We start from the raw sequence: 57671 nt of genomic DNA, 5'->3' as shown, positions 1-57671 counted from the left end.
AGCCTGTACCAATTGAAAAAAGAATGCTTCATCTTGCAGATGCACAGGAGGTGTCTCGCGTTTTTCTAAGTGCAGAACAGCTGAATCCACCCTTGGTTGCGGCATAAAAACGGTTTTCGGTACAATCATTTTTACACTGGCTTCCGTATAGTACTGAATAGCAATTGATAAAGAGCCGTATTCTTTACTATTCTCACTGGCTGCCATACGTTCGGCAACTTCTTTTTGGATCATCACCGTAATACTTGCAATTGGTAAATTTGCCATTAATAACTGCATCAAAATCGGTGTCGTAATGTAATAGGGTAAATTCGCTACCACTTTTACCGGCTTTTGGTCTTGAAAATGCTGCTGCCAAACTTGTTCGAAATCCGCTTTTAAAATGTCTTGATTAATAATGTCGACGTGGTCATACGGAGCTAGCGTATCCTCTAAAATAGGCAGTAACCGACCATCAATTTCGAAGGCCACTACCTTGTTGGCAGCTAATGCTAACTGCTCGGTCAGTGCACCAATACCTGGCCCAATTTCAATCGCACTCATCTCTTTTGAAATGCCTGCATGATGAATAATATTTCGCAAAATATTAACATCAATGAGAAAATTCTGCCCTAAGCTCTTCTTAAATGAAAACCCATATTTCTCTAATATTTCCTTCGTTCGCTTTGGTGTAGCGATTGCTTTCTGTTCACTCATGAACGTTCCTCCTGAATGATTTGCTCCATTACTGCTTCAAATTCGGCTTTATTTATTTGAAACATCTCTAATCGTCTTAATAGCTGTTTACCATTTATATGTCCAATCCTTAACTGTTGACCAAGTCGCTGTCGTTTCTCTTTAGCACCTTTCCCACCGATTAAGCCATATCGTAATAAATCTGCACGAGTAATATCTGAGACACGATTATCACTTAATTCATATACCTGACTTAAAGCGTGGCGAAGTACTTCTTTTGATGCGTGCTCGATGCCTAGACTTTTTCGCTGCTTGCCAGATGCAACGGCTTCTTCCCTCGACAAAAAAGCATGTTTGCAGCCTGGAACCTCCTGATCAATGATTTGGCGAATACGTTGACCGGGATAATCTGGATCGGTAAATACAATTACCCCTCGTTTATCTTTAGCATGTGCAATTTGCGCTAATATATCTTTATTGATGGCTGAACCATTGGTTTCAATGGTATCCACATCCATTGCTTGTTTAAGTTTAGCCGTATCATCCTTACCTTCTACGACAATTATTTCTTTCACCTTCAACTAAGGCGCCTCCATTCTTGCTGTCTTTCTTCAGTCATTAACTTCTCTAGTGTACCATAACAAAAGCACAAGCGCCCATCTAGAAATATAGCAAGTGGACAGTCAACTAAGATCAACTACCCATCATATGGATTATGTAAACTAGAAGCTTAGTGGTCATTTTGAAAAATTATGTGTGGTATGATACCGCTCCGTCCAACCACTCCGCGTCCTGCGGGGCACGGCTGAAGCTAACTTTGTGAAGAAAGATCGCTTCACAAAGTGGATCTTCAGCGCCTGCATAATCCCGCGGGAGTCTCCGTGGTTGGCCTACGCTAGGATATGGGCTCTACAACTTTTGTAAGAGCTAGCATATTGAACACTGTATATATAAAAACAATAGACTAAATAACATAATGCCTAGAACCACTGTTTCTAGCTGTCCCAATCGTTGTTTTACTTCCCATTAGCGTAGGAAATAGGCGGAGACTCCTCATGCCTCAGCGCGAGCTGAAGATCCACTTGGTCTGTGCCTGTGTCTGCAAGTAGCGCTTCGAAGTGGGCTTCCTCAGCACAAGGCAGCACAGATGTTATTTCAAGTAGTAGCCTAGCTGAAGCGGTGCCCACAGGACGCGGAGCCTATTTCCGGAGCTTTGCTAAGCAGATAAACGATATCAAAATGGCCATTCAGCAATACAGCCTTTGTGTTAACATAATCCTTATTATAGGAACTCAACTTCCTATTCAATCTAATTACTGCTGTGACTGCACTTTTATGCTTTCTTGTCAGATGAACAAAGGCGCAAGCGCCCGTTTAGAGACGTAGCGAGTGGAGCGAATCAACTGAGATAAAGGAATCACGGTGAGCTTGCGAATCGATGATGACTTATCGTAGGGCGATTTCGCGAAGTCGCCTAGTCTCTGGGCGCTGGAGCCGGACGTGGCCGTTTCTGTCAGCGAACATCATATAGCCCAAAATTTATACTTTCTTGACTTACAAAAAAAGCTTACCTTTCCTGAAAAAGGTAAGCCTTGGATATTAATCAATAATTTTTACTTTTACCGTTCTGGAACCATAACTAGCTGCTTTTTGTTTACTGGACATGTGAAGATCGATTTTATTTCCTTTAATGTTCCCGCCAGTATCTCTGGCAATAGCATAACCATAACCTTCTACCCAAACTTTCGTTCCTAACGGTATTATACTGGGATCAACCGCTACAACACCATTTGGATTTGCTTTTAAATTATAACCTGTTGACGTAAGACCTCTACCATCACATGTGGCACAGTCCCAGTTATATGCTGTTGCTTTCATGTACAACGTTTTACTCGTTTCTTCTTCTGTACCCCTCGATACCGTTTCACTTTGCGTAGCATTCGAATTCGTATCTGCTGAGGCTGTAGTTGTACTTGCAGGTGTACTTGCAGGCTCTGACACCTTGGTACCGATTGCTACGATACGTTCCTGGCTTTCTTTCTTCACATTTTCCTTCATAAGTTCTCGGGAAACCTCTTCGCCATTTTCCAATACAACTTCGTATTGTTTTTCAACGACACCTGTTTCTCCCTCTGAAACAACCTCTTCTTTGCCTTTTTCTATCGAGTCATCGCTACGTTTTACCACTTTGTAGTCAACTTCTTCTTCTACAACATCTGTTACTTTTTCGACTCGTGTAATATTGACAGCTGTTCCCTCACTAATGGATGCAGATTGTTTTGGTTCAACACGATCGAGCTCTCCAATTTGAATATCTTCACTGGCTAGCAGTTTTTTTACTGTTCCACCTGTCGACCACACCTGCTTTTCTTCACCGCCATCGTTGATCGTGATTTGGAATGCTTTTTCAATGTATATTTCAAGATTTTCTTCTATGTTGGTATCCATTGATTGTTTGATATGATCATTTTTACTGAGATCAATGTTTTGTTCTGCCAAAAACGCTTCGACAGTATCCGCAATTGTGTAATAGGATTGTTGTTCTCCATCGACGTTAACGACTACTTGTTTTGCAATTGTATGCTCTATTTTCATCCCGGAATCAACAAGCTCACTTTGTTCATGTGAAAGCTTATCATGCTCCCCAACATCAATTGCAAGCTCATCAAATACATCTCCAACAGTTTTGGCATGTGTATGCACTGTTGTTTCTTCATCATTCTGCACAACGGTAACTTCTGCCTTAGATAATTCATAGAATGAAAAACAGATAAATCCGATAATAACAAATAAAGAGATAGCGTATTTAAAGTCTTTGTTATGCAAAATGCCTTTCAGATTAAGAAGACGCTTCATGAACTTCCCCTCCTTTTACTCGCCGTTGTATTATATAAAGAACCATTTAAGGTGTCAAATAGACAACTTCTAAAAAAAAAGCAGAAAACCCATTGATTTCAAAGGGTTAATCTGCTTAGGTTCGTATTATATTTCATTTACTTTACAATATCGTAACAACCGTCTGACTCATTGTGTCACAAGGCGTTGATCAATTTTTTATTCCGAAGAATTTTTTGGCATTTTCCGTAGTTATTTTACTAATTTCTTCCACACTCGTCTCTCGTAGTTCTGCAATCTTTTCTGCTACTAATTTGACATAGGCTGGCTCGTTACGTTTCCCTCGATTAGGATGAGGTGCTAAAAATGGACAATCTGTTTCTATTAATAATCGATCTAATGGGACATATTTCGCCACATCTTTAGGCAACGTTGCATTTTTAAAGGTAACCGGACCACCCAATGAGATATGAAAATTCATGCTTAGACAGGCATCGACATAATCAACCGAATCATTATAGCAATGCATGATTCCACCGACCTCTTCTGCCTTCTCTTCCTGCAAAATCTCGACAATATCTTCTGTTGCTTCTCGATTATGAATAATAACCGGGAGATTCACCTTACGGGCAAGTCTGATTTGTTTACGAAAAACATCTTTCTGGATGTCTTTTGGCGACTTATCCCAATGATAATCTAACCCCATCTCTCCAATTGCCACTACTTTCGGATGCGCAGCTAATTCTTCAATCCATGCCAATTCTTTCCCTGTCATATCAATCGCGTCAACGGGATGCCAACCAACCGCTGCATATATATAATCATATTGCTCCGCGATCTCTAATGCCTTTGGAATTGTATCATGGTCAAATCCGACAATAACCATGTACTCAACCCCGGCTTCTTTCGCTCGCTCGAGCACCGCCTCTCTATCTTCGTCAAACTGGGAAACATTCAAATGAACATGTGTATCAAATAACATACAAATCCTCCTTTATTTCTTATCGTACCGTACTGTTTAATACCGATTGTTCTGTTACATGGAAACAGAAACGCTTATCATATTAACTGATAAGCGTTTGTTTTGTCTTACTTATTTAACAACGGATCCGTTCGGTAAGCTTGATTCTACTGTTGCTAACGATAATGATCCATCTTTATCTTCACCTGACAAAATCATACCTTCTGAAAGCTGCCCGCGCAGTTTCACTGGTTTTAAGTTGGTTACGCAAATTACTTTTTTGCCTACTAGCTGTTCCGGTGTATAATAATTAGCTATTCCTGAGACTACTTGACGTTTTTCCGATCCTAAATCAAGCTGGATACGTAATAATTTGTCAGCATTCTCCATTTTTTCTGCATGGGTAACCTCTGCCACGCGTAAATCAAGTTTCATAAAGTCGTCATACGTTATTTCATTTGAATCTTCGACAGGTTCGTCTTGCTTCTCTGGTTCCGGTTTTTTCATCATGTCTTTGATTGTTTGCACTTCTTTTTCGACATCTAAGCGTGGAAAGATCGGATCTTTTTTCACTACTTTTGTACCTGATGCGATAACGTCCGATTGGTTCAAACTCTCCCATGAATGAAGGTTTTCATCAGCCACACCAATTTGTTCGAAGATACGACCTGGCGTTTCTGTTAAGAACGGACGTAATAAAATGGCGATTCGTCGCAAACTGTCGACTAAGTGTGCCATGACATTGCCTAAACGTTCTTTCTTTTCTTCATCCTTCGCCAGCACCCATGGCTGTGTCTCGTCGATATATTTGTTCGTACGACTAACATATTTCCAAATGTGTGTTAACGCAACGGAAAAGCCCATTTCGTCTAGTGCTTTTTCGACATTTTCCACCGTTTCTTTACCTAAAGATTCTAATTGTTCATCGTACGTTGTTTCAGAAGCTTTAAATGCTGGAATCTCTCCGTCAAAGTATTTGTTAATCATCGCAACGGTACGATTCAGCAGATTACCTAAGTCATTTGCCAAGTCATAGTTGGTTCTGTCGACGAATCCTTCCGGAGTAAATACACCATCCGAACCAAATGGTACTTCACGCAGCAAGTAATAGCGTAGAGCGTCTAAACCATAGCGATCCGTCAAATCAATCGGATTTACGACATTACCTTTTGATTTCGACATTTTTCCGTCTTTCATCAGAATCCATCCATGTGCAAATACTTTCTTCGGTAATGGTAAATCAAGTGCCATAAGCATGATCGGCCAATAGATTGTGTGAAAGCGAACAATTTCTTTACTCATTAAATGAACATCGGCCGGCCAATATTTTTGATACAAGGTATCGTCGTCAGTTCCGTAGCCTAATGCCGTAATGTAATTACTTAAAGCATCAATCCAGACGTAAATCACATGCTTTGGATTTCCCGGCACTTTGATTCCCCAGTCAAACGTCGTTCGTGAAATTGCTAAATCTTCAAGTCCTGGTTTAATAAAGTTGTTAATCATTTCATTCTTACGGCTCTCCGGTTGAATGAATGTTGGATTTTCTTCATAAAAAGCTAGCAAACGATCTACATACTTGCTCATTTTAAAGAAATATGATTCTTCTTTCACTTGTTCCACTGGTCCGCCACAGTCCGGACAACGGCCATTCTCCAACTGGCGTTCCGTGAAGAACGATTCACAGGACGTACAGTAACTTCCTTCATATTCATCTAAGTAAATATCACCTTGCTCCAACAATTGGGCAAAGATTTTTTCGACAACTTTTTTGTGGCGGTCTTCTGTCGTTCGAATAAAGTCACTGTAAGAAATATCTAGCTTTTCCCACAGGTCTTTAATTCCGCTGACGATGTCATCTACATAAGCTTGAGGCGTTACCCCTGCTTCATCGGCTTTCTTTTGGATCTTTTGTCCATGTTCATCCGTTCCGGTTAAATAGCGGACATCATATCCTCTCAATCGTTTATAACGAGCCATAGCATCTCCCGCAACCGTACTATAAGCATGGCCGATATGTAAATTTCCACTTGGATAGTAGATAGGTGTCGTTATATAAAAAGTTTTGTTCTGCTCTGTCATACTTCTTACCTCCTCAATACAATTCTTTTCATTAAATAAACAGTCTGCTTTTATTGTAGCGATTTTTCGTTCATTTTTCCATCATAAAAACATTTTAGCCAAATCCGACACAGCTTAACAAAATCTTTGTCGAATTTTTCGTATCTTCTATAGTCCTGTTTTTTTAGAAATATTTTTAAAAACCTTGAAAAAAATAGATATTTTAGGTTTGACATTAATGGGAACTAATGGTATTATAACGCTATAGATGTCGAATATTGCCGAATTTATTTATCAAAGGGGAGAATAAATAATGAAATCAACAGGTATTGTAAGAAAGGTGGACGAACTAGGTCGTGTAGTAATTCCGATCGAACTTCGTCGTACACTAGGTATTCAGGAAAAAGACGCTTTAGAAATTTATGTAGATGATGAGCGTATCATCTTACAAAAATACAAGCCTAATATGACTTGTCATATTACTGGTGACATCTCTGATGACAACTTCACCTTAGCGGATGGAAAGCTAGTTCTTAGCCCAGAAGGCGCTAAAGTACTAGTAGATGAAATCCAAAACAAAATCAACAAATAATAAGAAAAAGCGATCTATTACAGGTCGCTTTTTTTTATTCCATATGATAAGCGCTATACACTTCTCGTTTCGGAATATTGCGAACTTTAGCTACTGATTTAACCGCCTCTTTGCTGGAGACCTGTTCTTGTTCGATTAATTGTTCGACATGTTGCGATAAGGTAAGGTCTGTCCACCAATTAGCCTCTTCTTCTAGCTTTATCCCTTCTACCAGGATGACACATTCCCCTTTAATCGGATTTTCATTGACCCAATTCGACACATCAGCCAGGTTTCCTCTAATAAATTCTTCAAATTTTTTCGTTAGTTCCCGAGCCACTGCCACACGTCGATCACCTAGACTATCTGCTAATAGCTGTAACGTATCGCCTATTCGGTGTGGTGATTCATATAAGATAAATGTTGTATCGATCGACTGTAATAGCTGTAAAGCCTGGTCACGATCTTTTTTCTTTCTCGGCAAAAAACCGTAGAAATAAAACTGATCTGTCGGTAAACCTGATCCTACAAGCGCAGACAATGCAGCACTTGCTCCAGGTAATACTACTACTGAATAATCTGCATCAATTGCTGCACGAATGATTTCATAACCAGGATCGGATATGCCCGGCATGCCTGCATCACTGACTAAAGCCAGCATACTTCCATTATGCAGCATTTCAATAATTTGTTCTTCTCTGGCCATTTTATTATGTTCATGGTAGCTGATCATTTTCTTCTTCAACTCAAAATGATGCAATAACTTCCCTGTATTTCTTGTATCTTCAGCCAACACGATATCTGATTGTTCTAACACTTTTAGAGCCCGGAATGTAATATCCTCTAAGTTACCGATAGGTGTTGGCACGACATAGAGTGTTCCTTTCTCGGATTCATTCTGATAGCTTTTTTGAATTTGCATTGTCAGGATACCCTCCTTGCCTCGCTTCTTTAATTAATAGTTCTTTCTTTTTTTTCGACAGTTTTTTTATTTTTGCTTCTAGTTGTAAGGCATCTGATTTCGTTTCGCACTGCATTTGATAGGCTAATTGAAAAGGAGATCTCCCTCTCGTATATTTCGCACCTTTTCCGTCTTCATGCATACGCATTCGTCGCTTCACATTCGTAGTATAACCGGTGTAGAGCGTATTATCTTTACACTTCAGAATATAAACAAAATGATTACGTTTTTCTTCCATATAGTATTCCTTCCAACTCTTTTGTATAATCGCCATTTTCATCGAAAGCATATAACGGCGGTAACATGTGGAGATCGGGATTACCATCTCGTATTCCTTCTATTAATAAGATGTTCGCTTCTTTTCCCTGTTTCGGATACACATAACGAATTCGTTTCGGTTCTATTTTGTATTGTCTGAATAACGTGACAATATCAACCAGCCGTGACGGGCGGTGAACCATCGCCACTTTACCGCCGGATTTCACCAGTTTACTACATGATTGTACCACATCTTCTAATGTACAGTAGATTTCATGTCTTGCAATCGTTAAATAGTCATTATCATTGTGATGTTTCTTATTACTCGTTTGAAAATATGGCGGATTTACCGTGACTAAATCGAACTTATTGTTTTTAAAATGATTCGGCATATCTTTTAGATCGCCATGGAGCATGTTCAGCTGTTCATTGAGTTGATTAAGCTCAATACTGCGGCATGCCATATCATATAACCGCTCCTGCAGTTCTACCCCTGTAATGGGGACGCTTGACCGTTGTGATAGCAATAATGGAATGACACCATTGCCTGAGCATAAATCAAGTATCTTTCCTCTTGTTCTTGGTGCAGATGCAAAGTCTGCCAACAGTACAGCATCGATAGAAAAAGCAAATACAGAAGGACTTTGGATAATTTTCATCGTTTGATTTGCTAAAAGGTCATCGATCCGTTCATCATCTTTCAAGTGCATACCTCGTTACTCCTTACTAATTAACGTTCTTTTCTGTTATCCGTTCAAAAATTAAGTGTATACCAATACTACCCGCAGCGCAAAGGATTATGACATTTAAGAAAAACCGACCATAACCCGCCCGGTCCTAATTGACTTCATTAATAAACAACTTCCTATAATATGGATTAAGTTAACTAGCGATCGCTAGCCAAGCAGCCATATTGAGATATTTAATGTGCTGGGATACCGCTTCGGCCAACCACTCCGCGTCCTGCGGGGCACGGCTGAAGCTAACTTTGTGAAGAAGATCGCTTCACAAAGTGGATCTTCAGCGCCTGCATAATCCCGCGGGAGTCTCCGTGGTTGGCCTACGCTAGGATTGGGACTCCACAATGTTTGTAAGAGATAGCATCTTGATCACTCATCACTATATATAACAGGAATTGAATGAATAATAACATAATACCTAGAAGCACTGCTTTTTGCTGTTCCATACGATGTGGCACTTCCCTTCTGCCATTTCGCCTGGAATGATTGTAATTGAAGAAAGCTGACATGTTATATGTCAGCTTTCGGATATGCTTATTTTGTTTTGTTTAGGAAAAGGAGGCAGAAGAGGCAATCGCCTTCTTGTCTTGGGCTGCCGAAATGAACATTACAAATATGAAAACCTTCTTCATAAAGTCTTGCCAGGTTATCATATCCTTCCCCTATCGCCGGATCATCTTCATTCTCTTTATGATGACGATCCTGCTCCTCCACTTCTGTATCTAAGCGTTGTCGCAAATGATGATTTTCCATTTCTAAGCGGTGATTTTCTTCTAGAATTTCTCCTAATTGTTGCTTTAAATCGCCTAATTGCTGATATAATTGGCCAATTTGCTCTTCCATATCGGACACTTGCTCAAATAATTCTTTTTTCTTCACGTCACTTCCACCCCATTATTCTGTTGCCTGGGTTTTGATAACTCCTTCTTCAATTAACTCATCCAGCGTATATTCAATCATACGTTCCTTCTCAGGAATCTCGACCTGAATCAGTCTCTCCAGAATATTCAGTCCTACAACCTTCCCATGGCCATAGGCTGTTTTAATTTCTTCCCCTAGATCCGGTAATTCTTTTTTGGCCGTTTCATAATCGTCGTTCTCATATTTCAAACAACACATTAAGCGGCCGCAAAGTCCAGAAATCTTAGAAGGATTTAAAGAAAGATTTTGATCTTTTGCCATTTTAATTGAAACCGGTTCGAAATCACCTAAGAAAGTAGAGCAACAGAGCATACGTCCACAAGGTCCAATACCACCAAGTAACTTCGCCTCATCTCTAACGCCAATCTGGCGCAGCTCAATTCTTGTTTTGAAGACGGATGCAAGATCCTTTACTAAATTACGAAAATCAACTCTGCCATCCGCTGTAAAATAAAAGATTACCTTATTTCGATCAAAGGTATATTCTACATCTACTAAGTTCATTTCCAAACCGTGTTCCTTAATTTTCTTCTGGCAAGTGTTATAAGCTTCTTCTGCAATTTCTTTATTTTCGACGACAATCAGTTTATCCTTATCACTGGCGATACGAATAACTTTCTTCAGTGGAAGTACGACATCTTCTTCGTCAACTTGCTTGTTCGAAACTACAACTTTCCCAAACTCTATTCCTCTTACCGTCTCCACAATGACATAATCATCTTTATCAATCTTTACATCATCTGGATCAAAATAATATATTTTACCCGCCTTTTTAAAGCGGACACCAATAACTTCTATCACAAATATTCACCTCTGAATGTGAAGTGTTAATTGCTCCAATACTAACTGTGGGTGCACATTCGATTCTAGTTTTCGTTTAGCTGTCATAATATGCTGTAAGTTTTCCGTGGCATGTTCTAATGACCAATGTATACTTGCAGCTTCCAGCTTATCCTGATGATTCGTGTAGACAATTGCAGAAGGCTCGTCCAAATGAATCTGAACCATGTCACGAAACCATAGCATTAACAAATCCAGGCCCTCTTGTAATTGTGCTCGCTCTGTAAAATGTGGCATCCACTGTGTATGCACAAAAATTGGCACTTCGTCTTGATTTTGTTGAAGCATTTCAATTAATTGTACCACTAATTTTCGTGACTGTGCAAACCAAGTATCTTTACTTTTCTCAATTGCTTCAGTCAAATTGTTCGTGATCGATGTCATCATTCGCGCATTTGCTTCCGTTAACCCTTCTTGCTGCAAACTTTCTTGTAACTGATTAGGATTAAGTGGTTTGAACGCCATCAATTGGCACCTCGATCGAATCGTTGATAAAACAGAATGACTATTTTCTGTTAATAAAATAGCGGTTGTTTGTTTACTAGGTTCTTCTAGAAATTTTAATAATCGGTTAGATGCATTGTCTGTCATCTTCTCAGCCTGTGAAATAATATACATTTTTTTATTTGATTCCAGGCCGGTATAAGTAAACTCTTTCTGCAAATGAAGGATCTGGTCTTTTTTAATACTCGCACCATCCGGGATAATAATATGCAAATCAGGGTGATTTCCACTTTTAATACGGCGACAGTCACTGCATTGCTGACAAGGATCAATCGTTGTTCTCTGTTGACAGAAAATACTCATCGCAAATAATTGGGCCATTTCATATTTTCCTGTCCCTTTATCGCCATGAAAAAGATAGGCATGTGAAATTCGTGATTTTTTGATGCTGTTGATCATCATTTGACTGACAATCGGTTGTTTTTCTAGCATGTCTGACCATAAAGCGTCCATTACATAGCCTGCTTTCTATATAAGTTAAAGATTCTTTCTGTTAGAAAAACTTCCTGTTAGCGAGTGCCGGAGTTTTTCTTATACGTGGTACATTCACGTCGTGCTTCTTCCTTGCTGAAAATTTTTCCTATCGTATGAAAGAAGAGGATGGATTAGTTTCCATCGCTAATCGATCCTCTTTATCTTTAGGTATACAGGTTAATCAACAGCCCTTTGATTTCCCCGATTAAATCCAATATCTGAATAGAATTCTTCTCTTTATCTAGTACTGTTTCCGATAATTCCACCAGTTTTTGATCCACTTCTTCGACAATCATCAATTTACGGTTATCACCATCAAGTAAAAAGCTGTGCGATTGTTTTAAAGCAATTCCATGGTCGACCGCTTCCTTAACAAACCGTTTCACCATGCGTTTGTAAGTAGCAACATCTTTAAATGATCGAAACCGGGCAATTTTCTTTCCTTGTGCCGTTAATTCACTCATTAATTTTTGTAATTCTGCTTGCTTTAACTGTGTAGAATGTTGTTTGACGACAGCATCAAATCGTTGAGATGGTGGCCGTTGCTGCTGTTCTTTTTTATTGAGAGCCTCCAGTTGGGTTCGGATCTCTTGGCTAATCTTCATGTTAGCGAAACCTACCTTTTAGTATTGATGAAATGATTCGACAGGTACAACAAAGACTGTTGCGCCTCCAACCTCAACATTAACAGGTCGAGGGATATAAGAGTCTGCATTTCCTCCCATTGGTGATACCGGTGATACCATCTGTTCTCGTCTACTGCAATTATCGCGGATAATTTCAAGCGCCTGATCAACGTACTCATCTGAACAGCCAATCATTAAGGTCGTATTTCCTTCTTTTAAAAATCCGCCAGTAGATGACAATTTGGTCGTTTTAAACTGTTTCTCACCGAGTGCGTCTACTAGGCGATTACTATCCTTGTCTTGTACAACTGCCATTATTAACTTCACCGTCTGTCTCCTCCTTTTATTGGATACTTATTAATTACAGATGTTCTTTAATTTTGTTATATGCTTGCTCTTCCACTTCTAGTATACCAAAATTCGCATCAATTCTCTTGATCCGGTTCGGAAATTTTTCTAATAATGCCATATAAGCACGGTATACGTCTTGATGAAAAGCCAATGACTCTAAGTCCAATCGGTTCTGTTCCCTGTCACTGTTCTTAGAAATCCGTTTCAGACCATTTTCAGGTAAAATATCAAAAAACAATGTCAAATCCGGCATTTGATCTGCAATCGCAAATTGGTTGATTTGGAATACTTCTTCTATACCTATCCCTCTTGCTGCTCCTTGATAAACCAGACTGCTATCAACAAAGCGATCACACAAGACAATCTTTCCTGCCTGTAGTGCGGGTATGACTTTTTCAACAAGATGCTGACGTCTTGCCGCTGCATATAGTAACGCCTCAGTCCGAGCATCCATCATCGTATTGTTGGTATCCAGAATTACCTCACGAATACTTTCTGCAATCGGAATTCCCCCTGGTTCTCTTGTCGCCAGAACAGGATATCCCTCAGCAGTTAAACGTTCTGTTAACCTTTCTAATATCGTGGACTTACCTGCTCCTTCGCCACCTTCAAATGTTATAAACACGTTCATTCTCCTTCTGATCCAGCAAAAATATATAAACCATCTTCTCTGTTAAGTGGTTGGATACTGATTTTTTCATTAACTAACTGCTTCACTTGCTTTACTGCGGACGCACTGACTTTTTCCCCTTTAGCCAATAGCGGAATACCGGGTGGATAGGGAATAATTGCTTCAGCTGCAATTTCACCAATGGCTTCTTCCCATTTGCACCACCGGATCGATAAAGTGCGCATATCCGCATAAGATACAGCTAACGGTATAAGATCCTCATGAAAATAATCGCTACTTTCTTTTATTGTAGCACGATTTGATGAAAAACTTAACGCATCCTTGATCCGTAGTAACTTTTCCTTCATCTTTGCTATTTCAATAGCTGGCTCCAGTCCAATTACCAGCAATAAATGATTCTCTGTTGTTAGCTCCGGATACAATTGCTCCTGCTGAAAGAGCATCTTCACTTGATTTGTGTTCCCATTGATTATTCGCAAACTAATTTTCAATGGATCATCATTTTCTTCCACTGTCCAATGACTAGAAACGCTTAAAATGCTGCGTAGCTTCTCCACATACCGCTGTAACTTCTGATAGTGTTCATCACTAACATGCGCTAAATAATAACGAGCCAAATCCAGACTGACCATTATGGGATATGATGGACTGCTGGATTGCAACATCTGCAAATAATAGCGAAGCTTCTCTTGCTCTACTCGTTCCGTCTGAACATGTAAATATGCTGCCATCGTAAAAGCTGGTGTCATTTTATGTGCAGAGTGGACCACCACATCTGCCCCTAACTCGACAGCAGAACGTATTGGTATATGTGGGATAGAAAAATGACACCCATGTGCCTCATCTACCAGTACTGCAATATTATGCTGATGTGCCAGATCAACCGCATCTTCTAATGCAAATGTTTCACCGAAATAATCAGGATAAGTCAGAATTAAAGTTTTTGCGGCAGGATATTGTTGAATGCCCTTACGTATGACAGTTTGTGCAGGGTTTGTGTAGCGCTTTTTCACTTTATCGTATTGAGGTGGCAGAAAAATAGGCTTCACACCAGCTAACTCCATGCCATGCAGGATAGATTTATGACAATTACGCTGTACCAGCACTTGATCACCTGGCTGACAGGTTGCCAATATCATCGCGAGGTTACCTACTGTACTGCCATTAACAAGAAAATATGTATGACGCGATCGAAACCAATCGGCGGCAAGTTCTTGTGCTTGCCTGATTACTCCATCCGGTGCATGCAAATCATCTAAACCATCAAGTTCGGTCAAATCCATTTGCATATACGGGATAAAATCCAATTTAGCAAATGGAACAAACACTTCCCCGTTCTTATGTCCAGGAACATGGAAAGAGTAATTATTCGTTTCTTTATAATCTTTGATTGCTTGATAAAGCGGGGTATCATTTTGATTGTATCTCATGTGCATCATCTCTTTTACTTTACTATTCTATCTATTAAAAGCTTGAATCATTATTCGATTCATAACCGTTTATAGCTTCCCAAACCTTCACTATGTCTTGTACTTGTTACACCTACGTCATCCTTGTTATTTCTGAATGTTGATATTGTTTAACAAAAAAAATAGAATCACGAAGCGTGACTCCATTATATAGTATATGAAGATTGATTGATAGATCTTAATTTTTCTACATAGTATTGATAGCTTTCGTCACTCGGATTTGTTGCTACAATCTCTTTTTCACACTCATGACAAATATAAAAGCCGAAAAGTAAGATCCCTTCTGTTCTCATTTGATTACATATTCCACAACAATGCATATTATTATTCCCCATTTGTCACACCTCCATTAGTTAGTATGACCAATCTATTAAAAAATATACAAAGTATACTAGATTTTTTTATTTGCTTTAATCGACATTTTTTCACTTTTTTCACGTGAAACATTTTTATTTTTTATTCAGTTATCTATGATTCGACATAATTGTTATCTTAAAAATAGTCGAAGCTTCTCATTGATGACATTACTTCTACTTTCTAAGCTAACTAAATATTAGGTTAGAACAAAGGCGCAAGCGCCCGTTTAGAGACGTAGCGAGTGGAGCGAATCAACTGAGATAAAGGAATCACGGTGAGGACTTATCGTAGGGCGATTTCGCGAAGTCGCCTAGTCTCTGGGCGCTGGAGCCGGACGTGGCCGTTTCTGTCAGCGAACATCATATAGCCCAAAATTTATACTTTCTTGACTTATTAGAAAAACTGGGAAAGTCCACCCTGTCCTAACTAATAATATACAACTACCTATAATATGGATTATGTAAACTAGCAGCTTAGTGGTCATTTTGAAAGGATTCATGTGCTAGGATACCGCTCCAGCCAACCACTCCGCGTCCTGCGGGGCACGGCTGAAGCTAACTTTGTGAAGAAGATCACTTCACAAAGTTAGCTTCAGCACCTGCCTGTCCCGCGGGAGTCTCCGTGGTTGGCCTACGCTAGAATTGGGCCTCTACAATTTTTGTAAGAGCTAGCATATTGATCACTCATCACTATATATAACAGGAATTGCATGAATAACATAATTCCTAGAACCACTGCTTTTTGCTGTTCCATATGATGTAACACTTCCCTCGAGCGTAGGAAATATGCGGAGACTCCCGTGGAATCAGCGCGAGCTGAAGATCCACTTATTTGCACCTGTGTCTGCAAGTAATGCTTCGAAGTGAGCTTCCTCGGCACAAGGCAGCAAAGAAGCTTTTCGGGTAGTGGCCTAGCTGAAGCCGTGCCCACAGGACGCGGAGCCTATTTCCGGAGCTTTGCTAAGCAGATAAACTATATCAAAATGACCATTTTGCAATACAGCGTTTGTTTACATAATCCATATTATAGGAACTGAACTTTATGTTCGATATGATTACTCGACTGCACTTTTATACTTTCTTGAATGATTAGAAAAACTCGGCATTCGCCTCGTCCATTAGCAAGTGCCGAAGTTTTTCTTATACTTGTTACATTCAATATTTTCACTACGTCTCGCTTCTTTATTGCTGATTTTTTATATTTTCCTACAGCACAAAAAAACACCCCAGTCCTTTGACTGAGATGTTTTGGCTTTGCCTGGCAACGTCCTACTCTTGCAGGGGCGCGAGCCCCAACTACCATGGGCGCTGAAGAGCTTAACTGCTGTGTTCGGCATGGGAACAGGTGTGACCTCTTCGCTATCGCTACCAGACTATTGTATTTTAGGGTTGCACCCTAAAAACTAGATAAGAATTTTTGACATCAACAACACCGTTGAAACATATTATATAGATAAGTCCTCGATCTATTAGTATTCGTCAGCTTCACATGTCACCATGCTTCCACCTCGAACCTATCAACCTCATCGTCTCTGAGGGATCTTACTCACTTATGTGATGGGAAGTCTCATCTTGAGGGGGCTTCATGCTTAGATGCTTTCAGCACTTATCCCTTCCACACGTAGCTACCCAGCGATGCTCTTGGCAGAACAACTGGTGCACCAGCGGTGTGTCCATCCCGGTCCTCTCGTACTAAGGACAGCTCCTCTCAAACTTCCAACGCCCACGACGGATAGGGACCGAACTGTCTCACGACGTTCTGAACCCAGCTCGCGTACCGCTTTAATGGGCGAACAGCCCAACCCTTGGGACCGACTACAGCCCCAGGATGCGATGAGCCGACATCGAGGTGCCAAACCTCCCCGTCGATGTGGACTCTTGGGGGAGATAAGCCTGTTATCCCCGGGGTAGCTTTTATCCGTTGAGCGACGGCCCTTCCATTCGGTACCGCCGGATCACTAAGCCCGACTTTCGTCCCTGCTCGACTTGTAGGTCTCGCAGTCAAGCTCCCTTCTGCCTTTGCACTCTGCGAATGATTTCCAACCATTCTGAGGGAACCTTTGGGCGCCTCCGTTACATTTTAGGAGGCGACCGCCCCAGTCAAACTGCCCACCTGACACTGTCTCCGAACCGGATCACGGTTCTGGGTTAGAAGGTCAATACAGCCAGGGTGGTATCCCACCGGCGCCTCCACGTAAGCTAGCGCTCACGTTTCTCAGGCTCCCACCTATCCTGTACAAGCTGTACCAACATTCAATATCAGGCTACAGTAAAGCTCCACGGGGTCTTTCCGTCCTGTCGCGGGTAATGCGCATCTTCACGCATAGTATAATTTCACCGGGTCTCTCGTTGAGACAGTGCCCAAGTCGTTGCACCTTTCGTGCGGGTCGGAACTTACCCGACAAGGAATTTCGCTACCTTAGGACCGTTATAGTTACGGCCGCCGTTTACTGGGGCTTCGGTTCAACGCTTCGCTAATGCTAACGCATCCCCTTAACCTTCCAGCACCGGGCAGGTGTCAGCCCCTATACTTCGCCTTACGGCTTCGCAGAGACCTGTGTTTTTGCTAAACAGTCGCTTGGGCCTTTTCACTGCGGCTTCTCGCAAAAGAAGCACCCCTTCTCCCGAAGTTACGGGGTCATTTTGCCGAGTTCCTTAACGAGAGTTCTCCCGATCACCTTAGGATTCTCTCCTCGCCTACCTGTGTCGGTTTGCGGTACGGGCACCCTTTTCCTTGCTAGAGGCTTTTCTTGGCAGCGTGAAATCCGGAACTTCGGTACTATATTTCCCTCCTGATCACAGCTTGTGATTGCCAGACGGATTTGCCTATCTGACTCACTTACTGCTTCAACGCACACATCCAATGGTGCGCATTCCTTATCCTTCTGCGTCCCCCCATCACTCAAAACGGAATTGGGTGGTACAGGAATATCAACCTGTTGTCCATCGCCTACGCCTTTCGGCCTCGGCTTAGGCCCCGACTAACCCTGAGCGGACGAGCCTTCCTCAGGAAACCTTAGGCATTCGGTGAAGAAGATTCTCACTTCTTTTTCGCTACTCATACCGGCATTCTCACTTCTAAGCGCTCCACCAGTCCTCACGGTCTGACTTCACTGCACTTAGAACGCTCTCCTACCATTGATCGTAGATCAATCCGTAGCTTCGGTGATACGTTTAGCCCCGGTATATTTTCGGCGCAGCGTCACTCGACCAGTGAGCTATTACGCACTCTTTAAATGATGGCTGCTTCTAAGCCAACATCCTGGTTGTCTGTGCAACGCCACATCCTTTTCCACTTAACGTATACTTTGGGACCTTAGCTGACGGTCTGGGCTGTTTCCCTTTCGACTATGAACCTTATCACCCATAGTCTGACTCCCAAGGTAATATGATTGGCATTCGGAGTTTGACTGAATTCGGTAACCCGGTAAGGGCCCCTAGTCCAATCAGTGCTCTACCTCCAACATACATGCCTTGAGGCTAGCCCTAAAGCTATTTCGGAGAGAACCAGCTATCTCCGTGTTCGATTGGCATTTCACCCCTACCCACACCTCATCCCCGCACTTTTCAACGTGCGTGGGTTCGGGCCTCCAGTCAGTGTTACCTGACCTTCACCCTGGACATGGGTAGATCACACGGTTTCGGGTCTACGACCACCTACTAAAACGCCCTATTCAGACTCGCTTTCGCTGCGGCTCCGTGTCTTCCACTTAACCTTGCAGGGGATCGTAACTCGCCGGTCCATTCTACAAAAGGTACGCCGTCACCCATAAAAGGGCTCCGACTACTTGTAGGCACACGGTTTCAGGTACTATTTCACTCCCCTCCCGGGGTGCTTTTCACCTTTCCCTCACGGTACTGGTTCACTATCGGTCACTAGGTAGTATTTAGCCTTGGGAGATGGTCCTCCCGGATTCCGACGGAATTTCACGTGTTCCGCCGTACTCAGGATCCACTCCGGAGGAAATACATTTTCGACTACAGGATTGTTACCTTCTGTGATGGGCCTTTCCAGACCACTTCGTCTAATGTATTTCTTTGTAACTCCAAAGGAGTGTCCTACAACCCCAAAAAGCAAGCTTTTTGGTTTGGGCTAATTCCGTTTCGCTCGCCGCTACTCGGGAAATCGCGTTTGCTTTCTCTTCCTCCGGGTACTGAGATGTTTCAGTTCCCCGGGTCTGCCTCATTTATCCTATGGATTCAGATAAATGTTCTACTCCATGACGAGCAGGGGGTTTCCCCATTCGGAAATTCTCGGATCAACGCCTACGTACGGCTCCCCGAGACATATCGGTGTTTGTCCCGTCCTTCATCGGCTCCTAGTGCCAAGGCATCCACCGTGCGCCCTTCTTCACTTAACTATACTTACTTTACTTCAATGAAAAAGTCGTTGGTTATTGTTTGATGTCTTGTCATCAGTTTCGTTTCCACAGCTGACCAGCAGTTGCTTCCACGTCCTGATTATTCTTATCTAGTTTTCAAGGTACAAGTTCAAGAGAGAATTGATCTCTCAAAACTGAACCAAACAACCAAGTATGATTTTGTCACCTTGTAAAAGGTGTTCCTATAATCCTTAGAAAGGAGGTGATCCAGCCGCACCTTCCGATACGGCTACCTTGTTACGACTTCACCCCAATCATTGGCCCCACCTTCGGCGGCTGGCTCCAAAGGTTACCCCACCGACTTCGGGTGTTGCCAACTCTCGTGGTGTGACGGGCGGTGTGTACAAGGCCCGGGAACGTATTCACCGTGGCATGCTGATCCACGATTACTAGCGATTCCGGCTTCATGCAGGCGAGTTGCAGCCTGCAATCCGAACTGAGAATGGTTTTATGGGATTTGCTTGACCTCGCGGTTTCGCTGCCCTCTGTACCATCCATTGTAGCACGTGTGTAGCCCAGGTCATAAGGGGCATGATGATTTGACGTCATCCCCACCTTCCTCCGGTTTGTCACCGGCAGTCACCTTAGAGTGCCCAACTTAATGCTGGCAACTAAGATCAAGGGTTGCGCTCGTTGCGGGACTTAACCCAACATCTCACGACACGAGCTGACGACAACCATGCACCACCTGTCATTCGGTCCCCGAAGGGAACTCCCTATCTCTAGGGACATCCGAAGATGTCAAGACCTGGTAAGGTTCTTCGCGTTGCTTCGAATTAAACCACATGCTCCACCGCTTGTGCGGGCCCCCGTCAATTCTTTTGAGTTTCAGCCTTGCGGCCGTACTCCCCAGGCGGAGTGCTTAATGCGTTAACTGCAGCACTAAGGGGCGGAAACCCCCTAACACCTAGCACTCATCGTTTACGGCGTGGACTACCAGGGTATCTAATCCTGTTCGCTCCCCACGCTTTCGCACCTCAGCGTCAGTTACAGACCAGAGAGTCGCCTTCGCCACTGGTGTTCCTCCACATATCTACGCATTTCACCGCTACACGTGGAATTCCACTCTCCTCTTCTGCACTCAAGTTCCCCAGTTTCCAATGACCGCTTGCGGTTGAGCCGCAAGATTTCACATCAGACTTAAGAAACCGCCTACGCGCGCTTTACGCCCAATAATTCCGGACAACGCTTGCCCCCTACGTATTACCGCGGCTGCTGGCACGTAGTTAGCCGGGGCTTCCTCGATAGGTACCGTCAAGGTGCCGCCCTATTTGAACGGCACTTGTTCTTCCCTAACAACAGAACTTTACGATCCGAAAACCTTCTTCGTTCACGCGGCGTTGCTCCGTCAGACTTTCGTCCATTGCGGAAGATTCCCTACTGCTGCCTCCCGTAGGAGTCTGGGCCGTGTCTCAGTCCCAGTGTGGCCGATCACCCTCTCAGGTCGGCTACGCATCGTTGCCTTGGTGAGCCGTTACCTCACCAACTAGCTAATGCGCCGCGGGCCCATCTGTAAGTGATAGCCAAAGGCCATCTTTCAACATTCCTTCATGCGAAGCAATGTATTATCCGGTATTAGCCCCGGTTTCCCGGGGTTATCCCAGTCTTACAGGCAGGTTGCCCACGTGTTACTCACCCGTCCGCCGCTCGTTCCACTAACGTCCTCCCGAAGGATTCAGTTAGCTTCCCGCGCTCGACTTGCATGTATTAGGCACGCCGCCAGCGTTCGTCCTGAGCCAAGATCAAACTCTCAATAAAGTTGACTTGCGCTCGCTTCTATAAGCTAGCTTGTTTATTAATTCATACTGGTTGTTTTGTTCAGTTTTCAAAGATCAAATTATTTTGTCAGCCGTTTTTTTGGCGACTTAATTAGTATAACACTTACTCAATTAAGAGTCAATAACTTTTTCGAGAAAATGTTTTTTGTGTTTCGCCTTTCAAAGCGACTAATAAATAGTATCATAATTTAAATACAGAATGCAATAGTTTTTTCGAAAAAAATTATTTACTGGCTATAATGCTTCATTTATTCTTATATAATCACTATTCCATTAATGCTAGCCTGTTAAACATCAAATTTAAGATAAACCGGGAAAGTCCCCCGATCTAACTAACAAAACAATATACAACTACCTATAATATGGATTATGTTAACAAAGATTGTAGAGCATCCAACCTAGCGTAGGCCAACCACGCAGACTCCCTCGAGACAGGACGCGAAGTGGTTAGCCCGAGCTCCTAGCACATTAAATATCTAAACATGGATGCTCGGCTAGCAATGGCTAGTGGACATAACCCATATTATAAGACCTCAATTTCATCTTCTTTATCATAGGGCGATGCAGAAAAGCGCCTAGTTTCTGGGTGCTGATTGAACATAGCTGTTCGTGCTAGAAATCGCTCCTTTAACATGTAAAAAAAATAACCCTTCTATATAAGAAGAGTTATTTCTATAAAATAAATACATGCGCGGCTGTTAGACAGGCAATACCCGGTAAGCCTAGCAGTCCAACCATTAAAGCAGTAAATGCATTAATCGGAATATGCAGCCCAAATGATGCACCAAACAAGTTGAAGAAAAATAGAAATAATACACCAATGGTTAGTTTCATAACAACTTGTCCACTGCCTTTGACGAGATTAAACGGAATTCCTACTGTTAATAAAATTGCAATTAACACAATGATTCCAACAATTACCCACCATTCCATCTGCTTGTCCCCTTCATATAATTAGTATTATTAGATTTATATGAAGAAAAACTATTTTTAGAAGACTTTTATTGATTAGCAGATAATTTTCTTATTCTCGCCTCTCTCATTAGATAAAAATATTTAGCCTTTGTTAATGCCAAGTCAAACTGACCAGATTCAGTAGGGTCAATACTTCGATCCAAAATGCTATCTAAATACGTCCATTGCTTCTTTAATTGAAACATACTGTCCAGCACTTGCTGGTCAAGGTCTTGTTTTTTTATTTTTTTTGAACGAATCATTTTTTCACCTACATTATACTTCTCTTCTGCCTTCTAATGCTTTAGAAAGTGTTACTTCATCTGCATACTCTAAATCTCCACCCATTGGCAGACCATGAGCAATTCTGGTTGTCTTTATACCAGAAGGTTTCACCAGTCGCGAGATATACATCGCAGTTGCTTCCCCTTCAATATTAGGATTGGTTGCTAAGATTAATTCTTCAATCCCTTCATCTTTTAAACGATTAATTAAAGCAGGCACATTAATATCTTCAGGACCGATACCATCCATTGGTGATATGGCTCCATGTAACACATGGTACTTACCATTAAATTCTTTCATCTTCTCCATTGCAATAACATCTTTTGGATCTTGCACAACACAGATCAACGATTGATCGCGCATATCATCTTGACAAATAGCACATGGATCTTGATCGGTAATATGACCACATGTGCTGCAATGCGTTAATTCCCGCTTAGCATTAGCCAATGCCTTAGCAAAATCTAATACGTCATCTTCTTTCATATTTAAGACAAAGAATGCCAGGCGCACGGCAGTTTTAGGACCGATCCCTGGCAATTTTGTAAAGCTGTCGATCAGCTTTGATATTGGTTCAGGATAATACATGAGAATCCTCCTAGAACATTCCTCCAGGTAAATTTAAGCCTTTTGTGAATTTACCCATCGTATCATTTGTTTTATCGTCTACTTCTTTTAGCACTTCATTAGTTGCTGCTAAAATAAGGTCTTGTAACATTTCGATGTCATCAGGATCTACTACTTCTTCGTTAATTTCAATATCCGTAATTTCTTTCTTTCCGTTTGCCACTACTTTTACCATTCCACCACCAGCAGTTGCTTCAAACGTCATTTCCTGTAATTCATCTTGTGCCTTCATCATATCTTTTTGCATTTTTTGCATTTGTTTCATCATTTTGTTCATATTTCCTCCACCACGCATGGCAAAACCCTCCTAATAATATCTATTATTTTGCTTAATCACGTATTTCTAACAAATCATCGCCGACTAACTTTCTAGCGTTGTCTACCAATGGATCTCCTTCTGTTGAAGCAGAAGATTCATCCTGTTCACCAGACTCGTCACCTTGCGCTTTTTGTTTGCGAACATACTCTTCTCGAAGTGATGTCCATTCCTCTTCAGGTATAGGTATGAAGGTGGCATTCTGACCGATAGACTCTGATAACATTAATTCTATCGTTTGTTTATGCTCTAATGCAAGTGAACAATGAATTTCATATCGAAATGCAATAATTACTATATCTTCAGACGCTGCACTCGGCTTACTATTTTGAATCGTAGCATGTGCAGGAGCACTTTGTTTCTTTAATGCATCCATAAAAGATGGCCACTGGGCTCTTACTTTTTTGATTGCTTCCTTCGATGCATCGTTCAGCACGTTACGAATTCGGTCATATGGTACTTTATAGCTGTTTCGACCAACAGATGCATTTCGTTTTGGAGCCTGTTGTTGTGTTTCCTGCTGTTGCTGTACAGGCTGTTTTTGTAATTGGCTTAATTGTTGCTCCAGCTTCGTCAATTTCTCCTGTAACTTCTCTACTTCAGGTAAAGATGCAGCATTTGTCTGCGAACCACTTTCTTGATTACAGATCTTCAATACAGCCACTTCGATAAAAACCTTCGGACTGTTGGTCCACTTTATTTCCTGCTGACACAGGTTCAATTCTTTAATAGCTCCTTGAATCCATAAAGCATCTAAACGTTGTGCCAATGATTGAAATGTATCATCAACGATAGCTCTTTCCAGTACATTTTCTAACGATGGCGCTGTCTGATATAACAAAATGTCTCGCAAATAATAAATAAGGTCAAAAACAAACCGGCCAGGATCTTTCCCTTCCTGAATCATAGCATCAATCTCCAGCAACGATTCCTTTACCTCATTATCATACATCGTGTTTGCGATCTTCGCTAATTTAGCCTGAGATACAGAACCAGTTACAGCGAGAACATCATCGATCGTTACTTGTTCCTCACTATAGGAAACGGCCTGATCAAGTAAGCTTAACGCATCACGCATCCCGCCTTCTGCTGATAGCGCAACACCTTCGAGCGCTTCGTCTGTTACCGAGATATCTTCTGCTGCAATAATTTTTTTCATTCGTTCAACCATTGCAGACTGAGCAATCCGCTTAAAATCAAATCGCTGACATCTCGAAATGATGGTTAGTGGTATTTTATGCGGTTCCGTTGTTGCCAGTACAAAGATTACGTGTTTTGGGGGTTCTTCCAGTGTCTTCAATAAGGCATTAAAGGCCCCAATAGACAGCATGTGCACCTCATCAATGATATAGACCTTATACGTAACAGCACTCGGAGCATATTTCACTTTATCACGAATATCACGAATTTGTTCCACACCATTATTCGAAGCTGCATCGATCTCTACTACATCAGATATCGATCCGTCCTGAATCCCCATACACGCGTCACACTCATTGCATGGTTCTAGTGCAGGACCATTCTGACAATTGACTGCTTTAGCAAAAATCTTGGCAGCACTTGTTTTTCCCGTGCCTCGGGGACCTGAAAACAGGTAAGCGTGGGTAAACTTTTCTTGCATAACGGCATTCTGCAAGGTGCGAGTAATATGTACTTGTCCAACTACATCTTCAAAATTCTTCGGACGCCAGACGCGGTATAATGCTTGATAACCCATCACTGATCCCCTTTTCTTGTTATTTCTTCTTATATTGTAGCAAATCCCTTTTCTAAAAACGAGCGAAAATATGGAATACCAGAACATCTTTTTTCTACCAGCTAAATTAGAAAAGCCTCTTGTGCATCACAAGAGGCTGTCTTTGTATTATTAACGCCGTGCACCAAGCTTCGATGACGCTACCTTAAGCGTTACTTAAGTTCATAGCTCGACCCAGGCTTCCCCGCGGCACACAGGAAGTTTCGCTTAATGCTGCTTCCTTCCGGACCTGACATGGTTCACGAGTTCCTGTTGCGCGGGACCCGAGTGTCAACACTACTCCCTTAAGGCAGACCTTAAAATAACGGCACCTCAGCAAGGTATTCAGTCTCGCTATAGCGGATTGCGAGTACAGGGCACCGCTACCTCCCCACCTAGCACGGCAAATTTGCTAACATATTCAGTTGCGCTATAGAAAAGCGCATTTCTTAGTATAACCTTTACTTCGAAAAAAATCAATTACTTACTCTATTTTTTCGCTATCAACTTTTACCAGTATCGATTCTATCAAAGGATTTAGGCTTTTATCACGGTGCTAACCATCTGTGAGACTACCACTTCAAGCTTCGAGTATCGGGGGGCAAAAACCTCCACTGATCAAAGTCTCACTTTATTTGTTCTTCTGCTCTTTTTTCTTTTGTCGCAACGATCGAAAAAAATCAGTCAGCATTTGTCCACACTCTGCTTCAAGAACACCTGGCACCACATCGACTTGATGATTGAAACGCTCATCATCTAATAAATTTAACAATGAACCAGCGCATCCTGCCTTCGGATCCTTAGCTCCGTACACCACTTTCGGTATTCGTGATTGCAAAATAGCTCCTGCACACATTGGACATGGCTCCAGTGTTACATATAATACACAGTCCTCCAGACGCCAGCTGCCGATAACCTGATTTGCTTTATCAATCGCAAGCATTTCCGCATGGGATTGTGTTGTTTGTAATTTTTCACGTAAATTGAACGATGTAGCAATAACCTGATCTTGATGAACGATGACAGCACCAATTGGCACTTCACCTAATACCTCCGCTTTTTTCGCTTCTTCCATTGCCATTAACATATACGCTTGATCTGTCATTATCATCCCACTCTTTTTGTTTAGAAAATAAATAAAGCTATACTCATATAGAATAAGCCATGCATGAATGATGAAATATTAGGGTATCTTGTCAACAGAAGTATAAAAGAGGTGAGCCCATGAAAAATACAGCCGTATTAATCATCGATATGATCAATGATTTTCATTTTCACGAAGGCGACTTACTGTTGAACAATACGGAAGAAATATTGCCTAACATTGATCAGTTGAAACAATATGCAAAAAAACATAAACTTCCCATCATCTATATTAATGATCATTATAATACATGGGAAACAGATTTTAAACAAATTGCACAAACTTGTTTGACGAAAGAAAATGAAGCGATTATCCAGAGAGGTCTGCCAGATGAAGAAGATTATTTTATTATGAAACCGCAAATGTCTGGTTTTTTCAGAACACCATTGCGATCATTACTGGAACATCTCAACATTGAGCATTTAATTATCTCAGGAATCGCAGGAAATATCTGTGTGTTATTTACGGCCAATGACGCCCATATGCGCGGTTATACCTTGCATGTACCAGAGAACTGCATTGCGTCCAATACGCATAGGCATAACCATGAAGCATTGAAATTAATGGAGGCTGTCTTCAAAGCCGATATACAGCCACTGTAGCGACTCATTGTTCTAATTCTTATTTCTTATCATAAAGTAAATGGAGGATATTTTTTTTATGATAAGAAAGGAGTTCTTTTTTGTGCAAATATATGTCGTGAAGCAAGGAGACTCGTTATATCAGATTGCCAATCAATTTGGCACATCCTATCAATCGATTGCAAATGTAAATGAGATAGATCCGTCACTGCCTCTAGTGGTTGGTCAAGCATTAGTCATTCCAATATATGGCCAATTCTATACCGTACAGCCTGGAGACAGCTTATATACGATCGGACAACGTTTCGGCATTTCGGCAGCAGAGTTAGCAAGCGTCAATCAAATTAATATGTATCAGCCACTTTCTGTTGGGATGACACTCTATATTCCCGAATCCGCTAAAAGAACGATTGAAACCAATGCCTATATTGAACCAACTGGAGGTTCGGTATCAGACGTATTAGAGAATGCAGCAAGAAAACACGTTGACAACTTAACTTATTTAGCCCCTTTTTCCTTTCAAGTTGATCGGCAAGGTAATCTGATCGCTCCACCATTGAACGATTTCAATGCTATTGCCAGCGAACAGAATGCAACCTTAATGCTGGTTGTCACGAACCTGGAAGAGGGAGCTTTTAGTCAAGAACTTGGCAGGCTTATTCTCACCGATGAAACCGTCCAGAATAATATGCTCGATCAAATCATCGCTACAGCTAAAGAGTCTGGCTTCGGAGATATACATTTTGATTTTGAATTTCTACCTCCAGAAAACCGGGAGGATTATCGTGCATTCTTAGAAAAAGCGACAACGCGACTGCACAATGAAGGTTTTCTCGTATCAACAGCTCTTGCTCCCAAAACAAGTGCCGAGCAAGAAGGGAACTGGTATGAAGCACATGATTATCAAGCGCATGGCGAAATTGTTGATTTTGTCGTCCTGATGACGTATGAGTGGGGATATAGTGGTGGTCCGGCAATGGCTGTTTCACCGATTGGCCCAGTTCGTGACGTTGTCAATTATGCCCTCACAGAAATGCCTTCTGAAAAAATCATGCTCGGTCAGAATTTATATGGCTATGACTGGACGCTTCCGTATGAACCTGGTGGAGAATATGCCAAAGCACTCAGTCCTCAGCAAGCTATTCAAGTCGCACGAGATAATAATCAAGCGATTTTATTTGATGAAGAGGCAAAAGCACCTTATTTCCGGTACGTTGATCAGGAAGGTCAGGAGCATGAGGTATGGTTTGAAGACGCCAGGTCCATTCAAGCTAAATTCGATTTAATTAAGGAAAAGAATTTACGCGGTATCAGTTATTGGAAGCTCGGCCTCTCTTTTCCTCAAAATTGGCTGCTACTAGAAGACCAATTTACCATCCGTAAAAGAGGTTAATCATATATACAGGAAAGCGGAACAATGCATCCCTTTCCAACAAAGAGTATTCGTTCACACATGAGAAAGGGTGTGCATGAATACTCTATTTCATATCCATTAATTCTTGTAAATCATCTTTATTTTCTACCAAATCAGCCAATGTATATTGATTCAGCACTTCAAAAAAAGCTTGCATCGCATTGCCTATCACAGAGCGCAATTTACATGCAGGCGTAATCACACATCGATTGTTCTCGCCATCGAAGCATTCCAATAAGTAGAAATCATTTTCCATCAACCGGATAACCGCCCCGATATTTATATCTGCAGGGTCATGCGCCAATAGGATTCCCCCATTACGGCCTCTAGTTGTTTCGATATATCCATTTATACTCAATTGGTGAACTACTTTTCGTATATGTTCTGTAGAAACAAAAAAAGTTTCCGCTATCTCTTTAATACTTGCCTTGCTATCACTCGCAGCCGTGTAGATTAACACGCGCAATGCGTAATCTGTATATTTTTTTAATCGCATACTGCTTCACCTGCCTCCTTCTATTCTACCAAAAAAAATATCAATTGACTTTGTATTTTAACAAAATAGTCATATATTTCTCTTAAAAGCTATTGCAGAGGTATCTTAATTTTTCATACAATAAAGATGTATTAAAAATACATGTTTAAATTTTAAGGAGTGATTGGATGTCTACTACAACGGAAAGACTTGATCCAAAAACAATAGAAACAGTAAAAGCAACTGTCCCTGTTTTGGCTGAGCATGGAACCGCCATTACTTCAACATTTTATCAATTACTATTTACAAATCACCCGGAATTAAAAAATATCTTCAACCAAACCAATCAAAAAAAAGGAAAGCAGCCACAAGCATTAGCAAATGCAGTGTATGCAGCAGCAGCTAACATTGATCAACTGGAAACAATTCTACCTGTTGTCAAACAAATAGCGCATAAACATCGAAGCTTGAATATCAAACCAGAGCATTATCCCATTGTTGGAGAAAATTTATTAAAAGCAATGCAAGTGGTGTTAAAAGAAGCGGCTACAGAAGAAATTATCGCAGCCTGGGCCAAAGCATATGGTGTCATTGCTGATGTCTTTATTCAAGTCGAAGAAGGAATGTATCAAGAGACAGAGACTGCACCTGGTGGCTGGATCGGTTACCGACCATTCCGTATTGTCGAAAAAGTAAAGGAAAGCGATGTGATTACTTCTTTTTATCTGAAGCCAGATGATAACAAATCATTGCCTGAATATGAAGCAGGTCAATATGTTACCGTAAAAGTTTCTGTACCTGGCATTCCTTATACTTGTCAGCGTCAATACAGCTTATCCTGTAAGCCGAATCAAGACGTATGGCGAATAAGCGTCAAAAAAGAAGCAGCACTGGAGAATCACCCAGATGGTGTAGTATCTAGTTTCCTTCACCACCATATCAACGAGAATGATGTAATAGAACTAAGTGCACCTGCTGGCGATTTTGTATTAAATCAGGAAGCAAAACCATTAGTATTAGTAAGCGGCGGTGTTGGATTAACGCCATTAGTAAGTATGTTAGAAACGGTAGTAGAACAGCAACCGCAACGTGACGTGTATTTTATCCACGCAGCGCAAAACGAGAGATTACACGGTTTACAGGATATTGTGAAAGACATAACAAATAATCATCCTCATGTTCGTGCCTTTACGGTCTATGAAAAACCGGAACATACTGCCTTATGTGATAAAAGCGGCTATATTGATTTACCATGGTTACAATCTGTCGTCCCGACTAACGAAGCATCTTTCTATTTCTGCGGACCAGAACCATTTATGAAAGCCATTAATCAGGCATTAACCACATGGGAGGTCCATCCAGCAGATATTCACTTTGAATTCTTCGGACCAAAAGGTGACTTAGAAGCATAATACGTATTACTGCAGGAATTTATGCTATCAAAAGACGGATTAAAAACTATTTGAAGAACAAAGGCGCAAGCGCCCGTTTAGAGACGTAGCGAGTGGAGCGAATCAACTGAGATAAAGGAATCACGGTGAGCTTGCGAATCGATGATGACTTATCGTAGGGCGATTTCGCGAAGTCGCCTAGTCTCTGGGCGCTGGAGCCGGACGTGGCCGTTTCTGTCAGCGAACATCATATAGCCCAAAATTTATACTTTCTTGACTTATAAGAAAAACTGGAAAACCCTGTTTTAACTAATGTGGGCGTATATATAACTTCTCATAATATGGATTATGTAATGCTAACTGCTTAGCGGTACGGTAATTTTGAAATATTTCAAGTGCCAGGATACCGCTCCGGCCAACCACTTCCTGCGGGCACGGCTGAAGATCCACTTATATTTGTGCCTGTGTCTGCAAGTACCGCTTCGAAGTGAGCTTCCTCGGTACAAGGCAGCAGGATGTTATTCAAGTAGTAGCCTAAGCTGTTCCTGAAGTATTGGCACAAGAAATCGGATTTTTGACCACAAGAGTCCTTTTGATATCCTTGAATGGTCATATTTTTGATTCTTATGGACAACTTTTGCCCTTTTCCTTTTCAACTGTCCATAAGATTCATTCTTATAGACAACTTTTGCTCTTTTTCTTTTCAACTGTCCATAAGATCCATTCTTATGGACAACTTTTACTCTTTCTCTTTTCAACTGTCCATAAGACCCATTCTTATAGACAACTTTTACTCTTTCTCTTTTCAACTGTCCATAAGATCCATTCTTATAGACAACTATTGCTCTTTCTCTTTTCAACTGTCCATAAGAATGGATTATATGATAGGCCGAACATGTAAGACAATTTAAGCTCTCTTTTCCTTAGCTTGACGGCTATGCCGCCGACCCACAGAACGTGGAGCCTATTTCCAGAGCTTTGCTAAGCAGATGAAACCTGTCAAAATTACCACAACGTCAGACAGTTGCACTTTACATAATCAATCTTAAGCTAAAAAGGCTAACACGTAACCGTGCTAGCCTTGTTTTTATTTATTCTTCTAATGTGGATGTATCACCGGTTGGGAGTCCTAGTTCCCATGATTTTAAGAGGCGGCGCATAATTTTACCGCTTCGGGTTTTCGGAATGCTGTCTTTGATTTCGATCTCACGAGGAGCAGCGTGTGCGCTTAATCCGGTTTTTACAAATTGACGAATCTCCTCTAATAGAGAATCATTCGCTTCATACCCTGGATTTAGCGTAATAAATGCTTTAATAATTTCTCCACGCTCGGGATCCGGTTTACCAATGACACCAGCTTCCGCCACCGCCTTATGTTCAATTAATTTACTCTCTACCTCGAATGGTCCAACACGTTCACCTGACGTATTAATTACATCATCCAAACGCCCCTGGAACCAGAAATAGCCATCTTCATCCATATAGGCACTGTCGCCAGATACATACCAGCCGTTGATAAAATAACTTTCATATTTACCTGGATTCTTCCAGATCGCACGCATCATCGATGGCCAGCCTTTTTTAATGGCAAGGTTTCCCATTTGATTTGGCGGTAACTCATTACCTTCATTATCGACAATTGCTGCCTCTACACCAGGAATCGGGCGTCCCATCGAACCTGGTCGGATTTCCATACTAGGTAAGTTAACAATTAACATTGCCCCAGTTTCCGTCATCCACCATGTGTCATGGATACGCAGATCAAATACGCGTAAAGCCCATGTAATAACCTCAGGGTTCAACGGTTCCCCAACGCTTAGAACATGACGTAGACTGGATAAATCATATTGCTTCACCAGTTCGTCACCCGCGCTGACAAATTTACGTAATGCCGTTGGTGCAGTATACCAGATTGTCACATTGTTTTTATCTAATGTTTCATACCAGGATTCCGGTGTAAAACGACCACCTCTAATGACATTGGTTACACCATTTAACCATGGGGCAAAGATACCATAACTTGTGCCTGTTACCCAACCAGGATCGGCTGTACACCAATACACATCATCTTCCTTAAAATCAATGACCCATTTACCTGTTGCGTAATGCTGAACCATCGCATTATGCACATGATAAACACCTTTCGGCTTACCTGTAGAACCAGATGTATAATGAATCAGCATACCATCTTCCCGGTCTACCCATTCAATATCAAATTCATCAGACGCTTCCTTAATTTCTGCATCATAATCAATATAATCATCTTCTGGAAGATTCTCTGCACCTACCAGAACAATTTGTTTTAAGTGAGGTAATTCATCAACAGGAACCCTTCCTAATAAATCAGGAGTAGTAATCAGCATTGCAGCCTCACTATCTTCTAACCGATCTCTTACTGCCTGCTCCATAAATGCTTCAAAAAGTGGACCAGCAATAGCTCCGACCTTTAATATCCCAAAGAAATTGGCGTAGAACTCCGGACTTCTTGGCATAAATAAGAAGACGCGGTCTCCTTTTTGAATGCCATACTTCTTAAGAATATTAGCAGTTTGATTACTTTGTTTACTTAGTTGTTGAAACGTAACGCTCTCTTCACGATCTGGTGCCGAATATAACAATGCCACTTGGTCTTTTTTATCAGGATTTTCTGCATGACGATCAATTGCTTCATAAGCGGCATTTACTTTACCTGTTTTATACCAGCTGAAATCTTTTTTCACTTCTTCCCAATCAAAACCTTCTCGCATCGATTCAAGGTCGGCTAAATTATGCTTACCTGACCTTGCCTGTACTTTTGTCATATCCATCATATCACCTCTCCCAATAATGTGAACGTTTGCAATAATCTAATTAAATAAAGAAACCCCTTACATTACATTGTAACGAATTTGGATGAGAAAGCAAGTTATTCAATCCTTATATTGGCAATTACATATTCTGATTGATTTTGTACATATTAACGACTAGCCGGAGGTGTGTAATCATGGTGCGATTCATGCAAAAGCAGCAAAACAATGCTGAACAAAGCAGTTTAAAAGATAAAAAGGTTGCAGCTTCATTAATACAAAATATGCAAGATACGAAAGACTTATTCGGATATGGTGTGAATAAAGATTTTTCTATGCGCTCGATTACATTGAAATCGAACGGAAAGAAAGCGAGTCTTTTCTATTTTAGTTCGATTGTCGATGGGGCAAGAATTAATTTACATATTATAAAACCACTCTTAACAACAGAAGGAGATCGCATAAAAAATATTGTATCGATAGAAAATATTGAAGAAACAAGTGATTTTGAAAAGGTAGTACAAAATATCAACAGTGGTAAAGTCATTCTATTCGTAGAAGGGGATGAACAGGCCTATGCAATGGATGTAGCTGATTTTGCTCATCGCCCCGTTTCAAAAGCAGAGAATGAAGTAACCATTAAAGGTCCGCAAGAAGCATTTACCGAATCATTAAACAGCAATATATCTCTGATCAGAAAACAATTACACAATCATTCTTTAATCAATGAAGGCATACAGGTTGGAGAACGTTCAGTAAATGAAGTAAATGTGATCTATATAAAAGATCTCGTAAATGATGACCTGTTAAATAATGTAAGAAATCGTATTAAACAAATAAAAACAGATAATGTTCGTAATCTCGAAATTCTTGAACAATTTATAGAAGAACGTCCATACTCGTTAATCCCTACGATTCTCTATACAGAAAAGCCCGATAAAGCGACATCCTATCTAGAAGATGGTTATGTAGTGATCTTAATGGACAGCTCTTCAGCCTGTTTAATCGTACCTGTAACGTTCTGGTCTTTTTTCCATGCACCGGAAGACCGTTATTTACGCTTTTTTTATGGTAATTTCACTCGCGCTATCCGAATCTTTTGTTTTTATTTAACCTTAATGATTTCGGCAACCTATGTTGCTATCTCAAATTTTCATAGTGAAATGATCCCGCCCGATCTATTATTAGCTATCACCGCATCAAGGGAAAGAGTACCTTTTCCTTTAATTATCGAAGTATTAATGATGGAAATAGCATTTGAACTGATTCGGGAAGCAGGACTTAGAATACCGAATGCATTGGGACCGACAATCGGTATTGTTGGTGCATTAATACTGGGGCAGGCTGCTGTTGAAGCAAATATCATTAGCCCTATTATCGTTATTGTTGCTGCTCTCTCAGGTTTATCATCATTCGCAGTAGCAGACCTGAATATGAACTTCACGATTCGCCTGATGCGATTTATCTTTATCCTGGCAGCCGGAACATATGGAATGCTTAGTCTGACTGGCGCCTTCCTGCTATTTCTAATGTACGCTGCATCGGTCAAATCATTTGGGGTATCTTTTTTCTCGCCAATGTCACCACATTTTATGTCATCAGAAGATACTGTTTTTCGCAAAACAGTCAAGAAAGAAATTTTTCGTCCAACATTTTTACATCTTAAAGATATTCAGAAAAAACCAAAGTAACAGAAGGAAGGGAAATATATGCAAAACAAAGGATTGTTACGCCTGAAAGAAATATTAGCGATGACGTTAATTATCGTTGGCATTAAACTGTCTGATTCAACGTCCTCTCTAATGTCACAGCAAGCACAAAATGGGTTTTGGATAATCCCCCTCATCTCATTTGTATGTATTTTCCCCGGCTTCTTATTGATGCTTTATTTATTAAAGAAATACAAGGATAAAAACTTAGTAGAACTGATCGAAACGATAATTGGTAAATGGGCGGGAAAGATCATTTGTTTGTTGTTGTTCATTTTTGCTTTTTTAACGCTTACGCTCGACAGCCGAAACTATGTAGAACAAATTAAACAGTTATATTTTCAAGAATCACCAACAGATATAGTTTATTATATTTTTTTTATTGTGGTTTTTTTGGGAGCAAAAAAAGGGTTTGAAGTAATAGGATTTACCAGCTGGATAACACTCTTTTTCATAAAAGCTGCTGCGTTGATTGTCTTCATTCTTATAACTGGAGATATGGTATTGCAAAGGGTCTTCCCTATATTTGGGCAAGGACTTTCAATCCTGTTAACAGAAGGCGTAAAAAAAGCTTCTGTTTTTGCAGAATTGTTCTTTTTATTAATTGCCTATCAGTCCGCTAAATCTACCTCTATGTTTCGAAAGGGGACCATTATCGCAAGCATTATTGGATTATTTGAGATCCTGTTATTTTTCTTTATTTATGTCTGCGTATTTGATTACAATTCGATCAAAAAAATTGCTTTTCCTTATCACGATATTACGCAATTTGTCAATTTAGGGCAATTTTTCACCAATATAGAGACATTTTTTATGGTGTTCTGGTTGCTAGCCGCATTCCTGAAATTTATTATTTTCGTTTACATTACCAGTTGGATATTTGGGGAGATATTTGCTATCCGAAATTTTGAACCATTGTTGTTACCGTTCAGTTTCCTGGTAGTGATGATTGGTTTAATCCCCCTTAATTCTGTGATCAATGAATTAGTTCTAAGAGAAACATTATTAACGGTCATGTCACCGTTTTTTATTGTCTTACCTTTTATTTTATGGTCCATTGCTTTCTTTAAAGGGGATTTAAAACAATGATGAATAAATTATGGTTTATACTCGGTTTGCTAATCCTTCTAACTGGATGCTTCGATCGAATTGAGCTGGAGCAGCAATCCTATGTCATTGCCATGGGAATTGATACAACAGAAAATAAAGGAGTATATGCGTTTACCTATCAAATAGCTAATCCTGAAGTTGGATCAGCAGCAGGACAGGGAGGTTCCAATGAGCCAGCATCAGAAATTGTTACCGTAAATGGTGCTGACATATTAAGTGCGACCTATACAGCCAATTCATTTGTTTCCAAAAAAATTACGTTGGACCATACCCGGATTATTGTCATTTCAGAAGAATTGGCAAAAGACCCTGACTTCCTGCGTGTGATTCAATCTGCCTCCAGATCGCCACAGATTAGACGCGGTGTGCAATTGGTGGTATCAAAAGAAAAAGCCTCTGACTTTATTAACAACAATCAGCCGGTGATGGAGCAAAGACCACACAAATACTATCAATTTATGCTGGACAGGGCCGTACAAACTGGCATTATACCCGATTCGTCGCTACATCGTTTCTTTCAAATTACCGAAGGAGATGCTGATTTATTTTTGGCTATTTATGCCACCACTGAACAAAAAGATAAAGAGCAAAATAAGAGTAAATTAGAAGATGAATATATAGCAGGTGAGATTCCTCAACTGGGAGGATCACCGACTCAATTTATGGGGGCGAGCGTTTTTAAAGGAGGAAAGATGATCGACACGCTGGACGGTGAGGAAATCCGTCTTGCACATATTATGGATAATACATTTAAACTGAACAATTACTTGGCTACCATGCCAGATCCTTTCGACCCAGAATATCGACTATCATATAATTATCAACAAAAGCAAAATGCGAAAATAGACATTACTTATCATCAGGATAAACCAACTGTTATTGATGTACTTGTTCCTTTTCAAATTGAAGTGATCGCGATACCAAGTTTAATTCGTTATGCACACGATCAAGAAAAGCAGGATACCTTGGAAGATGCCATCACCACCCGATTGGAAGAGAAGACACTGGCATTGATAAAAAAATCACAGCAACAGTATAAATCTGATCCTTTTTACTGGTCCATATATATTCGGCATGAATTTACAAATATTAAGCAGTACGAAAAAGCAGACTGGAACAAAAAAATATTTCCAAACGCCGAAGTTAATGTTACTTACAATCTGGATAAATTAGAGTTTGGAAAAATGCTGGATGATTCAAACCTAAATAGAGTGAGGGATTAATGTGGAGCCAATTCTTCTGACAATAGTTACCTTGTTTATTGCCTATCGTTGTATTATTCACAGTCTGGATAACTTTCAGGAAGGCAATAAAATGGGTGGTATCGCGATTATCTGTATCATTCCGTTTCTAATTTGTTGCTCGATTTGTTTTCAGATTATGAAATAAGCGACCCCGAGAGGATTCGAACCTCCGACACCTTCTTTAGGAGAGAAGTGCTCTATCCTACTGAGCTACGGGGTCATGGTCTAATTTCAGAGGGAGCTGTTCCTCCCTCTGGTATTATTTCTCGAACATTTCACGCATTTCTTTTGAGCGTGCCGTTGTTTCCTCTAAACAAGCTATGACCGCTTCCTGGAATTCGTGCGCTGCTAAAGTTTTCAACCCAGCCTCTGTTGTACCTCCTGGGCTTGTAATCTTTTCGCGAAGTACTTGCGGTGAATCCTCAGATGCTTCCAGCATTTCGCCCACACCTTTGATCGTCTGCACCATCAACCGCTTGGCAATATCTTTGTCTAACCCTTTTGTATCAACAAACTGCTCCATTGCTTCTACCATAAAATAATAGAAAGCTGGGGCACTACCGGCTAAGGCAGTAAATGCATCCATATCTGCTTCATCAATCACTTCGGTTGTACCGATCGATGTTATCAGTTCTTCGATTAATTCTACCTGTTCTTTCGTCGCATATGTACCAGCTGCAATGGTTGTAGCAGATTGGCCAATCGTTGCTGACGTATTAGGCATGACACGAATAACCGGATTTTGTGTTTCCAGCTGTTGTTCAATGAACGCAGTCGAAATTCCTGCTAACAAGGAAACGACAATTTTATTTGCTGATAACAATGGTTTGATTTCTGCTGTTGCTGTTTTAATGTCCTTAGGCTTCATGGCAAGAATAATGATATCACTTTGATCAATCGTATCTTGCGTAGACTGAGACGTAAGAATATGATATTTTTCTTCTAATGTTTTTAATCTTTCTTTATTGGAGTGGTTCTTTGCAATAATTTGCTTTGCAGGGACGATTTTATTTGCCGTCATTCCAGCAATAATCGCTTCTGCCATCGATCCTGCTCCAAGAAATGCAATGGTTTGTTCCATTTTCTTCATCCTTTATATGTACTATCGTTACTCTTATTATAAACGAAAGCATGGAAAGATAAAAGAAAACAACAGGGGTTATCTAATTTCTTTATTCAAATCCATTTTATAATTCTGGCGTATAAAAAAAATCGTTACCGGCTTGATAACGATTTTGTGATTTATATAATCTCCAATTTTGTAACAATTATGGCGGAGGAGGAGGGATTCGAACCCCCGCGGGCCGTGAAGCCCCTGGCGGTTTTCAAGACCGCTCCCTTCAGCCGGACTTGGGTACTCCTCCGTGTTTTGCTGACGACAAGTAATAATATAGCATATCCCACAAATAGAGTCAATAGATTTTTTGTTTTTTTGTTTAAAATCATTCAAAAAATCCTGATGAATGATAGATTATGCCATGTGAACAGCCTATCAAGATCGCTATATGTGCATGTTATTCCGCTTCCGATCTCCTCTCTAAATCAACATTGGCTAAACTGTTTAGATACTTAGAACGCCTACAATAAAGAAATAGGCATAATACCGAAAAATCCTAACCAATGCAAGGATAAGCATATGCAACTTCCTTTAATATGGATGATGTTAAATAAGGCTGTATTGCAAAATAGTCATTTTGATATATTTTATCTGCTTAGCAAAGCTCCGGAAATATGCTCCGCGTCCTGTGGGCACGGCTTCAGCTAACTTGGTAAAGAAAATCCTTTTCTTTACCAAGTGGATCTTCAGCTCGCGCTGATTCCACGGGAGTCTCCGCATATTTCCTACGCTTGAGGGAAGTGTTACAACTTATGTAACAGCAAAAAGCAGTGGTTCTTGGTATTTTTCAATAGCTATTATATATGAATGTGATCAATATGCTAGCTCTGACAAAAGTTGTAGAGTTCCAATCCTAGCGTAGGCCAATCACGGAGACTCCCGCAGGACGCGGAGTGGTTGGACGGAGCGGTATCCCAGCACATTAAATATCTCAATATGGATGGTTGGCTAGCGATGGCTCATAATCCATATTATCAGAACCTATACTGAACGATTTACACCTACAATATATTCATTACATTATATACAACAACCGCAGCATGGCCTAAGCGGTGGTCCTTGCTACGGTTTGTTGGTTTATCTTATTTAATTTCCGTCTTTCCACCCATGTAAGGCACGAGCACTTCTGGGATTTTAACAGAACCGTCTGCTTGCTGATAATTTTCGATGATTGCTGAAACGGTACGTCCGATTGCTAAGCCAGAACCATTTAATGTATGAACAAATTCTGGTTTTGCTTTTTCTTCACGACGGAATCTGATACCTGCACGTCTAGCTTGGAAATCTTCAAAATTAGAACAAGAAGAGATTTCACGGTACGTGTCATTACTTGGCATCCATACTTCAATGTCGTACTTCTTGGCAGCTGTGAAGCCTAAATCAGCTGTACACATGCTCATTACACGATATGGCAGCTCTAACAGCTGTAGTACTTTCTCTGCATGACCAGTTAGCTCTTCTAAAACATCGTAAGAATCCTCTGGTTTTACAAATTGCACCAATTCCACTTTGTTAAACTGATGCTGACGAATCAAGCCTCTCGTATCACGTCCGGCAGATCCTGCTTCAGAACGGAAGCTGGCACTAAACGCAGTAAATTTCTGTGGTAAATCATCAACCTTCAAAATATCATCGCGATAATAGTTCGTTACCGGCACCTCTGCAGTCGGTACCAAGAAATAATCCCAGTCCTCGATTTTAAATGCATCTTCCTCGAATTTCGGTAATTGGCCAGTGCCAGTCATACTCATCCGGTTGACCATGTATGGAGGCAGCATTTCCTGGTAACCATGCTGATCCGCATGTAAGTCCATCATGAAATTCATTAACGCACGCTCTAAGCGAGCACCTAAACCTTTATAAAAAACAAAACGACTGCCAGTTACCTTTGCTGCCCGTTCAAAATCTAATATATCTAATTCGGTAGCAATGTCCCAATGCGCTTTCTCTTCAAAATCAACCGTTGGCAGCTCTCCCCATTTACGGACTTCCACATTATCATCTTCAGATTCTCCGATTGGAGTCGTTTCATGTGGAACATTAGGAATAGACAACATTAAGACATCTAACTCTTCTTCTACCTGTTTTAATTCCTGATCAATGGTTTTAATACGGTCGCCAACAGTACGCATTTCCACAATCATATCATCCGCATCTTTCTTCTCTTTTTTTAATAGAGAGATTTGCTTAGATACTTCATTTCTTTTTGCTTTAAGTTGTTCTGTCTCAGCAATCAACTCTCGACGCTTTTCATCTAAATCGCCAAACTTGTCAAGATCGGTTAAATCTTCTCCTCGATGTGCTAACTTCTCCTTCACTTCTGCAAACTGATTACGTAACAATTTTCTATCTAACATTTCAGCTTCCTCCTTTATTTTTATCGAATCAATTGAACATATTAGAAAAAACGGGCATAACGCACCCTGTCCTTACTACCCTCTATATAAGCTTCCTATAATATGGATTATGTTAACAAAAGCTGTATTGCAAAATGGTCATTTTGATATCGTTTATCTGCTTAGCAAAGCTCCAGAAATAGGCTCCGCGTCCTGTGGGCACGGCTTCAGCTAGGCTACTACTTGTAAATGCTTCCTTGCTGCCTTGTGCCGAGGAAGCTTACTTCGAAGCAATGCTTGCAGACACAGGCACAAACAAAGTGGATCTTCAGCTCGCGCTGATTCCACGGGAGTCTCCGCCTATTTCCTACGCTTAAGAAAAGTGCTACAACGTATGGAACAGCAAAAAGCAGTGGTTCTAGGCATTTTTCAATAGCTATTATATATGCATACGATCAATATGCTAGCTCTTACAAAAATTGTAGAGTCCAAATCCGAGCGTAGGCCAACCACGGAGACTCCCGCGGGATTGTACAGGTGCTGGAGATCCACTTTGTGAAGCGTTCTTCTTCACAAAGTTAGCTCCAGCCGTGCCCCGCAGGACGCGGAGTGGTTGGACGGAGCGGTATCATACCACACATAATTTTTCAAAATGACCACTAAGCTGCTAGTTAACGTAATCCATATTATAGGAAGCAAATTTTGTTTTTCTTTATGACAATGATTATGCTTTCTTTTCTTATACTTGGTACACTTTACATTTCCACTACGTAGAGCTTTTTCATTGCTGCATTTCCTAGCATATAAAAAACTCCCGTCCCTAACAATACTGTAGGGACGAGAGTTAACCCGCGATACCACCCTGATTGGAGAATAGACTTCTCCCGGCTTCATTTTAGATAACGGCTTTTTATGCCGAGTGTATGTACTCTTCTTTCCATACACTGCTCCAGGATGGATTCACTTAGCTTTTATACCAGTTCACACCTGCCACTGGCTCTCTTAAAATAAAAGACTTAAATTACTACTTCCTGTCATCACTTTACAATTATTTATTCTTTTATTATATTATCTTTCCACCATTTTGACAAAGTATTCCGTCAATCGATGGTCATCCGTCAATTCTGGGTGAAAAGCACTGCATAAGTAATGTCCTTGCTGTGCTGCCACGATTTTATCATTGTGTGTCGCCAATACATCCACTTCCGGACCAACTTCTGCGATGTATGGAGCACGAATGAACACTGCTTCATAGTCTTCTGCTACACCTTTTATATTGATCGCTGCTTCAAATGATTCACGCTGACGGCCAAATGCATTCCGTTCCACTTTCATATCCACTAAAGCAAGGTGTGCATGATCCTGTCCAACGATATCAGTCGCTAAAAGAATCAGACCGGCACACGTACCGAAAATCGGTTTTCCTTGTTGACCGAAGTTTTTTAATGCATCGAGAAAATCGTACTTATCAATCAAGCGACGCATTGTTGTACTTTCACCACCTGGTAAGATCAACCCATCGATTTCATCCAGCTGTTCTTTATATTTAATCACAATTCCTTCTGCACCAGATGCTTCAACAGAACGAATATGCTCGCGAATCGCACCTTGCAATCCTAGCACTCCGATTTTTACCATGATCGTCTTCTCCTCACTAATTACCAGCCACGATCTTGCATACGCTCTTGTGGAGCAATCGTGCTAATTTCTAGACCTTTCATTGCCGTACCGATACCTTTTGATACTTTAGCAATTAAATCATAATTATCGTAATGAGTTGTTGCTTCTACAATGGCTCTTGCAAAATTAGCAGGGTTATCTGACTTAAAGATACCTGAACCAACAAAGACTCCGTCAGCACCTAACTGCATCATTAACGCTGCATCTGCAGGAGTTGCCACACCACCTGCCGCGAAGTTTACGACTGGTAGACGGCCTTTTTCTTTAATATCTAAAAGTACTTCATAAGGTGCACCTAATTCTTTTGCATATGTCATTACTTCGTCCTCTGACATATGTACTAATTTGCGAACCTGTCCATTTACTTCACGGATATGACGAACCGCTTCAACAATGTTACCAGTTCCTGGCTCACCTTTCGTACGAAGCATAGAAGTCCCTTCACCGATACGACGAGCAGCTTCACCAAGATTACGGCAACCACATACAAAAGGTACGGTATATTCACGTTTGTTTAAGTGATACACTTCATCCGCTGGCGTTAATACTTCACTCTCATCAATATAGTCAACACCCATTGATTCCAACACTTTCGCTTCAACAATGTGACCAATACGAGCTTTTGCCATTACTGGAATAGAAACTGCATTCATGACCTCTTCCACGATAGTAGGGTCTGCCATACGTGCTACTCCACCTGCTGCACGAATATCTGATGGTACTCTTTCTAATGCCATAACCGCTACAGCACCAGCTTCTTCAGCGATTTTTGCTTGTTCTGCGTTGACAACGTCCATAATAACGCCGCCTTTTTGCATTTCTGCCATACCTCTTTTTACTCTATCTGTACCTATTTTAGACATTCTCATGTTCCTCCTAATTATGAACTATTTCCTATATACGATCGACTCATTCCTCATACATTATATAACAAATATGAACCAAATGCCAACCTCTGTAATAGGAATTATCTTAACTAAACAGTCCTTTAAAGAAATCAACTACAGTTGTAAATACGTTAGCAAAAAAGTCACCGATAGCTCCTAATGTCAGCATAAACCAGTTTGATTTCTCGACTGCATTGGATGTCACGACATCGACACGTTGAACATTGTCCGCTCCACCAATATAACCGTTATCTGTTTCACCAGTATATTCTATAACCGCTTCTCCCACTTTTTCGCCTGCTTCAACAGGAGCTTCAAGCGTTCCATCTTCGGTTAGTTTTTCTGGATCCATCTCATACTTAATCTGATATAAATCCTCTTCGCCTGTTTTAATCGTAGTAGCAACCGCTTCTGCTGTTTTGATTTCTACTTCATCTTCTTTACCTTTTGATACAGGCAATGTTTTTTGATCTTCTACTTGATAATCAGCAGAAAAAAGTTCTGCTTGTTCAAACTGTGAAAAACCATATTCCATCAGTTTTTTCGTCTCGACAAATCGCTCTGTCTCACTGTTTGTCTTCATAACCACCGTGATAATTCGGCGATCCCCTTGTTGGGCAGTTCCGGTAAAACAATAACCTGCCGCATCAGTATGGCCTGTTTTAAGTCCATCGACACCTTCAAAGCCAAATTGGGTAAAGTTATTATCATCCCATGGTAACATCCAGTTCCAGTTTGTTAATTCACGATCATCAAGTGTCGTTGATAACATACTGGAATAATCTAAAGCCTCCGGATGATCATTAACTAAATGATAGGCAAGTAAAGCTGCGGAACGGGCAGAAAGTAAGTTATCTGCATTCGGTTCCGTACCTTCCGGGTGATACTCTTCTAAGTCAGTATTGGATAGACCAGTAGAGTTTACAAATTTATATTCCTGTAGTCCCATTTCTTCCGCTTTGGCGTTCATCATTTTGACAAATTCGCCTTCTGAACCTGCTACTAACTCTGTTAAGGCAACAGTTGTCGCGTTATCTGAGTAAATAGCCATCGCTTCGTATAATTCACGAACGGTATATTGCTTATTCTGACGCAAACCGATACCACTAAAACTATTATTGGAAGATAACCAATAAGCATAATCTCCTATTTGAGTCGTTGTGTCCCAGCTAATTGTACCCGCTTCAATTGCTTCAAGTACTAAATATTCCGTCATCATTTTCGTCATACTAGCTGGAGGTAATTTTAAATCAGATTGTTTCTCATATAAAATTCTCCCTGAATTTGCGTCGACGATGATAGCTGATTCAGCTTTCACGTCTAAATTCGTAGCTGCACTTACCTTGATATTATTGATAGAGAAAGTCGTGATCATTAATACTGCCATCACAACCAAGATGCTAACTTTCTTCATTACGTCCTTCAATGTTCCTACCTCCGACTATTATTTTACGAAATAATTTTATCACAACTGGACCAAATAGAAAATAACGCTTTAAGCCTATTACAAAATAATCCTCTAAATCTTTTACTCTTGTGTTTCTGAAATTATCATGACAATGACTATTAACTTTCCTTCATTATAAAGAAAAACTTGGATGATCCAAGTTTTTCTCTGTCTATCTCCTGATTATGTTAACGAGTAGTTCGGTGATTCTTTTGTGATTTGGACATCGTGTGGATGACTTTCTCGTAAGCCTGCACCGGTCATTCGGATAAAGCGTGCGTCATTACGCAACACTTCGATATCTTTTGCACCACAATAGCCCATACCTGAACGTAATCCGCCTAATAATTGGTGAACGGTATCTGCTAATGGTCCTTTGTAAGCAACTCGTCCTTCAATTCCTTCAGGAACCAGTTTTTTCGCATCTTGTGAATCTTGGAAATAACGATCATTTGATCCAGATTTCATCGATGTCACAGAGCCCATTCCACGATATACTTTATATCTTCTGCCTTGGAAGATTTCGGTTTCCCCAGGACTTTCGGATACACCGGCGAACAAACTTCCTAGCATTACAGCATGTGCACCAGCCGCAATTGCTTTGGTAACATCGCCAGAGTATTTAATACCACCGTCTGCAATTACTGGGATATCGAATTTTTGTGCTTCTGTCGCACAATCATTCACAGCAGTAATCTGTGGCACACCTACACCTGCTACCACTCTTGTCGTACAAATAGAGCCAGGTCCGATACCTACTTTGATAATATTGGCACCAGCTTCGATCAATGCTCTTGTCGCTTCAGCAGTAGCCACGTTTCCTGCAATAATATCAATATTAGGATATTTATCACGTACACGCTTCACCTGCTCCAGCACGCCTTGAGAATGTCCGTGCGCAGTATCGACAACCAATACGTCCACACCTGCTTCGACCAATTTATCAATGCGTACCATCGAATCTGCTGTTATACCTACTGCAGCTCCGACTAATAAGCGTCCTTGCTTGTCCTTCGCGGAATGAGGAAACTCAATGACTTTTTCGATATCTTTAATCGTAATAAGTCCCTTTAAGATATTGTTGCTATCAACAAGTGGTAATTTCTCAATTTTGTGCTCTTGCAATATTTTACCAGCTTCTTCAAGTGTTGTACCTACTGGAGCTGTCACAAGGTTTTGACTCGTCATCACATCAGAAATCTTAATGGAATAATCTTCGATAAAGCGCAGATCACGATTGGTTAAAATGCCCACTAATTTCTGCTCATCTTCGTTGTTGACGATAGGTACTCCTGATATACGGAATTTACCCATTAAATGCTCTGCATCAAATACTTGATGTTCTGGCAACAAGAAGAATGGATTCGTAATAACGCCACTTTCAGAACGTTTTACACGATCAACTTGTTCTGCCTGTTCCTCAATAGACATGTTTTTGTGGACAATACCAATACCACCTTGTCTAGCAATAGAAATTGCCATTTTCGCTTCCGTTACGGTGTCCATTCCAGCACTAAGAAAAGGAATGTTCAGCGTGATATTGTCGGAAAGCTTAGTACTAACCGAAACATCTCTTGGTAATACATTAGATTCCGCTGGCAACAGCAATACATCATCAAATGTTAATCCTTCTTTTGCGAATTTGTCTGTTCTCATCATGCAGCCTCCTTAAATATATGAATGTTTATTTTGTGGAAAAATTGGAAAGATAAGCAACTCTCTATCACTAGAGAATCATCTATTTTCGAGGGTTGTATCCTTAACTATTGTTATTTACAATACGATATGTTTTGGCTATTTTCAACCTTTTTTTTCGCTGAAATTCGAGCTTTAAAAACACAATATGATCAGATCAATAATGTAAGAGGTTACATACAAAAAATATTTTTACATGTAATCTTCTCCGAACACCTAGCTTACTAAACTTATTCAACCTTTAATCCATCCTATTATGAACCAACAGCAAATATATAATCTAACCTTCGAATCCACCTATCTTTTTCAACAAAAAAACTGCCTCATAGATAGCATGTATTGCGACGTTCAGCCTATACCTTCACACAGGTCCAGTCGTTTCTTACTATCTGCTGAGACAGTTGATGTTAATCAGATATTATCTTTTCAATAAAAATGGCTTGTTTCTCATCAAGGTTGATAATTTCTTCGGTATCGATCACGCGAACGATCGGTCGTGTAGGAATGTTAGGATCGATAAAAATAATAAATGCTTCTTGCTTGTTGGACAATTGGACACGGGTGCCTATTGTCACATTCATTAAAGAGTCGATAAATTTCTGTAAAACAGTAAAATCAAATTTCTTATATTTTAGTTTGAGCATCTCTGCCATCACCTTAAAAGGCGACTGTTTTCTTCGGTAAAATCGTTCAGAAGTCATCGCATGGTATGTATCACAGACTGCAATAATTTTAGCAAACGGATGGATTTTTTCTTCTGTAACACCAATAGGATAGCCACTTCCATCCATTCGTTCATGGTGCTGCAGAATCGACAATTTCATCGCCTGTGTTACAAAAGGAATATCTTCCACCATACGATAGGATAAGGTCGAATGCTTCTTGATTTCCTCGTATTCAGCAATTGTTAACTGTGATTCTTTCGTTAACCAATTTTCATTCAATTTAGCCATCCCGCAATCCGCAAGTAAGCCGGCCATTCCTACCTGTTTCCATTCTTTATGGTAGCCTAGCTTTTTGGCTAAATATGCCGATAATAAAGCAACGGATACAGCATGATGATAAAAATAATCCTTTTTGGAAGCGAATTGGTGTAACAAAAATAAATCGAGATGAATTTCATTGATGTAATCAAACAACGGATTCATGATTTGACGCACATGATGAATCTCGATATTACTTCCGCTTTGCCACTTCTTAAACATCTCTTTATAATATGCAACCGTATTGACGTATAGTGAAGCAAAGGAAGCTTTAGACTTCCTTTGCACAGGTGGTTCACTCGTTTTTTCAGTTATTGGCATATTCTCTGGTGTAAAATTTTGACCAGATTGTAATGTATCTGAGACTTCTACCTTCTCTATTTGAAAATGCTCGAGTACTTTTATATGTTTTTCTTTTATCACTGTGTCTTGTTCAATGATAGGATGCCTAGTCTTGCCCGTAACCTGCTTCGTTAAAATACATCCTGCTACTAATTGTTGTGGATGCACCTGCAAATAGATCACACCCTTGTTTGATTTATTCAGACTCGTTATCGTTATCGTTCTCTGTTACTTCTTGGGTTACTTCCTCGTTAACTGCTTCTAGCAGTTCTTCTTCAAGTTCCTCTTCGCTATCTACTTTTGCAACAGTTGCGACTCTCTCCTCATCCTGCAATCGGATCAGACGGACACCTTGTGTATTTCTTCCTGTAGTCGAAATACCTTCTACTTGCATTCTGATTAATACTCCGGAAACAGTCATAATCATGATATCCTCATCATCAACAACCGTTTTAACTGCCACAACTCTTCCTGTCTTGTCAGTAATGTTACAAGTGAAGATCCCTTTACCACCACGATTGGTTCTTCGGTATTCCTCGATAGGTGTTCGTTTTCCATAGCCATGCTCGGTAACATTTAAGACGTATTGGCCTTCTTCAATGATCTCCATTGATACGACTTCATCGTCTTCCCGCAGTGAAATACCTTTTACCCCAGCTGCCGTTCTTCCCATGGAACGAATTTGTTCTTCTTCAAATCGAATCACATAACCATTCTTCGTACCGATCAGAATGTCTTTTTGACCATTTGTTAAACGGACAGAGATTAATTCATCTCCCTCACGTAAATTTAATGCGATCAAACCGCCTTTTCGAATATTAGCAAACTGTGGTAAGGAAGTACGTTTCGATACCCCAAACTTCGTCGTAAAGAATAGATACCAGTCTTCATGGTACTCAGAGACGGTAATGACGGCATTAATCCATTCTCCTTGCTCCACTTCCAGCAGATTGATAATCGGGATCCCTTTAGCAGTACGATTAAATTCGGGGATTTCATACCCTTTGGAACGATAGACTTTCCCTTTGTTAGAGAAGAATAGAACTGTATCATGCGTAGAACAGGATACCAAATGTTCAACAAAATCATCTTCATTTGTACCCATACCTTGTATTCCTCGACCACCGCGTCGCTGAGCACGATAAGTACTTGCTGGCAATCGTTTAATATAACCACGATGTGTTAATGTAATCACGATGTTCTCCTCAGGAATCAAATCTTCGTCTTCAATTTGATCCAATCCACCAGCTACAATTTCCGTTCTTCGCTCATCATTGAATTTTTCTTTGATTTCGGTTAACTCTTCACGGATAATTTGCAAAATCTTTTGCTCATCCGCCAGAATTGCTTTATATTCCTCAATCATTGCCATGATCTCTTTGTATTCTTCTTCAATCTTTTCTCTTTCCAAACCGGTTAAGCGTTGCAAACGCATATCCAGAATAGCTTGCGCTTGTTTTTCCGATAAGTGGAAACGCTGCATAAGTCCTTCGCGGGCAATCTCTGTAGTATTCGATTGACGGATCAAAGTAATGATCTCATCGATGTGATCAAGAGCAATTCGTAAACCTTCCAAGATGTGCGCACGCGCTTCTGCTTTGTTCAATTCATATTGCGTTCTTCTGATAATAATTTCTTTTTGATGCTCCAGGTAGTATTCCAGACATTGCTTCAGCGTTAAAACTTTTGGCTGTCCGTCTACTAACGCCAGCATATTAATACCAAAAGAAGTCTGCAGAGAGGTTTGTTTATATAAATTGTTCAGTACGACGTTAGGATTGGCATCCCGGCGTAATTCAATCACTATCCGCATGCCGTTTCGATCTGATTCATCCCGTAAATCAGTAATGCCTTCAATTCGCTTATCACGAGCAAGCTCTGCAATTTTTTCGACTAATTTCGCTTTATTTACCTGGTAAGGCAATTCAGAAACAAGAATCTTCGCCTTTCCATTCGCCTGTTCTTCAATTTCAGTTTTCGCCCGGATGGTAATTGAACCTTTACCCGTTTCAAAAGCTCTTCTAATACCGCTTCGGCCAAGGATTTGACCTGCTGTAGGGAAATCTGGACCTGGTATATATTGTTCCATTAGTTCTGTAATTGTAATATCCGGATTTTCACTTACGGCAAGAATCGCATCAATTGTTTCCCCTAAGTGATGGGGAGGAATATTAGTAGCCATCCCAACGGCAATACCTGATGCACCATTAACCAATAGATTTGGGAACTTCGACGGTAATACTTTCGGTTCTCGTTCCGATCCATCATAGTTATCCGTATAATCAATCGTATCTTTGTTAATGTCTCGTAACATTTCCATTGATATTTTTGACATTCTTGCTTCCGTATAACGCATCGCGGCTGGTGGGTCACCATCAACCGAACCAAAATTACCATGCCCATCAACCAGCATATAACGATAGCTGAAATCCTGTGCCATTCTGACCATTGCCTCGTATACAGCAGAATCCCCATGAGGGTGATACTTACCAATAACATCCCCAACAATACGTGCTGATTTCTTGTATGCTTTGTCTGCATGCATACCTTGATCATTCAATGCATATAAAATTCTTCGGTGTACTGGTTTCATCCCATCACGGACATCTGGTAATGCACGTGCGACAATAACACTCATCGCATAATCTAAGAAAGATGTGCGCATTTCTTGTCCAATATTAATTTCTTGAACTTGTGGACGATTATGATCCACCATATATCATTACCTCCTATTTCACTGCCGGAAGACGTGAACAAACACTAATTCTACTAGTTTACACTCTTACACATCTAAATTCTTCACATAAATGGCATTATCTTGAATGAAATTACGTCGTGGCTCTACCTTATCACCCATTAACATGTCAAAAATCAGATCGGCTTCCATTGCGTCTTCTAATCCCACCTGTAATAAGGTACGTTCAGCAGGATCCATTGTCGTTTCCCATAGTTGAGTTGCGTTCATTTCACCTAAACCTTTGTAACGTTGTAATCCTGGTTTTGGCTGTTTTGGCAACTCTGCCAATAACGCATCCAATTCACGATCAGAGTAAGTGTAATGAACAGCTTTTCCTTGCTTTATCTGATAAAGAGGTGGCTGTGCAATATAGACATAACCGTATTCAATTAACGGTCTCATAAAACGGAAGAAGAAAGTTAACAATAACGTCCGAATATGGGCACCATCGACATCCGCATCTGTCATAATAACAATTTTATGGTAACGTGCTTTCGTAATATCAAACTCTTCGCCAATCCCTGTACCAAGTGCTGTGATAATGGTACGTATTTCATTGTTTGATAAAATTTTATCTAATCTAGCCTTTTCCACATTCAGGATTTTACCTCTTAATGGCAGAATCGCTTGGAAATGACGATCACGCCCTTGCTTCGCTGAACCACCTGCAGAGTCACCCTCAACAATGTACAATTCACTGATTGATGCATCTCGTGACGAACAGTCGGCCAGTTTCCCCGGAAGATTAGAAACTTCCAAAGCACCTTTTCTTCTCGTTAATTCACGAGCTTTCTTAGCAGCCATTCTAGCTCGGGATGCCATTAACCCTTTATCAACGATTATTCTTGCCGTATTTGGATTTTCAAATAAAAACTTGGAAAATAATTCGCTGAAGGCAGAATCAGTAATGGTCCGTGCTTCACTGTTTCCGAGCTTAGTTTTTGTCTGTCCTTCGAACTGCGGGTCAGGGTGTTTGATAGAAATAATTGCTGTTAAGCCTTCCCGAACATCATCACCTGTTAAATTAGGATCATTTTCCTTAAAGAGGTTATTTTTTCGAGCATAATCGTTAATCACACGTGTCAGACCAGTCTTAAAACCAGATTCGTGGGTACCGCCCTCATGCGTATTAATATTGTTTGCAAAGGAGTAAATATTACTTGCAAAGCCGTCATTATACTGTAAAGCAACTTCTACTTGAATATTCTCTTCTTCCTTCTCCGCATAGAACGGCTCGTGTAACACTTCTTTAGATCGATTCAGGTGTTCCACATAAGAACGTATCCCGCCTTCATAGAAGAAAGTCTCTGCTTCCCGATCTTCCCGGTTATCTTTGATTGAAATGGATAAGCCTTTATTTAAGAATGCTAATTCTCGTAAACGAGTAGCTAAGACATCATAGATATACACAGTCGTTTCGCTGAAAATTTCGGGATCCGGCTTGAAGTGCGTACGGGTTCCTGTAATGTCCGTTTCACCAATTACTTGCAGCTCACTGTCCGGTTTACCTCTGGAAAAGCTAAGATGATGTAATTTACCGTCACGATGAACAAATACTTCTAATTCGCTGGAAAGTGCATTTACAACCGAGGCACCTACACCGTGAAGTCCACCGGAAACTTTATAACCGCCACCGCCGAATTTACCACCAGCGTGAAGTACTGTCATAATTGTCTCAACAGCAGGTCGTCCTGTTTTCTCATGGGTGTTGACCGGAATACCACGGCCATTATCAATAACGGTAATACTATTATCTTCTTCGATCATTACTTGAATATGGTCACAATGGCCGGCAAGTGCTTCATCTATACTGTTATCGACAATTTCCCATACTAAGTGATGAAGTCCTTTTTCATTGGTTGATCCTATATACATACCCGGTCTTTTTCTAACCGCCTCTAAGCCTTCTAATACTTGTATCTGATCGGCATCATAGGCTTGATCCATTGGCTGATTCTCTTCCATTGTCAATTCAATCACCTACATTCTATCTGATTGTTATCTTTCTTCTTCCTCATTAACTTCTGCGTAATCTTCTAACCTGCTAATCGTAGAAATCATACTTGCACGTTTCTTAAGTGTTAATACAGACAACGGACTATAATAAACACGATCATTCGTTATCACAACCGCTTTGGTCTGTTCTTCATCTGTTACGATCACTTGGTTTTTATTCCTCAATTCAGTAAGCATTTCTTCGTTAATAGTCGAAGAACTTACTAAACTATAATCAATAATGCTAATCACATCTTTCGATTGAATGACATGATCATCTCCAATGTGAATAAACATGATATCCCCACTTTTATTCCAAAATTTTTCCTTGATCTATTCGAAAGATCTCTGCTTTTTCCAGTGTCTGATGATGAATACCATCTACACTGGTTGTCGAAACAAAGGTCTGGACTTTTCCTTCAATTGTGTCTAAGAGATGGGATTGCCGATAGTCGTCTAATTCACTTAACACATCGTCTAGTAATAAAATAGGATAATCTTTCGTCTCCTGATAAATGAGTTCTATCTCTGCCAGTTTCAAAGACAAGGCAGTTGTTCGCTGTTGTCCTTGCGATCCATAGGTTTGGACATTTTTGCCGTTCACATAGAACACCACATCATCTCGATGCGGTCCTATCAGGGTGGTGCCCCGTTCTATTTCTTTTGTCTCTACCTCAGCAAATGATTCCGTCAGTGTTATTCTTATTTTTTCCTTATTATCAGACTCTGATACCTCGGCCGTTGCTGCATATTGAAGATCTAAGTCTTCAATGCCTCTACTGATTCCTCTATGTATCTCATTAGCCCATTTGCGTAAATGCTTCATAAACAGGAATCGTTTCTCCAAAATGATAGCAGCATGTTCGGTCATTTGCTCTGTCAGGACACGCAGCATCGTTACATCATCAGTTCTGCGTTTCTGTAATTGTTTCAGTAAATGATTTCGTTGCTTTAAAATTTTAACATATTGGCCAAGATGATAGATATAAACTGGCTGAATCTGACCGATCTCCATATCAATAAAACGTCTCCTGATTTGCGGACTACCTTTCACCAGGTTTAAATCCTCCGGAGCAAACATAACAATATTAAGGGCCCCAATGTAATCACTGAGACGCCTTTGCTCCAGGTGGTTTAATTTAGCTTTCTTACCTTTATTTGTAATTTGTATTTCAAGTGGAAATTGGCGGTTCCTTTTGACAATACTACCTTCTATTTTAGCATAGTTTTGGTCCCACTGAATTAATTCTTTATCTTTGGTTGTTCGATGTGATTTGGAAAAGCCTAATACATAGATAGATTCCATCAAGTTTGTTTTTCCTTGGGCGTTCTCTCCGATAATCACATTAATTTTATCATCGAACTGAACCGATAACTGTTTATAATTTCGATAATTGGTTAAGCTTAACTGTTGTATATGCATTCGAATTTCCTTTCGAACCGAACGTTACTCCTCGTTTTTTGCTACCACGAACGTACCAACATCTTCTACATAGACTGTATCCCCTGGATAAAGTTTTTTTCCACGGCGCGTCTCCAATTCGTCATTTACATACACACCATTTTCCTGTAGAAAAACTTTAATCATACCACCAGATTCCAGAATATTGGCGAGCTTCAAAAATTGACCAAGTGGGATATAATCTGTTGTTATCGCAATTTTTTCTTCCATTTTTTCACCTACTTCATCTAAAAAAGATATTGGTTATCAGTATAGCCCTTCTATCTATTTTACTAAACATTTGTGGATTAGAAAAGTAAACCTGCTCATTTCTTTTTATTGAGGAGTGGATGAAGCAATATTCTTTGTTAATAAGAAAAACAGGAGAAGTTCACCCAGTCCTAACTAACAAAATAACATAGAACTACCCATAATATGGATTATGTAAAATGGCCATCGCTAACCAAGCATCCATATTGAGATATTAAATGTGCTGGGATAACGCTTCGTCCAACCACTCCGCGTCCTGCGGGGCACGGCTGAAGCTAGGCTACTACTTGCGTTACTTCATTGCTGCCTTGCACCGAGGAAGCCTACTTCAAAGCGTTACTAGTAGACGCAGGTGCAGACGTTGTGGATCTTCAGCACCTGCCTGTCCCGCGGGAGTCTCCGTGGTTGGCCTACGCTCGGATTGGGACTCTACAATTTTTGTCAGAGCTAGCTTATTGATCGCATGCATATATAATAGCTATTGAAAAATGCCTAGAACCACTGCTATTTGCTGTTCCATACGTTGTAGCACTTCCCTCAAGCGTAGGAAATAGGCGGAGACTCCCGTGGGATCGGTCGTGTGTGAAGACCCCGCAGTGAGCGGTTTTTGCTCGCGAGGAGGCTGAACCCGACCCCACAGGACGCGGAGCCTATTTCCGGAGCTTTGCTATGCAGATGAAATCTATCAAAATTACCTCAATGTCTGACAGTTCTACTTTACATAATCCACATTATAAGAACCCACTTTCATGTTCAGCGTGATTACGGCTATGACTGTGCTTATATACTTGCTGATAAAAAAAGAGGAACAACGATAATTGTCCCTCTTTTGGATTAAAATGTTCGTACAGGTAAGATAAGTTGCAGGATCTGATCATGGTCAATTGGTTTAATGATAAATGGGCGCATGGCACCGGTGAATTCAATTTTCACTTGATCAGTTTCCATAATCTTTAATGCATCGATCATATATTTCGAGCTGAAGGAGATTTTTAATTCCTCTCCATCGATTTTTGCTACACTGATTTCTTCTTCTACTTTTCCAATTTCAGGTGACTGACTTGAGATTTCCACAATTTGATCGTTCAATGTTTGCAGACGAATTACATTGTTATGATTTTCCTTCGCTAATAATGAAGCACGGTCAACTGCTTGTAATAACGTTTTGGTACCGACCTGAATTAATGTTTTACTCTCCTCCGGTATCAATCGTGAGGTCTCGGGATATTTTCCGTCTAGTAAACGGGACAAGAAGTATAAATGATCCGTTTGGAACGCAATTTGATTTTCAGAAATACTGATTTGAATTTTATTTTCTGTATCCTGCAAGATTTTGCTTAATTCATTTAAACTTTTTCCTGGAATCACGACTTGTTCAAACGGAAATTCATTAATGTGATCATCTAATGGCAGTTTACTTGCTGCAAGTCGGTGACTATCCGTTGCAATGAAATGCAGTTGCTCATTCTCCACTTTTATATTTACCCCAGTCAGAATAGGTCTTGTTTCTGAAGTGGATACGGCAAAAACCGTCTGTTTAATCATATTTTTTAATAGATTAATCGGCAATTCAAAATTAGTTTCTGTTTGAATTTGCGAAATTTGTGGATATTCTTCTGCATCCTGTCCGTTTAAATGGAATTCAGCATGCCCGGATTGAATAGTTACTTGTAATTGTTCATCAACTTGAATGGCAGCTGTATCTGATGGCAATTTCCGAATAATTTCAGGAAAATATTTTGCATGAACGATTATTTCGCCTGCTTCTAATTCATCAATGAATTGAATGCCTTCTTCTTCAACTGGAATAAAAGATTCAATTGTGATATCAGAATTACTCCCTGTCAGGGTAATTCCATTTGTCGTTGCTTGTATTTTTAATCCAGATAAAATCGGAATCGCGGTTTTAGCTGAAATAGCTTTTGTTACATGTTGAATACTTTCCATTAGCTTATCTCGATTTATTACAATTTTCATGCTTATCCTCCTTGAGGAATATATTTATTTATTATTAATATAATACCGTAATAATAGTAATAGGGCCTGTGAATTTGTGGATAACTGCAAAAACGCGTGTAATTAAAAGTTATCCAGATGTGAATAACTTGTTTGTGACTATGAAATAGTTATCCACACTTTTCACATGATTTTGTTTACATAGATTTTAACTGTTCTTTTATTTCTTCGATTTCTTTACTTAATTGTTCGTCTGTTCCCATTAATTTAGAGATTTTTTCATGGGCATGGATGACAGTTGTGTGGTCACGTCCTCCAAATTCTTCTCCAATCTTAGGCAGAGAGAAATCTGTTAACTCCCTTGATAAGTACATCGCGATTTGTCTAGGAAAGGCAATCGATTTTGTACGTTTTTTGGCAGCAAATTCTTCAATTTTGACATTATATCGTTTACCGACTTCCTCCTGAATATGTTGGATCGTAATTACTTTTGGACGTGAAGAAGGAATAATGTCTTTTAATGCTTCTGCTGCTAATGATGCATCAATATCTTGATTAATCAGGGATGAATAGGCAACAACTCGAATTAACGCACCTTCTAATTCCCGGATATTCGTATCAATTTGATTGGCAATATACAGCATGACTTCATTTGGGATATCCAGTCCTTCTGCTTTTGCTTTCTTGCGCAGGATGGCAATCCTTGTTTCCAAGTCTGGTGGGGTGATATCGGTAATCAGTCCCCATTCAAAGCGTGAACGCAAACGATCTTCTAGTGTAGGAATTTCCTTTGGTGGTCTGTCACTAGAGATAATAATCTGCTTATTTTCTTCATGTAACGTATTAAACGTATGAAAAAATTCTTCTTGTGTTTGTTCTTTTCCAGCCAGGAACTGAATATCATCTATTAATAACACATCCACGTTTCGATATTTATTTCGAAAATTCACGGCTTTATTATCACGAATGGAATTAATGAATTCGTTGGTGAATTTTTCGGATGATAAATAGACCACCTTTGCAGATGGATTGTGATCAAGCACATAATGGCCAATTGCATGCATTAAGTGGGTCTTACCTAATCCGACACCACCATAGATGAATAATGGATTGTATGCTTTGGCAGGAGCTTCTGCTACTGCTAGTGAAGCGGCATGAGCAAACCTGTTTCCAGAACCGATGACAAATGTTTCGAATGTATATTTGTCATTTAACATCGATTTTGGCGATGTCTCGCTATTTTGAGAAGCGACAGTTTTCTTCTTTTTCATTTGGGCCACTTCTTCTTCTTCCTCCTGCAGGGTATCTGGGATGACGAATTTAACAGTAAGTTTCGCGCCTGTCAGTTCATACAAAGCTTCTGCAATAATAGATGTATAACGGGATTCTAACCAATCCCTGGTAAATTCATTTGGAGCAGAAATAATGACTGTATCATCTTTTAAATGGTCTACAGAGGTGTTTTTAAGCCACGTATCGTAACTTGGTTTACTTACTTTATCTTTAATTAACTCCAGCGTATTACTCCAAAGATCCTCGATATTTTCCATGTCATTCCCTCCTCTCATTAAATGAAAATAATAAAAAGTCTTTCATTTACGCTTGAATAAGTTGTGGATA

General features: G+C 40.4%; 46 protein-coding genes, 2 tRNA genes, 3 rRNA genes, 1 other RNA gene and 1 other annotated feature (1 of these 53 cut by a window edge). Of the genes, 8 read left to right on the top strand and 44 right to left on the bottom strand.

Features of this window, described 5'->3' with window-relative positions; all coding sequences use genetic code 11:
• From rsmA to metG, 5 genes are all read right to left on the bottom strand, one after another.
• Window positions 1-696, bottom strand: the 5' portion of a protein-coding gene (rsmA, locus tag MUN87_RS13925) for a 16S rRNA (adenine(1518)-N(6)/adenine(1519)-N(6))-dimethyltransferase RsmA (RefSeq protein WP_244741072.1). It extends 195 nt beyond the left edge of the window; 696 of the gene's 891 nt are visible here — the first part of the coding sequence; the start codon lies at window positions 694-696; the stop codon falls past the left edge of the window.
• Window positions 693-1256 carry a ribonuclease M5 gene (gene rnmV, locus MUN87_RS13920; RefSeq protein WP_244741070.1) on the bottom strand — a complete coding sequence of 188 codons (564 nt, stop codon included), beginning with the start codon at window positions 1254-1256 and terminating at the stop codon, window positions 693-695. Before rnmV ends, rsmA begins: the two co-directional genes overlap by 4 nt.
• A gap of 1018 nt (window positions 1257-2274) precedes the next feature.
• A complete protein-coding gene (locus MUN87_RS22375; RefSeq protein WP_305037394.1) occupies window positions 2275-3531 on the bottom strand; it encodes a G5 and 3D domain-containing protein in 1257 nt (418 codons plus the stop codon).
• Between the two features lie 190 nt (window positions 3532-3721).
• Window positions 3722-4492: a TatD family hydrolase gene (locus MUN87_RS13905; protein ID WP_244741068.1), complete on the bottom strand. Its 771-nt coding sequence runs from the start codon at window positions 4490-4492 to the stop codon at window positions 3722-3724.
• Between the two features lie 111 nt (window positions 4493-4603).
• On the bottom strand, window positions 4604-6553 hold the full coding sequence (gene metG / locus MUN87_RS13900) for a methionine--tRNA ligase (RefSeq protein ID WP_244741066.1): 1950 nt from the start codon (window positions 6551-6553) through the stop codon (window positions 4604-4606).
• Window positions 6554-6845: 292 nt separating this feature from the next.
• Here metG and abrB point away from each other — a divergent pair, with 292 nt between their 5' ends.
• Window positions 6846-7124, top strand: a complete 279-nt coding sequence (gene abrB, locus MUN87_RS13895; protein WP_244741065.1) for a transition state genes transcriptional regulator AbrB — start codon at window positions 6846-6848, stop codon at window positions 7122-7124.
• A 34-nt stretch (window positions 7125-7158) separates the two neighbouring features.
• Here the strand turns inward: abrB and rsmI are convergent, their stop codons facing one another.
• From rsmI to tadA, 21 genes are all read right to left on the bottom strand, one after another.
• Window positions 7159-8025, bottom strand: coding sequence for a 16S rRNA (cytidine(1402)-2'-O)-methyltransferase (rsmI, locus tag MUN87_RS13890; protein ID WP_244741063.1), 867 nt, complete (start codon window positions 8023-8025; stop codon window positions 7159-7161).
• A complete protein-coding gene (locus MUN87_RS13885) occupies window positions 7997-8302 on the bottom strand; it encodes a GIY-YIG nuclease family protein (protein WP_244741062.1) in 306 nt (101 codons plus the stop codon). Before MUN87_RS13885 ends, rsmI begins: the two co-directional genes overlap by 29 nt.
• Window positions 8286-9032 carry a tRNA1(Val) (adenine(37)-N6)-methyltransferase gene (locus MUN87_RS13880; protein WP_244741060.1) on the bottom strand — a complete coding sequence of 249 codons (747 nt, stop codon included), beginning with the start codon at window positions 9030-9032 and terminating at the stop codon, window positions 8286-8288. Before MUN87_RS13880 ends, MUN87_RS13885 begins: the two co-directional genes overlap by 17 nt.
• Before the next feature lie 564 nt (window positions 9033-9596).
• Window positions 9597-9941 carry a DNA replication initiation control protein YabA gene (gene yabA / locus MUN87_RS13875; RefSeq protein WP_244741058.1) on the bottom strand — a complete coding sequence of 115 codons (345 nt, stop codon included), beginning with the start codon at window positions 9939-9941 and terminating at the stop codon, window positions 9597-9599.
• A 15-nt stretch (window positions 9942-9956) separates the two neighbouring features.
• Complete coding sequence (locus tag MUN87_RS13870; RefSeq protein ID WP_244741056.1) at window positions 9957-10784, bottom strand: PSP1 domain-containing protein; 828 nt, start codon at window positions 10782-10784, stop codon at window positions 9957-9959.
• 6 nt (window positions 10785-10790) lie between these two features.
• Window positions 10791-11780: a DNA polymerase III subunit delta' gene (gene holB, locus MUN87_RS13865; RefSeq protein WP_244741054.1), complete on the bottom strand. Its 990-nt coding sequence runs from the start codon at window positions 11778-11780 to the stop codon at window positions 10791-10793.
• 185 nt (window positions 11781-11965) lie between these two features.
• Window positions 11966-12406, bottom strand: coding sequence for a YaaR family protein (locus MUN87_RS13860; RefSeq protein WP_244741052.1), 441 nt, complete (start codon window positions 12404-12406; stop codon window positions 11966-11968).
• Between the two features lie 18 nt (window positions 12407-12424).
• Window positions 12425-12754, bottom strand: coding sequence for a cyclic di-AMP receptor DarA (gene darA / locus MUN87_RS13855; protein ID WP_244721865.1), 330 nt, complete (start codon window positions 12752-12754; stop codon window positions 12425-12427).
• Window positions 12755-12788: 34 nt separating this feature from the next.
• Window positions 12789-13409: a dTMP kinase gene (gene tmk / locus MUN87_RS13850; protein ID WP_244741051.1), complete on the bottom strand. Its 621-nt coding sequence runs from the start codon at window positions 13407-13409 to the stop codon at window positions 12789-12791.
• On the bottom strand, window positions 13406-14839 hold the full coding sequence (locus MUN87_RS13845) for an aminotransferase class I/II-fold pyridoxal phosphate-dependent enzyme (RefSeq protein ID WP_244741049.1): 1434 nt from the start codon (window positions 14837-14839) through the stop codon (window positions 13406-13408). Before MUN87_RS13845 ends, tmk begins: the two co-directional genes overlap by 4 nt.
• A 185-nt stretch (window positions 14840-15024) precedes the next feature.
• Window positions 15025-15213, bottom strand: a complete 189-nt coding sequence (locus MUN87_RS13840; RefSeq protein WP_244741047.1) for a sigma factor G inhibitor Gin — start codon at window positions 15211-15213, stop codon at window positions 15025-15027.
• 1277 nt (window positions 15214-16490) lie between these two features.
• Window positions 16491-16607 (bottom strand): 5S ribosomal RNA (gene rrf / locus MUN87_RS13835).
• Between the two features lie 76 nt (window positions 16608-16683).
• A 23S ribosomal RNA gene (locus MUN87_RS13830) occupies window positions 16684-19595 on the bottom strand.
• A 216-nt stretch (window positions 19596-19811) separates the two neighbouring features.
• Window positions 19812-21374, bottom strand: a 16S ribosomal RNA gene (locus MUN87_RS13825).
• The 16S, 23S and 5S rRNA genes sit together here, the layout of an rRNA operon.
• A 692-nt stretch (window positions 21375-22066) precedes the next feature.
• Window positions 22067-22327: a pro-sigmaK processing inhibitor BofA family protein gene (locus MUN87_RS13820; RefSeq protein ID WP_244741045.1), complete on the bottom strand. Its 261-nt coding sequence runs from the start codon at window positions 22325-22327 to the stop codon at window positions 22067-22069.
• Window positions 22328-22395: 68 nt separating this feature from the next.
• Window positions 22396-22611, bottom strand: a complete 216-nt coding sequence (locus MUN87_RS13815; protein WP_244741043.1) for a YaaL family protein — start codon at window positions 22609-22611, stop codon at window positions 22396-22398.
• 13 nt (window positions 22612-22624) lie between these two features.
• Window positions 22625-23221, bottom strand: coding sequence for a recombination mediator RecR (recR, locus tag MUN87_RS13810; RefSeq protein ID WP_244741041.1), 597 nt, complete (start codon window positions 23219-23221; stop codon window positions 22625-22627).
• A gap of 10 nt (window positions 23222-23231) precedes the next feature.
• Window positions 23232-23555, bottom strand: coding sequence for a YbaB/EbfC family nucleoid-associated protein (locus MUN87_RS13805; RefSeq protein ID WP_244741039.1), 324 nt, complete (start codon window positions 23553-23555; stop codon window positions 23232-23234).
• 34 nt (window positions 23556-23589) lie between these two features.
• A complete protein-coding gene (gene dnaX, locus MUN87_RS13800; protein WP_244741037.1) occupies window positions 23590-25293 on the bottom strand; it encodes a DNA polymerase III subunit gamma/tau in 1704 nt (567 codons plus the stop codon).
• A 156-nt stretch (window positions 25294-25449) separates the two neighbouring features.
• Window positions 25450-25715: signal recognition particle sRNA large type (gene ffs / locus MUN87_RS13795), an RNA gene on the bottom strand.
• Window positions 25716-25942: 227 nt separating this feature from the next.
• Window positions 25943-26416 carry a tRNA adenosine(34) deaminase TadA gene (gene tadA, locus MUN87_RS13790; RefSeq protein ID WP_244741035.1) on the bottom strand — a complete coding sequence of 158 codons (474 nt, stop codon included), beginning with the start codon at window positions 26414-26416 and terminating at the stop codon, window positions 25943-25945.
• A 119-nt stretch (window positions 26417-26535) separates the two neighbouring features.
• Here tadA and MUN87_RS13785 point away from each other — a divergent pair, with 119 nt between their 5' ends.
• Window positions 26536-27057, top strand: a complete 522-nt coding sequence (locus MUN87_RS13785; RefSeq protein ID WP_244741033.1) for a cysteine hydrolase family protein — start codon at window positions 26536-26538, stop codon at window positions 27055-27057.
• An 82-nt stretch (window positions 27058-27139) separates the two neighbouring features.
• Window positions 27140-28429, top strand: coding sequence for a glycoside hydrolase family 18 protein (locus tag MUN87_RS13780; protein ID WP_244741031.1), 1290 nt, complete (start codon window positions 27140-27142; stop codon window positions 28427-28429).
• 85 nt (window positions 28430-28514) lie between these two features.
• On the opposite strand, the gene MUN87_RS13775 is transcribed toward MUN87_RS13780, so the two are convergent.
• The gene (locus tag MUN87_RS13775) at window positions 28515-28946 is read right to left on the bottom strand and encodes an RrF2 family transcriptional regulator (RefSeq protein WP_244741029.1); all 432 of its coding nucleotides are present in this window, start codon (window positions 28944-28946) and stop codon (window positions 28515-28517) included.
• Between the two features lie 167 nt (window positions 28947-29113).
• Here MUN87_RS13775 and hmpA point away from each other — a divergent pair, with 167 nt between their 5' ends.
• A complete protein-coding gene (gene hmpA / locus MUN87_RS13770) occupies window positions 29114-30337 on the top strand; it encodes an NO-inducible flavohemoprotein (RefSeq protein ID WP_244741027.1) in 1224 nt (407 codons plus the stop codon).
• 1070 nt (window positions 30338-31407) lie between these two features.
• Here the strand turns inward: hmpA and acsA are convergent.
• Entirely contained in the window at window positions 31408-33123 is a 1716-nt protein-coding gene (acsA, locus tag MUN87_RS13765) for an acetate--CoA ligase (RefSeq protein ID WP_244747970.1), read from the bottom strand.
• Window positions 33124-33299: 176 nt separating this feature from the next.
• Between acsA and MUN87_RS13760 the strand changes: the two genes are divergently transcribed.
• The 4 genes from MUN87_RS13760 to MUN87_RS13745 are packed head-to-tail and all read left to right on the top strand — an operon-like array spanning window position 33300 to window position 37310.
• The gene (locus tag MUN87_RS13760) at window positions 33300-34793 is read left to right on the top strand and encodes a spore germination protein (protein WP_244741025.1); all 1494 of its coding nucleotides are present in this window, start codon (window positions 33300-33302) and stop codon (window positions 34791-34793) included.
• A gap of 18 nt (window positions 34794-34811) precedes the next feature.
• Complete coding sequence (locus tag MUN87_RS13755) at window positions 34812-35900, top strand: GerAB/ArcD/ProY family transporter (RefSeq protein ID WP_244741024.1); 1089 nt, start codon at window positions 34812-34814, stop codon at window positions 35898-35900.
• Complete coding sequence (locus MUN87_RS13750; RefSeq protein ID WP_244741022.1) at window positions 35897-37144, top strand: Ger(x)C family spore germination protein; 1248 nt, start codon at window positions 35897-35899, stop codon at window positions 37142-37144. The genes MUN87_RS13755 and MUN87_RS13750 overlap by 4 nt, the downstream gene beginning before the upstream one ends.
• A 1-nt stretch (window position 37145) precedes the next feature.
• Complete coding sequence (locus MUN87_RS13745) at window positions 37146-37310, top strand: hypothetical protein (RefSeq protein ID WP_244741020.1); 165 nt, start codon at window positions 37146-37148, stop codon at window positions 37308-37310.
• Between the two features lies 1 nt (window position 37311).
• On the opposite strand, the gene MUN87_RS13740 is transcribed toward MUN87_RS13745, so the two are convergent.
• From MUN87_RS13740 to dnaA, 16 genes are all read right to left on the bottom strand, one after another.
• Window positions 37312-37385: transfer RNA gene (locus MUN87_RS13740), tRNA-Arg, on the bottom strand.
• Window positions 37386-37424: 39 nt separating this feature from the next.
• Window positions 37425-38246, bottom strand: a complete 822-nt coding sequence (proC, locus tag MUN87_RS13735) for a pyrroline-5-carboxylate reductase (RefSeq protein ID WP_244741018.1) — start codon at window positions 38244-38246, stop codon at window positions 37425-37427.
• A gap of 190 nt (window positions 38247-38436) precedes the next feature.
• A tRNA-Ser gene (locus tag MUN87_RS13730) sits at window positions 38437-38529 on the bottom strand.
• An 835-nt stretch (window positions 38530-39364) separates the two neighbouring features.
• Window positions 39365-40639, bottom strand: a complete 1275-nt coding sequence (gene serS / locus MUN87_RS13725) for a serine--tRNA ligase (RefSeq protein ID WP_244741017.1) — start codon at window positions 40637-40639, stop codon at window positions 39365-39367.
• A gap of 809 nt (window positions 40640-41448) precedes the next feature.
• Window positions 41449-41665, bottom strand: a binding site (T-box leader).
• Between the two features lie 21 nt (window positions 41666-41686).
• The gene (pdxT, locus tag MUN87_RS13720; RefSeq protein ID WP_244741015.1) at window positions 41687-42256 is read right to left on the bottom strand and encodes a pyridoxal 5'-phosphate synthase glutaminase subunit PdxT; all 570 of its coding nucleotides are present in this window, start codon (window positions 42254-42256) and stop codon (window positions 41687-41689) included.
• Between the two features lie 20 nt (window positions 42257-42276).
• A complete protein-coding gene (gene pdxS / locus MUN87_RS13715; RefSeq protein ID WP_244741013.1) occupies window positions 42277-43161 on the bottom strand; it encodes a pyridoxal 5'-phosphate synthase lyase subunit PdxS in 885 nt (294 codons plus the stop codon).
• A gap of 109 nt (window positions 43162-43270) precedes the next feature.
• Window positions 43271-44611 (bottom strand): D-alanyl-D-alanine carboxypeptidase family protein, encoded by a 1341-nt coding sequence (locus MUN87_RS13710; RefSeq protein ID WP_244741011.1) that lies wholly within the window; start codon window positions 44609-44611, stop codon window positions 43271-43273.
• Between the two features lie 204 nt (window positions 44612-44815).
• Window positions 44816-46288 (bottom strand): IMP dehydrogenase, encoded by a 1473-nt coding sequence (guaB, locus tag MUN87_RS13705; RefSeq protein WP_244747969.1) that lies wholly within the window; start codon window positions 46286-46288, stop codon window positions 44816-44818.
• Window positions 46289-46734: 446 nt separating this feature from the next.
• Window positions 46735-47820, bottom strand: coding sequence for an HD-GYP domain-containing protein (locus tag MUN87_RS13700; protein WP_244747968.1), 1086 nt, complete (start codon window positions 47818-47820; stop codon window positions 46735-46737).
• A 28-nt stretch (window positions 47821-47848) separates the two neighbouring features.
• Window positions 47849-50368: a DNA gyrase subunit A gene (gene gyrA, locus MUN87_RS13695; RefSeq protein ID WP_244741010.1), complete on the bottom strand. Its 2520-nt coding sequence runs from the start codon at window positions 50366-50368 to the stop codon at window positions 47849-47851.
• A gap of 66 nt (window positions 50369-50434) precedes the next feature.
• Window positions 50435-52354 carry a DNA topoisomerase (ATP-hydrolyzing) subunit B gene (gyrB, locus tag MUN87_RS13690; protein ID WP_244741009.1) on the bottom strand — a complete coding sequence of 640 codons (1920 nt, stop codon included), beginning with the start codon at window positions 52352-52354 and terminating at the stop codon, window positions 50435-50437.
• A 33-nt stretch (window positions 52355-52387) separates the two neighbouring features.
• Window positions 52388-52681: an extracellular matrix regulator RemB gene (gene remB, locus MUN87_RS13685; RefSeq protein WP_244741008.1), complete on the bottom strand. Its 294-nt coding sequence runs from the start codon at window positions 52679-52681 to the stop codon at window positions 52388-52390.
• Between the two features lie 13 nt (window positions 52682-52694).
• Complete coding sequence (gene recF / locus MUN87_RS13680) at window positions 52695-53807, bottom strand: DNA replication/repair protein RecF (RefSeq protein ID WP_244741006.1); 1113 nt, start codon at window positions 53805-53807, stop codon at window positions 52695-52697.
• A 24-nt stretch (window positions 53808-53831) separates the two neighbouring features.
• A complete protein-coding gene (gene yaaA, locus MUN87_RS13675) occupies window positions 53832-54056 on the bottom strand; it encodes a S4 domain-containing protein YaaA (protein ID WP_244741004.1) in 225 nt (74 codons plus the stop codon).
• An 873-nt stretch (window positions 54057-54929) separates the two neighbouring features.
• Window positions 54930-56072 carry a DNA polymerase III subunit beta gene (gene dnaN / locus MUN87_RS13670; protein WP_244741003.1) on the bottom strand — a complete coding sequence of 381 codons (1143 nt, stop codon included), beginning with the start codon at window positions 56070-56072 and terminating at the stop codon, window positions 54930-54932.
• Window positions 56073-56248: 176 nt separating this feature from the next.
• Complete coding sequence (gene dnaA / locus MUN87_RS13665; protein WP_244741001.1) at window positions 56249-57601, bottom strand: chromosomal replication initiator protein DnaA; 1353 nt, start codon at window positions 57599-57601, stop codon at window positions 56249-56251.
• Window positions 57602-57671: the final 70 nt, after the last annotated feature.

It is taken from the genome of Gracilibacillus salinarum (assembly GCF_022919575.1).
Classification (GTDB): domain Bacteria; phylum Bacillota; class Bacilli; order Bacillales; family Amphibacillaceae; genus Gracilibacillus; species Gracilibacillus salinarum.
Note: the sequence above shows the minus strand (reverse complement) of the source record. Positions and strands in the feature narration are given on the sequence as shown.

Excerpts from the sequence above, each read along its gene's own strand:
- hmpA (WP_244741027.1), top strand. The coding sequence starts at position 29,114 with ATGTCTACTACAACGGAAAGACTTGATCCAAAAACAATAGAAACAGTA.
- pdxT (WP_244741015.1), bottom strand. The coding sequence starts at position 42,256 with ATGGTAAAAATCGGAGTGCTAGGATTGCAAGGTGCGATTCGCGAGCAT.
- MUN87_RS13880 (WP_244741060.1), bottom strand. The coding sequence starts at position 9,032 with ATGCACTTGAAAGATGATGAACGGATCGATGACCTTTTAGCAAATCAA.
- dnaX (WP_244741037.1), bottom strand. The coding sequence starts at position 25,293 with ATGGGTTATCAAGCATTATACCGCGTCTGGCGTCCGAAGAATTTTGAA.
- MUN87_RS22375 (WP_305037394.1), bottom strand. The coding sequence starts at position 3,531 with ATGAAGCGTCTTCTTAATCTGAAAGGCATTTTGCATAACAAAGACTTT.
- metG (WP_244741066.1), bottom strand. The coding sequence starts at position 6,553 with ATGACAGAGCAGAACAAAACTTTTTATATAACGACACCTATCTACTAT.
- holB (WP_244741054.1), bottom strand. The coding sequence starts at position 11,780 with ATGGACGCTTTATGGTCAGACATGCTAGAAAAACAACCGATTGTCAGT.
- gyrA (WP_244741010.1), bottom strand. The coding sequence starts at position 50,368 with ATGGTGGATCATAATCGTCCACAAGTTCAAGAAATTAATATTGGACAA.
- dnaA (WP_244741001.1), bottom strand. The coding sequence starts at position 57,601 with ATGGAAAATATCGAGGATCTTTGGAGTAATACGCTGGAGTTAATTAAA.
- dnaN (WP_244741003.1), bottom strand. The coding sequence starts at position 56,072 with ATGAAAATTGTAATAAATCGAGATAAGCTAATGGAAAGTATTCAACAT.
- MUN87_RS13760 (WP_244741025.1), top strand. The coding sequence starts at position 33,300 with ATGGTGCGATTCATGCAAAAGCAGCAAAACAATGCTGAACAAAGCAGT.
- guaB (WP_244747969.1), bottom strand. The coding sequence starts at position 46,288 with ATGAGAACAGACAAATTCGCAAAAGAAGGATTAACATTTGATGATGTA.
- proC (WP_244741018.1), bottom strand. The coding sequence starts at position 38,246 with ATGGAACAAACCATTGCATTTCTTGGAGCAGGATCGATGGCAGAAGCG.
- tmk (WP_244741051.1), bottom strand. The coding sequence starts at position 13,409 with ATGAACGTGTTTATAACATTTGAAGGTGGCGAAGGAGCAGGTAAGTCC.
- recR (WP_244741041.1), bottom strand. The coding sequence starts at position 23,221 with ATGTATTATCCTGAACCAATATCAAAGCTGATCGACAGCTTTACAAAA.
- rsmI (WP_244741063.1), bottom strand. The coding sequence starts at position 8,025 with ATGCAAATTCAAAAAAGCTATCAGAATGAATCCGAGAAAGGAACACTC.
- MUN87_RS13905 (WP_244741068.1), bottom strand. The coding sequence starts at position 4,492 with ATGTTATTTGATACACATGTTCATTTGAATGTTTCCCAGTTTGACGAA.
- acsA (WP_244747970.1), bottom strand. The coding sequence starts at position 33,123 with ATGGATATGACAAAAGTACAGGCAAGGTCAGGTAAGCATAATTTAGCC.
- MUN87_RS13805 (WP_244741039.1), bottom strand. The coding sequence starts at position 23,555 with ATGCGTGGTGGAGGAAATATGAACAAAATGATGAAACAAATGCAAAAA.
- MUN87_RS13860 (WP_244741052.1), bottom strand. The coding sequence starts at position 12,406 with ATGAAGATTAGCCAAGAGATCCGAACCCAACTGGAGGCTCTCAATAAA.
- MUN87_RS13775 (WP_244741029.1), bottom strand. The coding sequence starts at position 28,946 with ATGCGATTAAAAAAATATACAGATTACGCATTGCGCGTGTTAATCTAC.
- tadA (WP_244741035.1), bottom strand. The coding sequence starts at position 26,416 with ATGACAGATCAAGCGTATATGTTAATGGCAATGGAAGAAGCGAAAAAA.
- recF (WP_244741006.1), bottom strand. The coding sequence starts at position 53,807 with ATGCATATACAACAGTTAAGCTTAACCAATTATCGAAATTATAAACAG.
- serS (WP_244741017.1), bottom strand. The coding sequence starts at position 40,639 with ATGTTAGATAGAAAATTGTTACGTAATCAGTTTGCAGAAGTGAAGGAG.
- MUN87_RS13785 (WP_244741033.1), top strand. The coding sequence starts at position 26,536 with ATGAAAAATACAGCCGTATTAATCATCGATATGATCAATGATTTTCAT.
- pdxS (WP_244741013.1), bottom strand. The coding sequence starts at position 43,161 with ATGTCTAAAATAGGTACAGATAGAGTAAAAAGAGGTATGGCAGAAATG.
- MUN87_RS13885 (WP_244741062.1), bottom strand. The coding sequence starts at position 8,302 with ATGGAAGAAAAACGTAATCATTTTGTTTATATTCTGAAGTGTAAAGAT.
- MUN87_RS13840 (WP_244741047.1), bottom strand. The coding sequence starts at position 15,213 with ATGGGGAATAATAATATGCATTGTTGTGGAATATGTAATCAAATGAGA.
- MUN87_RS13750 (WP_244741022.1), top strand. The coding sequence starts at position 35,897 with ATGATGAATAAATTATGGTTTATACTCGGTTTGCTAATCCTTCTAACT.
- MUN87_RS13755 (WP_244741024.1), top strand. The coding sequence starts at position 34,812 with ATGCAAAACAAAGGATTGTTACGCCTGAAAGAAATATTAGCGATGACG.
- abrB (WP_244741065.1), top strand. The coding sequence starts at position 6,846 with ATGAAATCAACAGGTATTGTAAGAAAGGTGGACGAACTAGGTCGTGTA.
- MUN87_RS13815 (WP_244741043.1), bottom strand. The coding sequence starts at position 22,611 with ATGATTCGTTCAAAAAAAATAAAAAAACAAGACCTTGACCAGCAAGTG.
- MUN87_RS13820 (WP_244741045.1), bottom strand. The coding sequence starts at position 22,327 with ATGGAATGGTGGGTAATTGTTGGAATCATTGTGTTAATTGCAATTTTA.
- MUN87_RS13845 (WP_244741049.1), bottom strand. The coding sequence starts at position 14,839 with ATGAGATACAATCAAAATGATACCCCGCTTTATCAAGCAATCAAAGAT.
- yaaA (WP_244741004.1), bottom strand. The coding sequence starts at position 54,056 with ATGGAAGAAAAAATTGCGATAACAACAGATTATATCCCACTTGGTCAA.
- gyrB (WP_244741009.1), bottom strand. The coding sequence starts at position 52,354 with ATGGAAGAGAATCAGCCAATGGATCAAGCCTATGATGCCGATCAGATA.
- remB (WP_244741008.1), bottom strand. The coding sequence starts at position 52,681 with ATGTTTATTCACATTGGAGATGATCATGTCATTCAATCGAAAGATGTG.